General features: G+C 71.3%; 58 protein-coding genes and 1 pseudogene (1 of these 59 only partly in view). 39 read left to right on the top strand and 20 right to left on the bottom strand.

Features of this window, described 5'->3' with window-relative positions:
- The 7 genes from ACWCQM_RS08585 to ACWCQM_RS08555 form a co-directional block, all read left to right on the top strand.
- Positions 1-507, top strand: the 3' portion of a protein-coding gene (locus ACWCQM_RS08585; protein ID WP_450914546.1) for a helix-turn-helix domain-containing protein. It extends 93 nt beyond the left edge of the window; only the last 507 of its 600 coding nucleotides appear in the window; its start codon lies beyond the left edge, outside the window; it ends in the stop codon at positions 505-507.
- Positions 508-609: 102 nt separating this feature from the next.
- Positions 610-1578: an NADPH:quinone oxidoreductase family protein gene (locus ACWCQM_RS08580; protein ID WP_450914545.1), complete on the top strand. Its 969-nt coding sequence runs from the start codon at positions 610-612 to the stop codon at positions 1576-1578.
- Complete coding sequence (locus ACWCQM_RS08575) at positions 1575-2765, top strand: acyl-CoA dehydrogenase family protein (protein ID WP_450914544.1); 1191 nt, start codon at positions 1575-1577, stop codon at positions 2763-2765. Before ACWCQM_RS08580 ends, ACWCQM_RS08575 begins: the two co-directional genes overlap by 4 nt.
- Positions 2762-3877 carry an acyl-CoA dehydrogenase family protein gene (locus ACWCQM_RS08570; protein WP_450914543.1) on the top strand — a complete coding sequence of 372 codons (1116 nt, stop codon included), beginning with the start codon at positions 2762-2764 and terminating at the stop codon, positions 3875-3877. The genes ACWCQM_RS08575 and ACWCQM_RS08570 overlap by 4 nt, the downstream gene beginning before the upstream one ends.
- A 226-nt stretch (positions 3878-4103) precedes the next feature.
- The gene (locus ACWCQM_RS08565) at positions 4104-4979 is read left to right on the top strand and encodes a phosphatidylinositol-specific phospholipase C/glycerophosphodiester phosphodiesterase family protein (protein WP_450914542.1); all 876 of its coding nucleotides are present in this window, start codon (positions 4104-4106) and stop codon (positions 4977-4979) included.
- A 125-nt stretch (positions 4980-5104) separates the two neighbouring features.
- The gene (locus tag ACWCQM_RS08560) at positions 5105-5299 is read left to right on the top strand and encodes a hypothetical protein (protein ID WP_267079283.1); all 195 of its coding nucleotides are present in this window, start codon (positions 5105-5107) and stop codon (positions 5297-5299) included.
- Positions 5300-5457: 158 nt separating this feature from the next.
- Positions 5458-6210, top strand: a complete 753-nt coding sequence (locus ACWCQM_RS08555) for a hypothetical protein (RefSeq protein ID WP_450914541.1) — start codon at positions 5458-5460, stop codon at positions 6208-6210.
- Between the two features lie 9 nt (positions 6211-6219).
- Here ACWCQM_RS08555 and ACWCQM_RS08550 read toward each other — a convergent pair whose 3' ends face one another.
- Both ACWCQM_RS08550 and ACWCQM_RS08545 read right to left on the bottom strand, forming a co-directional pair.
- On the bottom strand, positions 6220-6834 hold the full coding sequence (locus ACWCQM_RS08550; protein WP_450914540.1) for an endonuclease: 615 nt from the start codon (positions 6832-6834) through the stop codon (positions 6220-6222).
- Entirely contained in the window at positions 6831-7013 is a 183-nt protein-coding gene (locus ACWCQM_RS08545; protein ID WP_450914539.1) for a DUF6480 family protein, read from the bottom strand. Before ACWCQM_RS08545 ends, ACWCQM_RS08550 begins: the two co-directional genes overlap by 4 nt.
- 126 nt (positions 7014-7139) lie before the next feature.
- On the opposite strand from ACWCQM_RS08545, the gene ACWCQM_RS08540 reads away from it, so the two are divergent.
- Positions 7140-8378 carry an FUSC family protein gene (locus ACWCQM_RS08540; protein WP_450914538.1) on the top strand — a complete coding sequence of 413 codons (1239 nt, stop codon included), beginning with the start codon at positions 7140-7142 and terminating at the stop codon, positions 8376-8378.
- 5 nt (positions 8379-8383) lie between these two features.
- Here the strand turns inward: ACWCQM_RS08540 and ACWCQM_RS08535 are convergent, their stop codons facing one another.
- From ACWCQM_RS08535 to ACWCQM_RS08515, 5 genes are all read right to left on the bottom strand, one after another.
- Complete coding sequence (locus ACWCQM_RS08535) at positions 8384-8599, bottom strand: CDGSH iron-sulfur domain-containing protein (protein ID WP_450914537.1); 216 nt, start codon at positions 8597-8599, stop codon at positions 8384-8386.
- Positions 8583-9266 carry a HemK2/MTQ2 family protein methyltransferase gene (locus tag ACWCQM_RS08530; protein WP_450914536.1) on the bottom strand — a complete coding sequence of 228 codons (684 nt, stop codon included), beginning with the start codon at positions 9264-9266 and terminating at the stop codon, positions 8583-8585. The genes ACWCQM_RS08535 and ACWCQM_RS08530 overlap by 17 nt, the downstream gene beginning before the upstream one ends.
- 41 nt (positions 9267-9307) lie before the next feature.
- Entirely contained in the window at positions 9308-10270 is a 963-nt protein-coding gene (locus ACWCQM_RS08525) for an iron-containing redox enzyme family protein (RefSeq protein ID WP_450914535.1), read from the bottom strand.
- Between the two features lie 136 nt (positions 10271-10406).
- On the bottom strand, positions 10407-11426 hold the full coding sequence (locus ACWCQM_RS08520; protein ID WP_450914534.1) for a PHP domain-containing protein: 1020 nt from the start codon (positions 11424-11426) through the stop codon (positions 10407-10409).
- Between the two features lie 2 nt (positions 11427-11428).
- Positions 11429-11872 carry a hypothetical protein gene (locus ACWCQM_RS08515; RefSeq protein WP_450914533.1) on the bottom strand — a complete coding sequence of 148 codons (444 nt, stop codon included), beginning with the start codon at positions 11870-11872 and terminating at the stop codon, positions 11429-11431.
- Positions 11873-11998: 126 nt separating this feature from the next.
- On the opposite strand from ACWCQM_RS08515, the gene ACWCQM_RS08510 reads away from it, so the two are divergent.
- The 12 genes from ACWCQM_RS08510 to ACWCQM_RS08455 all read left to right on the top strand — a co-directional run bounded on the left by ACWCQM_RS08510 (position 11999) and on the right by ACWCQM_RS08455 (position 20271).
- The gene (locus ACWCQM_RS08510) at positions 11999-12319 is read left to right on the top strand and encodes a gas vesicle protein GvpO (RefSeq protein ID WP_450914532.1); all 321 of its coding nucleotides are present in this window, start codon (positions 11999-12001) and stop codon (positions 12317-12319) included.
- Between the two features lie 36 nt (positions 12320-12355).
- Positions 12356-12805: a gas vesicle protein GvpJ gene (gene gvpJ / locus ACWCQM_RS08505; protein ID WP_450914531.1), complete on the top strand. Its 450-nt coding sequence runs from the start codon at positions 12356-12358 to the stop codon at positions 12803-12805.
- A 3-nt stretch (positions 12806-12808) separates the two neighbouring features.
- Positions 12809-13558, top strand: a complete 750-nt coding sequence (locus tag ACWCQM_RS08500) for a GvpL/GvpF family gas vesicle protein (protein WP_450914530.1) — start codon at positions 12809-12811, stop codon at positions 13556-13558.
- A gap of 1 nt (position 13559) precedes the next feature.
- Positions 13560-13814: a gas vesicle protein GvpG gene (locus ACWCQM_RS08495; protein ID WP_450914529.1), complete on the top strand. Its 255-nt coding sequence runs from the start codon at positions 13560-13562 to the stop codon at positions 13812-13814.
- A gap of 7 nt (positions 13815-13821) precedes the next feature.
- Positions 13822-14778 carry a histone protein gene (locus ACWCQM_RS08490; RefSeq protein WP_450914528.1) on the top strand — a complete coding sequence of 319 codons (957 nt, stop codon included), beginning with the start codon at positions 13822-13824 and terminating at the stop codon, positions 14776-14778.
- 6 nt (positions 14779-14784) lie between these two features.
- On the top strand, positions 14785-15891 hold the full coding sequence (locus ACWCQM_RS08485) for an SRPBCC family protein (RefSeq protein ID WP_450914527.1): 1107 nt from the start codon (positions 14785-14787) through the stop codon (positions 15889-15891).
- Positions 15888-16220, top strand: coding sequence for a gas vesicle protein (locus ACWCQM_RS08480; RefSeq protein ID WP_450914526.1), 333 nt, complete (start codon positions 15888-15890; stop codon positions 16218-16220). Before ACWCQM_RS08485 ends, ACWCQM_RS08480 begins: the two co-directional genes overlap by 4 nt.
- A gap of 22 nt (positions 16221-16242) precedes the next feature.
- Positions 16243-17094 (top strand): GvpL/GvpF family gas vesicle protein, encoded by an 852-nt coding sequence (locus ACWCQM_RS08475; protein ID WP_450914525.1) that lies wholly within the window; start codon positions 16243-16245, stop codon positions 17092-17094.
- Positions 17095-17096: 2 nt separating this feature from the next.
- The gene (locus ACWCQM_RS08470) at positions 17097-17324 is read left to right on the top strand and encodes a gas vesicle protein (RefSeq protein ID WP_073752302.1); all 228 of its coding nucleotides are present in this window, start codon (positions 17097-17099) and stop codon (positions 17322-17324) included.
- Positions 17321-17599, top strand: a complete 279-nt coding sequence (locus ACWCQM_RS08465) for a gas vesicle protein K (RefSeq protein WP_073752300.1) — start codon at positions 17321-17323, stop codon at positions 17597-17599. Before ACWCQM_RS08470 ends, ACWCQM_RS08465 begins: the two co-directional genes overlap by 4 nt.
- A 145-nt stretch (positions 17600-17744) precedes the next feature.
- Positions 17745-18413: a lytic polysaccharide monooxygenase auxiliary activity family 9 protein gene (locus tag ACWCQM_RS08460; RefSeq protein ID WP_450914524.1), complete on the top strand. Its 669-nt coding sequence runs from the start codon at positions 17745-17747 to the stop codon at positions 18411-18413.
- Between the two features lie 178 nt (positions 18414-18591).
- Positions 18592-20271 (top strand): MFS transporter, encoded by a 1680-nt coding sequence (locus ACWCQM_RS08455; protein WP_450914523.1) that lies wholly within the window; start codon positions 18592-18594, stop codon positions 20269-20271.
- A 14-nt stretch (positions 20272-20285) separates the two neighbouring features.
- On the opposite strand, the gene ACWCQM_RS08450 is transcribed toward ACWCQM_RS08455, so the two are convergent.
- The 3 genes from ACWCQM_RS08450 to ACWCQM_RS08440 form a co-directional block, all read right to left on the bottom strand.
- Positions 20286-20867: an N-acetylmuramoyl-L-alanine amidase gene (locus ACWCQM_RS08450; protein ID WP_450914522.1), complete on the bottom strand. Its 582-nt coding sequence runs from the start codon at positions 20865-20867 to the stop codon at positions 20286-20288.
- A gap of 84 nt (positions 20868-20951) precedes the next feature.
- Positions 20952-22241: an SWIM zinc finger family protein gene (locus ACWCQM_RS08445; protein WP_450914521.1), complete on the bottom strand. Its 1290-nt coding sequence runs from the start codon at positions 22239-22241 to the stop codon at positions 20952-20954.
- Positions 22238-25114, bottom strand: coding sequence for a DEAD/DEAH box helicase (locus ACWCQM_RS08440; protein WP_450914520.1), 2877 nt, complete (start codon positions 25112-25114; stop codon positions 22238-22240). The genes ACWCQM_RS08445 and ACWCQM_RS08440 overlap by 4 nt, the downstream gene beginning before the upstream one ends.
- A gap of 259 nt (positions 25115-25373) precedes the next feature.
- Between ACWCQM_RS08440 and ACWCQM_RS08435 the strand changes: the two genes are divergently transcribed.
- From ACWCQM_RS08435 to ACWCQM_RS08425, 3 genes are all read left to right on the top strand, one after another.
- Complete coding sequence (locus tag ACWCQM_RS08435; RefSeq protein WP_450914519.1) at positions 25374-26438, top strand: fatty acid desaturase family protein; 1065 nt, start codon at positions 25374-25376, stop codon at positions 26436-26438.
- Positions 26439-26533: 95 nt separating this feature from the next.
- Complete coding sequence (locus ACWCQM_RS08430; RefSeq protein WP_028442276.1) at positions 26534-26716, top strand: hypothetical protein; 183 nt, start codon at positions 26534-26536, stop codon at positions 26714-26716.
- Entirely contained in the window at positions 26713-27255 is a 543-nt protein-coding gene (locus tag ACWCQM_RS08425) for an MOSC domain-containing protein (protein WP_450914839.1), read from the top strand. The genes ACWCQM_RS08430 and ACWCQM_RS08425 overlap by 4 nt, the downstream gene beginning before the upstream one ends.
- 54 nt (positions 27256-27309) lie before the next feature.
- On the opposite strand, the gene ACWCQM_RS08420 is transcribed toward ACWCQM_RS08425, so the two are convergent.
- Positions 27310-28227, bottom strand: a complete 918-nt coding sequence (locus ACWCQM_RS08420) for a hypothetical protein (protein ID WP_450914518.1) — start codon at positions 28225-28227, stop codon at positions 27310-27312.
- Positions 28228-28429: 202 nt separating this feature from the next.
- Here ACWCQM_RS08420 and ACWCQM_RS08415 point away from each other — a divergent pair, with 202 nt between their 5' ends.
- Positions 28430-29332, top strand: coding sequence for an oxygenase MpaB family protein (locus ACWCQM_RS08415; RefSeq protein ID WP_450914517.1), 903 nt, complete (start codon positions 28430-28432; stop codon positions 29330-29332).
- Positions 29333-29367: 35 nt separating this feature from the next.
- On the opposite strand, the gene ACWCQM_RS08410 is transcribed toward ACWCQM_RS08415, so the two are convergent.
- A complete protein-coding gene (locus ACWCQM_RS08410) occupies positions 29368-29967 on the bottom strand; it encodes a class I SAM-dependent methyltransferase (RefSeq protein WP_450914516.1) in 600 nt (199 codons plus the stop codon).
- A 161-nt stretch (positions 29968-30128) separates the two neighbouring features.
- Here ACWCQM_RS08410 and ACWCQM_RS08405 point away from each other — a divergent pair, with 161 nt between their 5' ends.
- From ACWCQM_RS08405 to ACWCQM_RS08365, 9 genes are all read left to right on the top strand, one after another.
- Positions 30129-30926, top strand: a complete 798-nt coding sequence (locus ACWCQM_RS08405; protein ID WP_450914515.1) for an MHYT domain-containing protein — start codon at positions 30129-30131, stop codon at positions 30924-30926.
- A gap of 83 nt (positions 30927-31009) precedes the next feature.
- Positions 31010-33574, top strand: coding sequence for a sensor histidine kinase (locus ACWCQM_RS08400; protein ID WP_450914514.1), 2565 nt, complete (start codon positions 31010-31012; stop codon positions 33572-33574).
- Positions 33571-34008: a roadblock/LC7 domain-containing protein gene (locus ACWCQM_RS08395; RefSeq protein WP_450914513.1), complete on the top strand. Its 438-nt coding sequence runs from the start codon at positions 33571-33573 to the stop codon at positions 34006-34008. The genes ACWCQM_RS08400 and ACWCQM_RS08395 overlap by 4 nt, the downstream gene beginning before the upstream one ends.
- Positions 34009-34209: 201 nt before the next feature.
- Complete coding sequence (locus ACWCQM_RS08390; RefSeq protein ID WP_450914838.1) at positions 34210-34548, top strand: DUF742 domain-containing protein; 339 nt, start codon at positions 34210-34212, stop codon at positions 34546-34548.
- A 173-nt stretch (positions 34549-34721) separates the two neighbouring features.
- Positions 34722-35357: a GTP-binding protein gene (locus ACWCQM_RS08385; protein WP_073752282.1), complete on the top strand. Its 636-nt coding sequence runs from the start codon at positions 34722-34724 to the stop codon at positions 35355-35357.
- 222 nt (positions 35358-35579) lie between these two features.
- Positions 35580-35990 (top strand): roadblock/LC7 domain-containing protein, encoded by a 411-nt coding sequence (locus tag ACWCQM_RS08380; protein WP_450914837.1) that lies wholly within the window; start codon positions 35580-35582, stop codon positions 35988-35990.
- 109 nt (positions 35991-36099) lie between these two features.
- Positions 36100-37071 (top strand): DUF6397 family protein, encoded by a 972-nt coding sequence (locus ACWCQM_RS08375; RefSeq protein WP_450914512.1) that lies wholly within the window; start codon positions 36100-36102, stop codon positions 37069-37071.
- A 42-nt stretch (positions 37072-37113) separates the two neighbouring features.
- Positions 37114-37602 (top strand): N-acetyltransferase family protein, encoded by a 489-nt coding sequence (locus tag ACWCQM_RS08370; protein ID WP_450914511.1) that lies wholly within the window; start codon positions 37114-37116, stop codon positions 37600-37602.
- Between the two features lie 215 nt (positions 37603-37817).
- Positions 37818-38462: an LAETG motif-containing sortase-dependent surface protein gene (locus ACWCQM_RS08365; protein WP_450914510.1), complete on the top strand. Its 645-nt coding sequence runs from the start codon at positions 37818-37820 to the stop codon at positions 38460-38462.
- Positions 38463-38604: 142 nt separating this feature from the next.
- Here the strand turns inward: ACWCQM_RS08365 and ACWCQM_RS08360 are convergent, their stop codons facing one another.
- Complete coding sequence (locus ACWCQM_RS08360) at positions 38605-40704, bottom strand: SpoIIE family protein phosphatase (RefSeq protein WP_450914509.1); 2100 nt, start codon at positions 40702-40704, stop codon at positions 38605-38607.
- A gap of 178 nt (positions 40705-40882) precedes the next feature.
- On the opposite strand from ACWCQM_RS08360, the gene ACWCQM_RS08355 reads away from it, so the two are divergent.
- Complete coding sequence (locus ACWCQM_RS08355; RefSeq protein WP_450914508.1) at positions 40883-41941, top strand: enoyl-CoA hydratase/isomerase family protein; 1059 nt, start codon at positions 40883-40885, stop codon at positions 41939-41941.
- Between the two features lie 185 nt (positions 41942-42126).
- Here the strand turns inward: ACWCQM_RS08355 and ACWCQM_RS08350 are convergent, their stop codons facing one another.
- The 3 genes from ACWCQM_RS08350 to rhaI all read right to left on the bottom strand — a co-directional run bounded on the left by ACWCQM_RS08350 (position 42127) and on the right by rhaI (position 46972).
- A complete protein-coding gene (locus ACWCQM_RS08350; RefSeq protein ID WP_450914507.1) occupies positions 42127-43608 on the bottom strand; it encodes a rhamnulokinase in 1482 nt (493 codons plus the stop codon).
- 82 nt (positions 43609-43690) lie between these two features.
- The gene (locus ACWCQM_RS08345; protein ID WP_450914506.1) at positions 43691-45736 is read right to left on the bottom strand and encodes a bifunctional aldolase/short-chain dehydrogenase; all 2046 of its coding nucleotides are present in this window, start codon (positions 45734-45736) and stop codon (positions 43691-43693) included.
- A gap of 69 nt (positions 45737-45805) precedes the next feature.
- The gene (gene rhaI / locus ACWCQM_RS08340) at positions 45806-46972 is read right to left on the bottom strand and encodes an L-rhamnose isomerase (protein WP_450914505.1); all 1167 of its coding nucleotides are present in this window, start codon (positions 46970-46972) and stop codon (positions 45806-45808) included.
- A 213-nt stretch (positions 46973-47185) separates the two neighbouring features.
- Between rhaI and ACWCQM_RS08335 the strand changes: the two genes are divergently transcribed.
- The gene (locus ACWCQM_RS08335) at positions 47186-47944 is read left to right on the top strand and encodes an ArsR/SmtB family transcription factor (RefSeq protein ID WP_450914504.1); all 759 of its coding nucleotides are present in this window, start codon (positions 47186-47188) and stop codon (positions 47942-47944) included.
- A 71-nt stretch (positions 47945-48015) separates the two neighbouring features.
- Here ACWCQM_RS08335 and ACWCQM_RS08330 read toward each other — a convergent pair whose 3' ends face one another.
- Complete coding sequence (locus ACWCQM_RS08330; RefSeq protein WP_450914503.1) at positions 48016-48243, bottom strand: hypothetical protein; 228 nt, start codon at positions 48241-48243, stop codon at positions 48016-48018.
- 119 nt (positions 48244-48362) lie between these two features.
- Positions 48363-48842 (bottom strand): hypothetical protein, encoded by a 480-nt coding sequence (locus ACWCQM_RS08325; protein ID WP_450914502.1) that lies wholly within the window; start codon positions 48840-48842, stop codon positions 48363-48365.
- Between the two features lie 129 nt (positions 48843-48971).
- Here ACWCQM_RS08325 and ACWCQM_RS08320 point away from each other — a divergent pair, with 129 nt between their 5' ends.
- Complete coding sequence (locus ACWCQM_RS08320) at positions 48972-49832, top strand: pentapeptide repeat-containing protein (protein WP_450914501.1); 861 nt, start codon at positions 48972-48974, stop codon at positions 49830-49832.
- Positions 49833-49875: 43 nt separating this feature from the next.
- On the opposite strand, the gene ACWCQM_RS08315 is transcribed toward ACWCQM_RS08320, so the two are convergent.
- The gene (locus ACWCQM_RS08315; RefSeq protein ID WP_450914500.1) at positions 49876-50421 is read right to left on the bottom strand and encodes an SRPBCC family protein; all 546 of its coding nucleotides are present in this window, start codon (positions 50419-50421) and stop codon (positions 49876-49878) included.
- Between the two features lie 143 nt (positions 50422-50564).
- On the opposite strand from ACWCQM_RS08315, the gene ACWCQM_RS08310 reads away from it, so the two are divergent.
- Positions 50565-51917 (top strand): radical SAM protein, encoded by a 1353-nt coding sequence (locus ACWCQM_RS08310; RefSeq protein ID WP_450914499.1) that lies wholly within the window; start codon positions 50565-50567, stop codon positions 51915-51917.
- A 60-nt stretch (positions 51918-51977) separates the two neighbouring features.
- Here ACWCQM_RS08310 and ACWCQM_RS08305 read toward each other — a convergent pair.
- Positions 51978-52641 (bottom strand): annotated as a pseudogene (locus ACWCQM_RS08305) (NADPH-dependent F420 reductase).
- 187 nt (positions 52642-52828) lie between these two features.
- On the opposite strand from ACWCQM_RS08305, the gene ACWCQM_RS08300 reads away from it, so the two are divergent.
- Entirely contained in the window at positions 52829-53380 is a 552-nt protein-coding gene (locus tag ACWCQM_RS08300; RefSeq protein WP_450914836.1) for a glycoside hydrolase family 25 protein, read from the top strand.
- Between the two features lie 162 nt (positions 53381-53542).
- On the top strand, positions 53543-54048 hold a 506-nt coding region (locus ACWCQM_RS08295), incomplete at its 3' end, for a cbb3-type cytochrome c oxidase subunit I (RefSeq protein WP_450914498.1).

Genomic DNA, 54048 nt, shown 5'->3' with positions numbered 1-54048 from the left:
ACGCTCGCCGGACTCTCCGAGGCCACCGGCATCTCCGTCTCCACGCTGTCCCGTCTGGAGTCCGGCGGCCGGCGCCCCAGCCTGGAGCTGCTGCTCCCCATCGCCCGGGCCCATGAGGTGCCGCTCGACGACCTGGTGGGCGCGCCCCCGGTGGGCGACCCGCGCGTCAGGGCGAAACCGATCGTGCACGGTACGAAGACCTCGCTGCCGCTCTCCGCCAGGCCGGGCGGCCTCCAGGCGTACAAGGTCATCCAGACCGCCCCGTGCTCCGACGAGACCGAGCAGCGCACCCATGAGGGATACGAGTGGCTGTACGTCCTCAGCGGCCGTCTGAGGCTCAGGCTCGCCGAGCACGACCTGGTGCTGGTGCCCGGTGAGGCCGCCGAATTCGACACCCGGCTGCCCCATGCGTTCGGCCCCGCCGGTGAGGAGCCGGTCGAGTTCCTGAGCCTGTTCGGGCCGCAGGGGGAGCGGATGCATGTGAGGGCCAGGCCGAAGCGTTCCTGATCGCTCCGGAGCCGACGGGCGCGAGGTGTTCCCAGACTGGCAAGCGACCGCTTAGTATGCGCCGGAGCAGTGGAAATGCCGACAGTGTTGTGGAGGCCCCTCATGCAGGCATGGCGAGTGCACCGGAACGGTGAGCCGAGCGAGGTGATGGAGCTCGAGGAGACGGACCGGCCCGTCCCCGGCGACGGGCAGGTGCTGCTCGAGGTACGCGCGGCGAACATCAACTTCCCCGACGCGCTGCTCTGCCGGGGCCAGTACCAGGTGAGGCCCCCGCTGCCGTTCACCCCCGGCGTGGAGATCTGCGGCGTGACGGAGGACGGGCGCCGGGTGCTCGCCACCCCCGCCCTCCCCGGCGGGGGCCTCGCCGAGTATGTCGTCGCGGACGAGTCGGCCCTCCTTCCGGCTCCGGACGCGCTGGACGACGCCGAGGCCGCCGCACTCCACATCGGCTACCAGACCGGCTGGTTCGGCCTGCACCGGCGCGCGCACCTCCAGGCCGGGGAGACGCTGCTGGTGCACGCGGCGGCGGGCGGCGTCGGCAGCGCGGCGGTCCAGCTCGGCAAGGCCGCGGGCGCCACCGTCATCGGAGTCGCCGGAGGCCCCGAGAAGGCCGCGATCGCCCGCGAGCTGGGATGCGACCTGGTGATCGACCGCCGGAGCGAGGACATCGTCGCGGCGGTCAAGGAGGCCACGGGCGGACGGGGCGCGGACGTCGTCTACGACCCGGTCGGCGGGGACGCCTACGCCAAGTCCGTCAAGTGCATCGCCTTCGAGGGCCGCGTCGTCGTCGTCGGCTTCGCGAGCGGCACGATCCCCACGCCCGGTCTCAACCACGCCCTGGTGAAGAACTACTCGATCGCCGGGCTCCACTGGGGCCTCTACAACACCAAGGACCCGGCCGCCGTGCGCGCCTGCCACGACGAGCTCACCAAGCTCGCCGCGCAGGGTGTCATCAAGCCGCTGATCAGCGAACGCGTGCCCATGGCCGATGCCGCGCGCGCCGTCCAGAAGGTCGCCGACGGCACCAGCACGGGCCGGATCGTCGTCCTGCCGTCAGGAGGAACCCGATGAGCACCGCCCTCGACGCGGCGAAGATCCGCGAGCTCACCCAGGAACTGCTGGCCGCCCACCCGCCGGCCACGACCGGCCGGAGCGACTTCCTCAAGGCGCGCTTCGACGCCGGGCTCGCCTGGGTGCACTACCCGGCGGGGCTCGGCGGCCTGGACGCCCCGCGCTCCCTCCAGCCCGTCGTCGACGCCGAACTCGCCGCCGCCGGAGCCCCCGACAACGACCCGCGCCGCATCGGCATCGGCCTCGGCATGGCGGCCCCGACCATCCTGGGATACGGCACCGACGAGCAGAAGCAGCGCTTCCTGCGCCCGCTCTGGGTGGGTGACGAGGTGTGGTGCCAGCTCTTCAGCGAGCCCGGCGCGGGCTCCGACCTCGCCGCACTGGGCACGCGCGCCGTGAAGGACGGCGACGACTGGGTGGTCGACGGGCAGAAGGTCTGGACGTCCAGCGCCCATGTGGCCCGCTGGGCGATCCTGATCGCCCGCACCGACCCCGACGTCCCCAAGCACCGCGGCATCAGCTACTTCATCTGTGACATGACGGACCCGGGCGTGGAGGTCCGGCCGCTGCGCCAGATCACCGGCGAGGCCGAGTTCAACGAGGTCTTCCTCACGGGCGTACGCATCCCGGACAGCAGGCGGCTCGGCCCGGTCGGCGACGGCTGGAAGGTCGCCCAGACCACCCTGATGAACGAGCGCGTCTCGATCGGCGGAGCCCGCATCCCCCGCGAGGGCGGCATGATCGGCACCGTCGCGAAGACCTGGCGCGACCAGCCCGCGCTGCGCACCCACGACCTCCACCAGCGGCTGCTCACGCTCTGGGTCGAGGCCGAGGTCGCCCGGCTCACCGGCGAGCGGCTGCGGCAGCAGCTCGTCGCGGGGCAACCCGGCCCCGAAGGCTCGGGCATGAAGCTCGCGTTCGCCCGCCTCAACCAGGAGATCAGCGGCCTCGAAGTCGAACTCCTCGGCGACGACGGCCTGTTGTACAGCGACTGGACGATGCGCCGCCCCGAGCTCGTCGATTTCACCGGACGCGACGCCGGCTACCGCTATCTGCGGTCCAAGGGCAACTCCATCGAGGGCGGTACGAGCGAGGTGCTGCTCAACATCGTCGCCGAGCGCGTCCTCGGTCTGCCCGTCGAGCCCCGTAACGACAAGGACGTCGCCTGGAAGGATCTTGCCCGATGACCGCACGGACCGAAGCCGCACCCGACCTGCTCTACTCGGAGACCGAGGAGGACCTCAGGTCCGCCGTGCGCTCGCTGCTCGCCGACCGGGCCGACGCGCCGACGGTCATCGCGGGGATCGAGTCCGACACGCCGTACGACCTGCGCCTGTGGGAGTCGCTCGCCACCGGGATCGGCGCGGCGGGACTGCTGGTGCCGGAGAAGCTCGGTGGCCAGGGTGCCACCCACCGCGAGGCCGCGGTCGTCCTGGAGGAGCTGGGCCGCAGTGTCGCCCCCGCGCCCTACCTGACGAGTTCCGTCGTCGCCACCGAGATCCTCCTCGCGCTCGGCGCGGGGGACGGCCCGGTCGCGGATCTCCTTGCCGAGCTGGCGGCAGGCCGAAAGGTCGCCGTCCTCGCTCTGCCCTTCGCCGCACCGGCGGCCGACGCGGCAGCGGCGTTCACCGGGACCCTCGACAGGACCGTGACCGGGGTCGCCGAGGCTGCCGTGGCCGACGTACTGCTCGTGCCCGCGTCGGACGGCCTGTACGCGGTGGAGACCGGAGCCGAGGGGGTCACCGTCCAGCCCCTGGTCCCGCTGGACCTCACCCGTCCGCTCGCGAAGGTCACCCTCGACGGCGCGGCCGGAACCCTGCTCGCCGGGGCCGGGCCCGCGGCCGAGGCCGTCGCGCGGGGCCTGCTCGCCGGCGCGGGACTGCTCGCGTCCGAGCAGCTCGGGCTCGCCGAGTGGTGCCTGACCGAGACGGTCAGGCACACCCGCGAACGCCACCAGTTCAACAGGCCGGTGGGCTCGTTCCAGTCGCTCAAGCACCGGATGGCCCAGCTCTGGCTGGAGGTCGTCTCCGCGCGGGCCGCCGCCCGCAACGCGGCGGACGCCCTGGCGACCGGCAGCCCGGACGCGCCGCTCGCGGTGGCCGTGGCCCAGGCGTACTGCGCCAGGGTCGCGGTGCACGCGGCCGAGGAGTGCGTCCAGCTGCACGGCGGGATCGGCATGACCTGGGAGCACCCCGCCCACCTCTATCTGAAGCGGGCCAAGGCCGACTCGATCGCGTACGGCACAGCGGGGCGCCACCGCGAGACGGTCGCCGAGCTCGTGGAGCTTCCCGCTCCGTAGCCGGCCGACGGCGCGCACATCGGGGCGGGGCACGAGCCCCCGCCCCGATGTGTGTCCGCCCTGTGCCGGGGCGGTGTGCACGGGGAACTCCAGGCGCAGCGCAGCCGACGGACGGACGACGGCGACCCCAACTCTTGGCAGGTACCTGCCTTTCGGCTCGTCCGCGCCCCCATACTCGTCGCGTCCGTCCACCCGCTCTGCCCGCCCCACCGCTTCAGGAGACCCCATGGCACACCTGACCCGCCGCAGAGTCGTCACCACCGCCCTCGCCACCGCCGCCGCAGGCGCGTTCATCCCCGCCCAGACGGCCGCCGCCGCACCTGCCACCGTGAAGCCCGCCCGTCCCCGCCCCCTGGCCCGGGCCCACGCGCACAACGACTATCTGCACGCGCGTCCCCTCCACGACGCACTCGCGCACGGATTCACCAGCGTCGAGGCGGACATCTTCCTCGTGGACGGCGAATTGCTCGTCGCCCACGAGCCCGAGACCCTCGACCCCGCACGCACCCTGGTCTCGCTCTACCTCGACCCCCTGCTGGCCCGGGTACGCGCCAACCACGGATCGGTCCACGCCGGACACCGCGCCCCGCTGCAACTGCTGATCGACATCAAGACCGACGGCGCGGCCGCGTACCTCGCGCTCGACGAGCTGCTCCGGCGCTACCGGCAGATCCTCACCCGCTACGACCGCGGCCGGGTCCGCTCCGGCGCGGTCACCCCCGTCATCTCGGGCGACCGTGCCGCCCGCGTCCCCATGGAGGCCCAGACCACTCGGTACGCCTTCTACGACGGCCGCCCCGACGACCTCGGCAGCGCGGCCCCCGCCTCCTTCATCCCGCTCATCAGCGGCAACTGGACCCAGGCCTTCGGCTGGCTGGGCACCGGCCCCTTCCCCACGGCCGAACGCGACAGGCTGCACACCTTCGTCTCGGCCGCCCATGCCGCGGGACAGCGGGTCCGCTTCTGGGGCACCCCCGACGCCCCCGGCCCGCAGCGCGAAGCCGTGTGGGCCGAGCTGCTCGCCGCGGGCGTCGACCACCTCAACACGGACGACCTCGCGGGACTCGAAGCCTTCCTGCGCCGTCGCAAGGACGGTCGCTGACCACAAGCACGGTCACCGTGCGTCAACACCCGTTCGGCCGACACGCCAGTGCGCCGAACGGCCCCTCCGCTGCGCCACACTGGCGGCCGAAAGCCGCAATTCCGGCGCGGCGGAGGAGGTTGGCCATGGCCATTTCGATCTCAGTGGTGCTGCTCCTGGTGATCCTCGCAGCGATCTTCCTGCGCAACGGCGGACTCAAGATCTCGCACGCGATCGTCTGTGCCCTGCTGGGTTTCCTCCTCGCGGGTACGAGCATGGCTCCCACCATCCACGAGGGGATCACCGCCACCGCGAACGTCGTGAGTGACCTGCGGCCCTGACCGCGGCACCTCTCCAGGTGGGACAATGTCCTCCCGATCGTGGCGGAGCGCCGCACGGGGCCCGTACGAGGCGATACCGTCGTACGCGGGCCCCTGCGCGCGCTTCGCCGACATGGCTCGGACCCGACCGCCCGGCCACGTACCTGGAGAACGCAGCAATGTCATTTCCGCCCCCCGGACGGCAGTCGGGCGCCGCGCACCACGAGTACTGCAACAACGCCCTGTGCTGCCGGTGCCAGCAGCGGCAGTGGACGACGAAACTCGGCGACGAACGGCTCTGCGGCCCCTGCGCCGCCTGCTGCCGTGACTGCGGGAGAGCGCCCGCCCCGCACCTGGACGGGCTCGACGACGGTCTTTGCGCGGACTGCCGGGGCCTGTGCGGGCGGTGCCAGCGGCCGCTGCCTCCCGACGGCGGCCCCTGCGCCTGCCGCGCATGGATCGTGCGCGCCGGCGGCGACCCGGTCCGCTACATCCTCCAGGCGCTCCCGCAACCGCTGGTCCAGGCGCTCGGCCACCGCCATCCCCGTACGGTCCACGATCTGATCCACCAGGAACTCTCCCGGCGCACGCCCAACCAGCTCCTGGAACGGGTCGAGCGCCGGTGGAACGTCCGCTGGTCCCACGCCCTGCACGAGAAGGACGAGGACGGCCGGCGCCGCTGGGCACCGCAGGAGATCGCCGAGGCGCTCGTGAGCCCCGGCCGCTGTGCGAACCCGCAGTGCGAGGACGGCTATCTGCTCACCACCGACACCCCGTGCGGCCAGTGCCTGCGGCCCACCCACCGCTTCGTCACATCCGTCGCCGACCGCACGGCCACCACGGACCACGCCCGGGAGACCGCCGCGCAGATCAGGCGGGCACTCGTCGAAGGCCGCTCCGTCAAGCCGGGCAAGCGGCGGCCGACGTACTGAGCCCTCCGCTCAGCCCTTGTCCAGCGACGCCCGGACGAGAGCGGCGGCGAGCACCGCGGGATCCCGGCCGGCCGCGAGCCGTGCCAGCTTCCCGGCGTCGCCCGGCAGGCCCAGCCGCCGCGCGCCCTGGAGTGCCTTGGCGTCGAGGTAGGGAGCCGTCTCCGGCCATACCGTCTGGACCTCGCGCAGGAAGATGTCGGAGCCCGCCGGTCCTATCCCGGGAAAGCGCCGAAGACCCGCGCGCAACACGTCCAGATCGCCGTCCGCCTCCCCGCGCAGGCGCCGCAGATCCCCGCCGTACGTGTCGAGCAGCAGCCGGGCCCCGTCCCCCAGTTGCGTCGCGGTCCGTTCGTCGTACCGCCGATAGCCGCCCTCGCCCAGCGCGTCGACTCGCTCCTGCCAGGTCGCGTCGGCCATCCGGCGCGGGGTGCGCAGCCGGTGGGAGAAGAGCGCACGGGCCGAGGCCACCGCCACGTCCGCCCGGATGCGGGCGCTCAGCAGGTCACTCAGGACGAGCAGCTGGTACAGCGGCTGGGGGGTGTCCCGCAGCCGGATGCCGGCCTCGGCCGCGTACGTCGTCCCGTGCTTCTCCAGCAACGCGTCCATCGTCCGGCGCGCACTCATGTGAAACCGAAGATGCGCGCGATGAAGTAGCCCGCGAAGACGACTGAGCCCAGCAGCACCACGGTCGCCCACAGGGCGGGGTGCTCCCAGATGCCGCCGTCGGCGCGTTCGACGTGTGCCTCGCTTATGCAGCCCTCGGCGGGAGGTGTCTCTCCCGGGGGCGTCAGTGAGATAGCCATACCTCCACCATCCCCCCGTACCGCCGGTGCCGCGCGGCCTGGCCGATGGGCGCACGCGTACGTCCGTACGGAGTTCGCTGGGCCTCCGAAGCACTGCACGGCGCGGGTTCCGGGCACCGTGAAGGAATGCCTGCAGTTTCCACGCCCGCGCCCGTCGTCAAACTCGTCCAGCGCACCACCGAGCCGGCCGCGACCCAGACGCTGCGTTCGACCGCAGCAGCCGTCATCGCCTTCGCGGTGGCCCAGCTGGTCCTGCCCGCCCCGCACCCCGCGCCCCTCACCGCGCCCCTGACCGCGCTGCTCGTGGTGCAGGTGACGCTCTACGCCACGCTCACCACCGGCATCCGTCGTGTCAACGCCGTCGTGGTCGGGGTCCTGATCGCCGGCGGATTCAGCGCCCTGGTCGGCCTGAGCTGGTGGAGCCTCGGCCTGACCATCTTCACCTCCCTGCTGATCGGGCGGGTGGTCCGGGTCAACGAGTTCGTGCCGGAGGTGGCCATCAGCGCGATGCTGGTCCTCGGTGTCTCGCAGGTCGCCGACTACGCCTGGGAACGCGTGCTGGAGACCCTCATCGGCGCGGGGGTCGGCCTGCTCTTCAACCTCCTGTTCGCACCGCCCGTCTGGGTCGAGTCCGGCAGCGCGTCCATCGGCGGCCTGGGGGAGCGGATGGGCGCGATGTTCCGCGACCTCGGCGACGAGATCGGCGGCACCCACCCCGTACGGGAGGCCGCCGCCCGGCTGCACGAGGCCCGGAGGCTCGACCACGACATCGTGGAGGTCGACGCCTCCCTGCGGCAGGCGGAGGAGAGCACGATGCTCAACCCCCGGGTGCGTCAGGGGATGCTGCACCGCGTCGTGCTGCGGACCGGGCTCGACACGCTGGAGATCTGCGCCGTGGTGCTGCGCGTCCTGACCCGCTCGCTGACCGACCTGGCCAAGGCGCGCACCGGAGAGGCACTCTTCCCGGACGACGTGGCCAGAGGACTCAGGGAACTGTTCCGGAACATGTCCGAGGCCATCGAGGGCTTCGCGGTGATGATCACCACACCGATGGCCGAAAGCGGCGAGGAGGCCGAGGACCGCCTCGCCGACGCGCTGGCCCGCAGTCGCGCCACGCGTGACCACGTGGCCGACCTGCTGCTCGCGGGGGTGCAGGAACACCCCCGGCAGTGGCAGCTGCACGGCGCCCTGCTCGCCGAGATCGACCGCATCCTCGACGAGCTCGACATCGACAAGCGCACGGAGCGCCTCGCCGAGGAGCTGGACCGCCGCTCGGCCGAGGTGCACGAGCGCCACCCACGGCTGCGGGCGATGTCCCGCCGGCTGCGGGGGGCGACGCCCACGCGTTTCCGGCCCGACGAGTGAACCGGTCAGTCCGTACCGCGGCCCGGCCGCTCACGGCGCCGGTGGCTGGTGTCGCACCACGGGTAGGTCCTGCTGCGCCTGCACATGCAGACGGCCACCGCGAACCGGTCGGAGACGGCCACACGGCCGTCCGCGCAGACGACTTCCACCGGTCCCTCGACGAGCAGAGGACCCTCGTCGCCGAGAGTGATCCTGCACGGGCGCTCAGGGGTGTTCGGCACGGATGACCACCAGCTCCTCCATCGTCTCGCCGTGGCCCACCAGCCCGGTGTCCCGCAGCCACCGCAGCCTCGACCGCAGCACCGGCCCCATGGGCACCAGGGCACGGTCACTGACCCGGGCCCGCAGGCCCGCGTCCGCCAGGCGCCGCAGAGTCACCTCGCTGTCGCAGAGGCCGGAGTGCACCAGGAGGAGACGGCCTCCGGGACGCAGAGCAGCAGGCGCGGCCCGGCAGACCCGGTCGAGGACTGCCCGCCCGTCGGGCCCCGCCTCCCAGGCACGCGACGCGCCGCGCTCGGGCAGCCGGCCCACGGGCGACGGCACATAGGGCGGGTTGCAGATCACCAGGTCGTACGACCGGCCGGGCAGCGCGGAGAGGAGATCGCTGCGCTGCACCGTGATGCGCCGACGGGAGAGCAGCGCGTTCAGCCGGGCCGTCATCACGGCCCGCCACGCGATGTCGACCGCCGTCACCCGCGCGCCCAGCCGGGCGGCGTGCAGTGCCAGAGTGCCGCTGCCCGTGCCGAGATCCAGGACCTCGGCGCCCGGGCCGACGGCCTCCCGGTCCAGCGCCGCCATGAGCAGGCGTGTGTCGTGCTGGGGTGCGTACACCCCCGGTAGCGTCATCAAACGGGCGGTGGGGGTGTCTTCGGCCATGTCTGCGGACATCTGCGGCTCCCTCCGGGGATCGCGACCAGGGTGGGTGTGGGTCAGACCTGCCAGTGAGCGAGCAGGTGGTCCCCGAGACGGTCCTCCAGATGCGAGGTGGCGGTGACACCGAAGGCGATGTCGGCCGCCAGATCCGGTTCGTCGTCGAGCAGGCCGCCGATCACGTCACGGCGTACCACCTGCTCGTGCACCGCGTCGGCCACGACGTGCTCGGTGTAGAAGAACTCGGCGGCGGGCCCGGCGCCGGTGCGCTTCATGGCGTTGGCGAGACGCCGTGAAGCGGGCGAGGACGTGATCTCGACCGCCGCGAAATGACCCACCAGCGCCCCGCGCAGCCCCCGGTGCAGGCCGAACAGGGACATCAGATTGACCAGGGCCAGCATCGGCGCGCGGCCCTCGTCCAGATAGCGCCCGTACGTCGCGTCCAGCCCCAGATCGCCCATCAGGTCCGCGAACAGCCGGGCGTGGACACGGTCCGGGCGCCCCGCGCCGAACTCGTCGTACTCGATCGCCGCCATGCCCGCCTTCGCCCGCCCCTGGAGGCGGGGCAGCACCCAGGCGTGCGGGTCGGCCTCCTTGAGGTGGTAGAGGGAGCGCTGCACCGCGTAGTCACGCAGATGGCGGAGCTCGCCCTCGTCCTGGAGGAACCAGGAGAGCCCGGTCCCGCGGACCGGTTCCACCAGGAGGCCGTCCAGGATGGCGTCCAGGCCCTCCGCGGGTGCGGCGTCGCGCCGCAGAGCCGTCAGGAAGCGGTCCTCCAGGGCGGCGCGCACCGCGAGCAGGGGCGGATCCCACTCCAGCTCGGGGCGCACGCCGGCGAAGCCGCGGTAGTGCAGCTCGTAGCAGACGTACAGGGCGAGTTGAAGATCATCGCCGTACGGTTCGGCGGTCCCCACGTCGCCGGTACCGGGCAGCGGACCGGTGCCCCTCAGGTGGGCGATCACACCCTCGGAGAGCGCGCCGCGTGCCTGCGGCAGCAGAGGGCCTGTGCGTTGACTGGACATGAGCTTCCTCCTGCCCCGACCTGGGCCGGATGCACCTGGACAACCCTGATCGACTGTACGCCGGACACCCCGGACCGGCCCGTGCGCACCCGTCCGCCCCGGGCCACCGGCCCATGGCTGCCCGTCCGCCCGGCGGCTACCCGCGCTCCTTGTCACCCGTCCAGCCCGGCAGCCGTTCCACCGGCCAGGTCGTGACGACACGCTCGGCGGGCACACCGCACTCCTCGGCCCGCGCGCATCCGTAGGCCTGCCAGTCCAGCTGGCCGGGCGCATGCGCGTCGGTGTCGATGGAGAGCAGCGCTCCCGACGCGACCGCCTGCCGGAGCAGGCCGCGCGGCGGGTCGAGCCGCTCGGGGCGGCAGTTGATCTCGACGGCGGTGCCCGACTCGGCGCAGGCGGCGAAGACCTTCTCGGCGTCGAACACGGACTCGGGCCGCTTCTTCGCACCGAGGAGCCGCCCGGTGCAGTGCCCGAGGATGTCCGCGTGCGGATCGCGTACGGCCGCGAGCATCCGCCGGGTCATCGCCGCGGCGTCCATGCGCAGCTTCGAGTGCACGGAGACGACCACCACGTCGAGGCGCTCCAGCACCTCGGGATCCTGGTCGAGCGAGCCGTCGTCGAGGATGTCGCACTCGATGCCCGTGAGCAGACGGAAGGGCGCCCACCGCTCGTTGAGCTCCGCCACGACGGACAGTTGCCGCAGCAGGCGCTCGGTCGACAGCCCGTTCGCGACCGTCAGCCTGGGGGAGTGGTCGGTGAGCACCGCCCACTCGTGACCCAGCTCGGCCGCCGTACGGCCCATCTCCTCGATGGGGCTGCCACCGTCGGACCAGTCTGAGTGGAGATGGCAGTCGCCGCGCAGTGCCGCGAGGAGCTTCTCTCCGCCGGTCGCCAGTGGGCCCGAGGACTCCGCCTCCAGGCGTGCGAGATACGCGGGCGTCGCGCCCTCCACCGCCTCGCGGATCACCGCGGCCGTCTTCGGCCCGATCCCGCGCACAGCCTCCAGCGAACCGTGCTCCACCCGCTCGGCGAGCTCTTCACCGTCCATCGCACCGATCGCGCCGGCCGCCGTGCGGAAGGCCTTCACGCGGTACGTGGCCGCCTGGGACCGCTCCAGCAGGAACGCGATCCTGCGCAGCGCGTCGACCGGATCCATGGTCAGGGCCGGGCCGTGTGCTGGGGGTGCCCGTGCGTGCGGCGGGCCTCTTTCATCTCCGCCTCGTACAGGTGCCTGCGCCCGCCGGCGAGCTCCTGGCGCACTCGCTCCTCGACCGCGACGAACGGCCGGTAGTAGGTGTCGTCGTACGCCTCGACGAGCTGGAAGGTCCAGCAGCCGGGAACGACGTTGCGGCCCAGGATCTCCCGCTCCACGAGGTCTGCCTGCTCCGCGTGGCCCCCCATCCGGAGCAGTTCCACCGCCCGGTCGAGCGTCAGGTCCGCGCCGCCCGTGAGCTGATGGAACGCGTAGAGCTGGCCCCGGGCCCGCTCCACCCTCTCCAGCGCCTCCGTCAGCACCCCGAGGGCCTCGACGGTCGTGTCGTCGACCCCGGACGGCCGTACGTGTTCCTCGTCGGGCCCACTCGGTTCACGGGTCTCAGTCATGCCTACGACTGTGCACGTCTCCCGTGCGATGCGTCCCGCCGGAAAGGCGAAAGGGTGAGTGGCCTCGGAAGGACCTCGCCCGGCTTTCGAGATGCGCCCGACCGGTTCCTGACCAGACTGGGTTCCATGGCAGAGAATCGTCGCGCCCCCTCCGGGCGGACAGCGAAGAAGACGGCATCCCGCACCGCGTCCCGACGCGGTCCCGAGCACGCCGCCCGCGCCGCCTGCGAGAGCCTGGAACGTCTGATCTGTCACCCCGCGGAAGGGGTGTCGGCCGTGCGGCGCAAGGACGACGGCTGGTGCGTCGTCGTCGACGTACTCGAAGTGCCCCGCATCCCCGACACCACGAGTCTGCTGGCCTCCTACGAGGTCCAGATCGACGAGCGGGGCGAACTCATGGAGTACAGCAGGGTCCGCCGCTACCGGCGGGGCTCCGCCGACGAGTGAGTGACCCGATCAGCCCCCCACCCGGAAGGACGCTCCATGACCACGACCATGTACGCCGACGAAGTCGCCCCCTGCCCGCCCCGGGCAGGAACGCTCTACGACGTCCTGGAACTTATTCTCGACCGGGGCATGGTCATCGACGTGTTCGTCAGGGTGTCCCTGGTCGGCATCGAGATCCTCAAGATAGACGCGCGCATCGTCGTGGCGAGTGTGGACACCTACCTCCGCTTCGCCGAGGCGTGCAACAGGCTCGACCTGGAACGTGACTCCGGAAGCACCACCATTCCCGAGCTGCTCGGCGGACGCGCCGCCAAGTCCATCGGCAAGCGCAAGGTGCACAAGGCCGCCGAGTCGGTCGGCGACACCGTGCGCAAGGCGGTGGGCGCCGATGACGACGAGGACGACGAGGAGCGGGAGGAGCGGCCCAAGAAGCGGAGGGCCCCCGCACGCGAGGGATCCCAGCGGCGCCGACGCGCGGAGGCATGAGCCGTGACACAGAACGGCGTGTACGTCTACGCGATCGTCCCGGCAGCGGCCGTGCTCCCGGCGGGCGCGGTCGGCGTGGGCAGCCCCCCGGCCGGGCTGAGGCTGGTGAGGGACGGCAAGCTCACCGCGGTCGTGAGCGACGCCCCACCGCAACTACGGGCCAGACGACGTGACCTGATGGCCCATCAGGACGTACTGCTGCGCCTCTCGGACGCTGGCCCCGTGCTGCCCATGCGGTTCGGGGCGGTCGCACCGGACGAGGACTCGGTGCGCGCCCAGCTGGCCGGATCGCGGGCGGAGCATCTCGCCACGCTGAGGCACCTGGACGGGGGCGTCGAGATCAACCTCAAGGCGCTCCCTGCCCAGGACGCGCTCGCGGCCGTGGTCGAGCAGGAGAAGGACGTCCGCCGGCTGCGTGAGGCGGTCCGCAGGCGCCCCGGCTACGAGGAGAACGTCCGGCTGGGGGAGGCCGTCGCCACCGCGCTGTCGCGCCGGGCGGCCGACGCCGGGAGGAAGATCCTCCACAGGCTCACTCCGATGGCCCGCGCGGTGGCCGCCGGGCCCGAGGTCCACGGATGTGCGCTCAACGTGTCGTTCCTCGTCGACCGGCGCGAGAGCGACACCTTCAGGACGGCGGCGCAGCGGTTCGCCGACGCCCATCGCGACCACGTCGAGCTCCGGGTCGCGGGACCGCTGCCCTGCTACAGCTTCGTCTCCTCGCGCCCGCTCCGGACCCCGGTCGCAGGGGCCTGAGATGGGACTGCTCACCGGCCTGCTCCTGCTGCCGCTCGCACCGGTGCGCGGCGTGGCCTGGGTCGCGGAGAAGGTGAACGACGCGGCCGAACGGGAACTCAACGACCCGCAGGTGATCAGGGCCCGGCTTGCCGCGCTGAACCTGGAACTCGAGGACGGCCACATCAGCCTGGAGGAGTTCGAACGGGAAGAGGAGGAGCTGCTCGACCGGCTTCATGCCGCCCGGGTCCGCCCCGCGCCGAACCATCGAAGGTGACTCACTCATGGAAGAACAGACAAAGGTCACGCTCGCAGCCGCCTTGGTGGGCGGATACGTGCTCGGCCGCACGAAGAAGGGCCGTCTCGCACTCTCCGTCGCCACTTATCTGGCGGGCAGGCGCTTCGGCCTCGAACCTCGCCAGCTCGCCGCCGAAGGGATGCGCCGGCTGGGCGAGATGCCGCAGTTCGCCGAACTTCAGGACCAGTTGAAGGGCGAAGTACTCGACTCCGGCAGGAAGGCCCTGACGGCTGCGGCTGACCGGGGCATGAACTCCCTGGCCGACGCCCTCAGCGAGCGGACGGCGCGGCTCGGGGAACCGGACGAGGCCGACGAGGAGGAGTACGAGGGGTACGACGAGGAGGAGCCGGAGGAGGAAGAGGAAGAGGAGGAGTACGAGGACGGAGAGCCTGAGTACGAGGACGAGGAGCCGGAGGAGGAGGAAGAGGAGCCAGAGGACGAGGAGTACGAGGACGAGGACGAGGACGAGGCCGACGAGGAGCCGGAGGAGCCCCGGCGCAGGACCGGAAAGAAGGCAGCGCCTTCGAAGAAGCCCCCCGCCGCCGAGAAGGCTCCCGCAAAGAAGGCTTCCGCAAAGAAGGCGCCTGAGAAGAAGGCAGCGGCGAAGAAGGCAGCATCCGAGAAGCCGGCTCCGGCGAAGAAGTCCGCGGCCAAGAAGAGCGCGGCCAAGAAGTCGTCGGCCGAGAAGAAGGAAGCGCCCGCGAAGAAGGCGGCAGCCAAGAAGTCTGCGCCCGCGAAGAAGGCGGCGGCGAAGAAGTCGGCCCCGGCGAAGAAGTCGGCCCGCAAGGCTCCCGCCAAGAAGTCGGCGCCCTCCAAGAAGTCGGCTCCGGCGAAGAAGTCGGCGTCTCCCGCCAAGAAGTCGTCGGCCAGGAAGAGCGCTTCAGCCAAGAAGACGACGTCATCGAAGCGAGCCGCGTCCCGACGCGGCGGACGGCAGAGGTAGGCAGCCATGGCCAGGACGGACAGAGACGAACCCGAAGAGTCGGGCGTGGACCGCCTCCGTGAGGAGTTCTCGAACTTTCTCGGCGCGCAGACGGGGAAGCTCGCCCAGAAGGCCGGCGACAAGCTGACCGGACTGACAGGTCAGCTCACCGACATCGCCGAGAACGGCGGTTCACTGGCGTCGGTCGGCTCCCGTGTTCTCCAGGGCGAGTCCCCGGTGAAGGCCTTCGTCGCGGACAAGGCGGGCAGCGTCAAGGACAACATCGTGGACAAGGCCAAGGACGCCTTCGGCGGCGGGAAGAACAAGCGCAAGTCCAGCGGCGGCAAGTCCATGAACATCATCGAGGTGCTCGATGTCGGGGTGCCCCTGCGCACCGCGTACGACTACTGGACGGCCTACGACGAGTTCAGCAGCTTCACGAAGGGCGTGCAGAGCGTTTCGAAGGATGACGAGCAGGTGGAGAGCGACTGGAAGGTCAAGATCGGTCCCTCCTCACGCAGCTTCAAAGCGACGGTCCAGGAGCAGGTGCCCGACGACCGCATCGTGTGGACCTCCGAGGGATCGAAGGGCTCCACACGCGGATGCGTCAGCTTCCATGAACTCGCGCCGAGCCTGACCCGGATCGTCCTGGTGGTGGAGTACTACCCGTCGGGATTCTTCGAGAAGACGGGCAATCTGTGGCGTGTGCAGGGCCGGCGCATGCGACTCGACTTCAAACTCTTCCAGCGTTTCGTCACGCTGACCGACGAGGAACCCGAGGGCTGGCGCGGTGAAATCCGCGACGGGGAAGTTGTCGTGACGCACGAAGAGGCGATGGAGAAGGAGGAAGCCGAGAACGAGGAGTCGGACGAGGAGCCGGAGGACGGGGAAGAGGACGACTCGGAGTACGAGGACGAGCCCGAGGAAGAGGAGGAGGTACCCGAGGAAGACGAGGAAGACGAGGAAGAGGAGCCCGAGGAAGAGGACGAGGACGAGGAGGAGCCCGAGTACGAGGACGAGGAGGACGACGAACCCGAGTACGAGGACGAAGAAGAAGAGGAGGACGACGAGCCCGAGGAGGAAGAAGAGGACGCCGCCCCCAGGAAGCGACGAGGACGGAGGGCATCGAGGTGACGGATCTCGACCTCGCCCGGGACGCGTACCCCATCCCGGGGCCGCAGAACACCAACCTCGCCGACATCCTCGAACGGGTTCTCGACAAGGGCATCGTCATCGCGGGTGACATCAAGATCGACCTTCTCGACATCGAGCTGCTCACCATCCGGCTCCGCCTGTTCGTCGCCTCGGTGGACACGGCGAAGAAGGCCGGGATCGACTGGTGGGAGACCGACCCCGCACTGAGTTCCCGGGCCGCCCGCAATTCCCTCCTGGACGAGAACCGTGAACTGCGCGAGCGCCTGGAGGCGCTCGAGTCGAAGACCAGCGAGACACCGGCCGGCTGACGAGCAAGGAGAACCGAGCCTCATGACGGAGTGCGGAGCCGAAACCTCGGACGGCGGCGCCCTGTACGTATTCGCGGTGTGCGGTGACCCCGATCCCGTGTCGTTCGCGGACCTGCCAGGCGTAGCACCGGGTGAACCGCTGCGGGCCCTGCGGTTCGGAGAGCTGACCGCGATCGTCCAGACCGTGCGGGCCGCCGACTTCACGGAGGACGCGTGGCAGGCCCGGATGGCCGACCGGCAAGAGCTGGAACGGTACGCGCGTGCGCACCACCACGTCGTCTCGGCTGCCGCCGCCTGCTGCCCCACCGTTCCGCTGCCGCTGGCCACGCTCTACCACGGCGAGGAGCGCGCCCTTGAGGCGCTGCTCGGCGAGACCGAGCGCTTCCGCACGGCCCTGGAGCGCACGGCGGGCCACGCCGAATGGGGTGTGAAGGTCTACGCGAGCGACGCCCCGGCCGACCCTCCGGCGCCGGAACCGGCCGACCCTCCGGCGCCGGAACCGGCCGCCCCTACGCACCGGCCGGAAGCCACGGCCCCCGGCGCCAGGCCGGCACCCGGAGCCGGTCTCGCCTACCTGGAGCGCAAGCGCGGGGTGCAGGCCCGGCGTGAACGGCGGCACGAGGACGCCCTGCGGGTCGCCGAGACGGTCGACGCCGCCTTCCTGACGGTCGCCGCCGCGGGACGCAGGCTGAGGCTGCACGCTGCGGAGCCGCCCGGGAAGGGCGGTGCGCAGGTGCTCAACGCGACCTATCTGGTGAGAGCGCACAGGGCGGCGGAGCTCGAGGAACTGACCCGCACGCTTCGGGCCGACACCGGTGCCCGGATCGAGATCTCCGGGCCCTGGGTGCCGTACAGCTTCGTCGGCGAGGTGTAGACATGCAACGCGAAGTGGTGCCCTGGGACAACCCCGAGCCCCTGAGCGGACCCATCGGGGTGCCGCTTGTCGATCTGCTGGACCGGGTGCTGGCCACCGGCGTCGTGATCAGCGGTGATCTCGTGATCGCGATCGCCGACGTTCCTCTCGTCCGACTGTCGCTCCACGCGCTGCTCTCCTCGGTCAACGAACGCGTCCCGGCGCCCTGGGCGGACGGAGGCCCGCTGTGACGGCCTCACGACTCGACGTCGACTCCGACCAGTTGGGGCGAGATCTGGTCGCGCTCGTACTGACCGTGGTGGAACTGCTGCGCCAGCTCATGGAACGCCAGGCCATCCGCCGCATCGACCAGGGCGATCTGAGCGAGAGCCAGGTGGACGAGATCGGGACCACGCTCATGATGCTCGACCAGCGGATGGCGGAACTCTGCGAGCAGCACGGGGTGCGTCCCGAGGATCTCAACCTGGACCTCGGCCCCTTGGGGACGCTGCTCCCGCGCGACTGACGCCCGCCTCGCCCACCAGTTCGCCGCTGCCGGCCATGTCGAGGAGGACATGTTTGAAGCGAGCCGGGCCGGGCAAAGCCCCAGTGGCGCGGGAGCGCTCCCACGCCACTGGATCCCCCCACCTCCCCGAAACGGAGAGCATTCCATGATCTGTCATGAGCGCGTCAAGTTAACCGGGTGGGCGCTGCGCCTCGGCGGCGTCTTCGTCGCGGCCCTGCTCTGTCTCCTTCCATGGACAGGCACCGCGAGCGCCCACGGCTCCGTCGTCGACCCGGCGTCCCGCAACTACGGCTGCTGGCTCCGCTGGGGCGACGACTTCCAGAACCCGGCCATGGCGCAGGAAGACCCCATGTGCTGGCAGGCCTGGCAGGACGACCCGAACGCCATGTGGAACTGGAACGGGCTGTACCGCAACGGCTCCGCCGGGGACTTCCCGGCCGCCGTGCCCGACGGCCAGCTGTGCAGCGGCGGCCGGGCCGAGAGTGGCCGCTACGACTCCCTCGACACCGTCGGCGCCTGGAAGACCACGGACATCACCGGCGACTTCACGGTGAAGCTGTACGACCAGGCCAGTCACGGCGCCGACTACTTCAAGGTGTACGTCACCCGGCAGGGCTTCGACCCCGCCACCCAGGCCTTGACCTGGGCCGACCTCCAGCTGGTCGCCGAGACCGGGAGCTACGCCCCCGGCCAGAACTACGAGATCCCGGTGAGCACCTCGGGCCTCACCGGCCGCCATGTCGTCTACACGATCTGGCAGGCGTCGCACATGGACCAGACGTACTTCCTGTGCAGCGACGTGAACTTCACCTGATCCCCCCGCACCATGCCCCGGTCCCGCCGGACGTCCGTGTCCGGCGGGACCTCGCGCGGCCTGGCGTGGGGCTGTTCGCGCCGCCTCGGGGTGATCGATTGGCGGAGCCGTCCGCTCCGGCCTAACGTCGATGAGTGAACGTTTCTGTTCATGGCTCACACGCATGGCACACAGCGCTATGACTGCATCCCGAGCGAAGTCCGCGTCCATTGCCGGAACCCCGGAGCGGGGCCACGGCAACGGGATGGCGCTGCTCATCATCGCCTCGTGCCAGCTGATGGTGGTCCTCGACATCACCATCGTGAACATCGCCCTGCCGCACATCCAGACCTCGCTCGGCTTCTCGACCGAGAGTCTGTCGTGGGTGATCAACGCCTACACCCTGACCTTCGGCGGGCTGCTCCTGCTCGGAGGACGCCTGGGTGACATCCTCGGGCGCCGCAGGGTCTTCATCTTCGGTGTGCTGCTCTTCGTCCTGGCCTCGCTGCTCGGTGGCCTCTCGCAGGAGTCCTGGCAACTGCTCGCGGCGCGTGCGCTCCAGGGTGTCGGTGGCGCGATCGCCTCGCCGACCGCCCTCTCCCTCATCACCACGACCTTCGACGAAGGCCCCGCGCGCAACCGCGCGTTCGGAGTGTTCGCCGCGGTCTCCGCGGGCGGAAGCGCGATCGGACTGCTGGCCGGCGGAGTGCTGGTGGAGTGGCTGGACTGGCGGTGGGTGCTCTTCGTCAACGTACCCATCGGCCTGCTGATCGCCTTCGCCACGCCCCGGTACATCAAGGAATCCGAACGCCACCCCGGCCACTTCGACCTCCTCGGCGCGCTCGCCTCCACGCTGGGCATGGTGTTGCTCGTCTACGGCTTCATCCGGGCATCCGAGGACGGCTGGAGCGACACCGTGACCATCGCCGCCTTCGTCGGCGCCGTGCTCTTCCTCGCAGTGTTCCTGGCCGTGGAGCGCCGGTCGAGGCAGCCCATCACGCCGCTGCACATGTTCCGTGACCGCAATCGGGCCGGCGCCTTCGGCATGATGCTGAGCCTGGCCGCCGCGATGTTCGGGATGTTCTTCTTCCTGACCCTCTTCGTGCAGAACATCCTGGACTTCAGCCCGTTGCAGGCGGGGCTGGCCTTCCTGCCGGTGAGCGCGATCATCGCGGTCAGCGCCGGACTTGCCTCGCAGCTGCTGCCCCGGTGGGGACCCAAGCCCTTCATGGTGGTGGGCGCCGTCCTGGCGGCGGCCGGGCTCGCCTGGCTCACGCTGACGGACGTCAACAGCACCTACCTCGGCAGCATTCTCGGCCCCATCCTGGTCTTCGGCTTCGGTATGGGCATGCAGTTCGTGTCGCTGACGCTGATGGCGGTCTCCGGTGTGGCGCCGAGGGAGGCGGGGGCGGCGTCCGGAGTCCTCAACGCCACCCAGCAGGTCGGCGGATCACTGGGGCTGTCCATCCTCGTCACGGTGTTCGGCACGACCAGCCGCAACGAGGCGACGGAGCAGATCCCCAGCTTCCTCGCCGAGGCCACGCCCGCCCAGCAGCTGGAGTTCCGCAGGACGGGGGAACTCCCCTCACCGTGGGGTGATCAGGTGCTGGCGTCCGGCGTCTCCAGCGCGTTCATCGTCGCCGCCATCTTCTCCGTCGTGGCCGCGCTGATCGCCCTGATCGTCATCCAGGTCCGCGCATCCGACCTCGAACGCCTGCGGGGCGGAGGCGCCATGGGGCCACCGATGACGGACGACGGTTCCGGGGCCGGGGCGGACCAGGCCCCCCAGGCGGGCGGCCGGGCCGGCGCCGCCGAGCACGACATCGGAGTGCCGACACGGAAACGAGACGGAGGCGAAGGTTCCGCTCCCCTCGGATAGCCCGCGCCTCGGCGTCAGACCAGATTGACCAGGCGGATGTAGCGCACCCAGTCCCAGTTGACCCCGGGGTCGGTGTGGTCGCTGCCCGGCACCTCGTGATGGCCGATGATGTGTGCGCGGTCCTTGGTCAGGCCGTAGCGGTCACAGATGTCCGCGGTCAGCCTCGCCGACCGCTCGTACATCGTGTGGGTGAAGTAGGAGGGCTGATCGACCCAGCCTTCGTGCTCGATGCCGATGCTGCGGGTGTTGTAGTCCCAGTTCCCCGCGTGCCAGGCGATGTCCTTCTCCCGCACGCACTGCGCGACCAGGCCGTCCCCCGACCGCACCACGTAGTGTGCCGAGACCTGCTTGGCCGGATTCTGGAAGATGCCGATCGTCTGGGTGAACGTCTGCTGGGCGACGTGGATGATGACGCGGTCGACCGGATACGCCGAAGGGCGGCTCGACACCGTGTAGTTGGACGCCGATGCGGGCGACCACTGCGCTGCCGGGAAGTCGGCCGCCGCCGCCGGGGCGGCCACGGCGCGGACCGACGCGGGGAGGAGCGCCGCGGTGGCGGTCGCCGCGGCGCCCTGGAGGATCCGTCTGCGCTGCATCAGCACTCCTGTACCTGGGGGAGTCCGTCCGGTCTACGCCACAACACGCGCACGCCCGCCGCACGGTTCCGCGCCGGCGCGTGTTCAGGAGCCTGACAGCACCATGGCCAGCGCGGCGGCCGGATCGCCGTCCGCCGGCCCGGCAGGCACCCAGCGGCCCCGCTCCTTGGTGTACGGCCACCAGCGCCCGTCCCGTCCGTACCGCAGCTGTGCGCCCGAACCGACCACGGTCCAGCGGTTGTTCGCGGCGCGAAGCTGCGGGCCCTCACCCTCCTCCCATGCCGCCGCGAGCTGTGCCCCGGCCCGGGTGAGCTCCTCGGCCCCGGGCTGCCACTCCTCGTCGTACACCGCCAGCGCCGCCGCCCCGCCGTACCGCCAGGCGCGGGCCGCCGCGTCGAGCCCGGCCGGCTGCCGTCCCACCGCCGAGGCGAGACGCGCCGCCGTCCGCGCGTCGGGCCGTCCGTCCGCAGCCAGCCGCACGGCGTCCTGTTGCGGCGTCAGCACGGCCGGCGGCGGCTGCTCACCATGGCCCGGGGCGAGCGCGTCCGCCAGCATCGCGAAGGCCCGTACGGCGCTGTCCGCCGCCAGGAACTCCAGTGCGGCGGGATCGATCCCGCCGGCCGGCTCCGCGTCCGTGTCCAGCGAGGGCGGCAGGCCCGGCTCGGCGGGCAGCGGCGGCGGAGGAGGGAGCGGCGGCAGGATGTCCCGTGCCGCGAACGCCTCGTCGGCCCGGACGCCACACGTCGCGGGCGGCCCGGCCGGATCGTCCGCCGGGGCGGCGCCCGCCTCCCGGACCGCCCGCGCGGCACTGCGCACCTGGAGTTCGTCCAGCAGCCGCCGCTCGTCGCGCCCCCGCAACAGCAGCAGCACGAAGGGGTCCTGGTCCAGCAGCCGCGCCACCTGGTAGCAGAGGGCGCCCGTATGCGGACAGTGGTCCCATGCCTCGCAACTGCACTCCGGTTCCAGATCGCCGATGCCCGGCAGCAGTTCGACCCCGGCGGCTGCCGCGTCCTCCACCAGATGCGGCGGCATCTCGCGGTCGAGCAGCGCCGCGATGTGCCCGGCCCGCTCGGACGCCATGTCCAGGAACCGGTCCCACTCCTCCTCGCTCAGCTCCTGGAGGAGCACATCACTGCGGTACGCCGCCGAAGAACCGTCCCGCACGAGCGCGGTGAGCCTGCCCGGCCTGACCGACACCGCGCCGACCCTGCCCTCCCGGGCCAGCCTGCGCCCCCTCTTGAGCTGCGTGCCGTCGAGTGCCGTGTCCTCCAGTGCCTTCAGCCACGCCTGTCCCCACCAGGACGAGGCGAACCCCTGACCCCGCGCCGGCGGCAGGGCGGCGAACGTACGCTCCGGCTCGTGACTCCCGCTCATCGTGCGCCCCCTCGCAGCTCGACCAGTTCGGCCAGTTCGGCATCGGTCAGTTCACTCAGCGCGGCCTCGCCGCTGCCCAGCACGGCGTCCGCCAGCTCCTGTTTCCGCGCCAGCATGGCGGCGATGCGGTCCTCGACGGTCCCCTCGGCGATCAGCCGGTGCACCTGCACCGGCTGGGTCTGCCCGATCCGGTACGCACGGTCGGTGGCCTGCGCCTCCACGGCCGGATTCCACCAGCGGTCGAAGTGCACCACATGCCCCGCCCGGGTGAGGTTGAGCCCCGTGCCCGCGGCTTTCAGCGACAGCAGGAAGACCGGTGCTCCGCCCTCCTGGAAGCGGTTCACCATCGCCTCGCGTTCGGCCACGGGGGTGCCACCGTGCAGGAACTGGGTGGCGACCCCGCGCGCGGCCAGATGCTGCTCCAGCAGCCGGGCCATCCGCACGTACTGGGTGAACACCAGCACGCTCGCGCCCTCGGCGAGGATGGTGTCCAGCAGCTCGTCCAGCAGCTCCACCTTCCCCGAACGGTCCACGATCCTCGGCCGCTCCTCCTTGAGGAACTGCGCGGGATGGTTGCAGATCTGCTTGAGCGCCGTCAGCAGCTTCATGACGAGCCCCCGCCTGGCGAAGCCGTCCGAGCCGGAGATCTCGGCGAGCGTCTCGCGCACCACCGCCTCGTACAGACCGGCCTGCTCCGGGGTGAGCGACACCGCGCGGTCCGTCTCCGTCTTGGGCGGCAGCTCCGGGGCGATGCCCGGGTCCGACTTGCGGCGCCGCAGCAGGAACGGGCGGACCAGCGCGGCCAGGCGTTCCGCGGCGGCGGGGTCGTTGCCGCCCTCCACCGCGCTCGCGTACCTCGTGCGGAACGTGCCGAGCCTGCCCAGCAGCCCGGGAGTCGTCCAGTCGAGGATCGCCCACAGCTCGGAGAGGTTGTTCTCCACCGGGGTACCGGTGAGTGCGACACGGGCCCGCGCGCCGATGGTGCGCAGCTGCCTGGCGGTCGCCGAACGCGGGTTCTTGACGTGCTGCGCCTCGTCGGCGACGACCATGCCCCAGGAGGCCTCGGCCAGCCGGCGGGCGTCGAGGCGCATCGTGCCGTACGTGGTGAGGACGAACTCGCCGTCGGTGAGGTCCTCCAGCGAGCGCGACACGCCGTGGAAGCGGCGCACCGGAGTGCCCGGGGCGAACCTCTCGATCTCCCGCTGCCAGTTCCCCATCAGGGAGGTGGGGCACACCACGAGCGTGGGCCCCGCAGCCGACGGGACGCACTGCCTGTGCAGATGGAGGGCGATCAGGGTGATGGTCTTGCCGAGTCCCATGTCGTCGGCCAGGCAGCAGCCGAGGCCGAGGGAGGTCATGGTGTCCAGCCAGTCCAGGCCGCGCAGCTGGTAGTCGCGCAGACGCGCGTCGAGCGCCGCCGGCTGTCCGACCGATGGGCGGTCCGCGGACTCCGGGTCCGCGATCCGCTCGCGCAGCCGGTCGAGCCAGCCGCTCGCGGCCACCTCCACCTGCCGCCCGTCGACCTCGGCCGTCCCGGTCAGGACCGCGCCCAGCGCGTCGATGGGTGTGACCTTGCGGTCCCGGGTGTCGCGGGCGCGCCTGACCTCCTCCGGGTCGACGAGGACCCATTGGTCGTGGAGGCGGACGAGGGGCCTGCCCGCTTCCGCGAGCCGGTCGATCTCCGCCCGGCTGAGCTTCCGGCCGCCCAGCGCGAACGTCCAGTCGAACGCGAGCAGGGAATCGGCCGACAGGAAGGAGGGCGTCCGCGATCCGGCCCTCGACGGCGAAGCCTCGTCGCCGTCCTCCGGTCCGATCACGGCGCGCGCGGTGAGCTTCCTCGCCAGCGCCTTCGGCCAGTGGACCTGCACGCCTGTCGCGGCGAGAGCCCTGGCCGCGGGGCCCAGCAGCTCCGCGATCTCCTCGTCGGCGGGCTCCACCGCATCCGGAACCGCCGCCGAGAGGAGGGGCGCCAGCGGCGGCCAGGCCCGTGCGGCGCGCCGCAGGGCGAGCAGGGCGTCCATCCGGGCGCGCCGACCGAACAGTGACGCGGCGGGGGAGCGGTCGGTCCACAGGTCCGCCGCGTCCGCCACCAGGGCGGGATCCTGGACACTGTGGATCTGCAGGACGGCACGGAAGGAGGGACCGCGGCCGGAGAGGTGCTCCGCGTCCGGCGTGTCGGCCAGCCCGGACACCTCGACACGCAGGGAGAGCCGGACTCCGGCGTCATGGCCCGCCGCCACATCGGCCGCCCACGGCCGCAACGCGGGCAGATGCTGCGCGGCGCGCGCTGCGAACGCCGGTGAGCCCGTCACGGATTCGGCGCCAGGCGTACGCGGCAGTCCGTCCACCACCGCGTCGATGAACGACCGCAGCAGCGACTCCGGATCGGCCAGCATGACCGGATCGGCCGTCGCGTCGAGCGGGACGGCATGGGCGTCGGGGGGCATGGAGGCCGCCAGTACCCGGATACGTTCGAGGTCGTCCGCGGTCAGTGGTCCGGCCCGCCACGCGTCGCGGTCCGTGGGACTCAGCCCCGGCAGCAGCAGTCCGCGCGCGACGAGTTGGAGTGCGAGCACTCCGGCGGCGCCCCAGAACGCGGCCGACGGGGAGGCATGGGCAGCGGCCCGCGCCCGTGTCAGGACGGGCAGCGCCTCCCGGACGGGCACGAGCAACGCCGGTACCGCGTAAGGGCGTGCGTCGCTCCCGGAGACGGTGATGTCCTGCGGACTCCCTTGATCACCGGGAGGGGTGCTACCGTCCGGGTTCCAGAACGCGATCAGGCCTGTACGGGCCGGATCCGCGGGGAGGAAGACTGCGGAGCAGCGGGACAGTTCGGAGTTCTCGTCAGGTGTTGCCGCAGGGAGCCTGTGCACAGCGATGTCAGATTCCTCAAATTTGACTAGTGAGCCCGGGGTCGCCGAGGGTACCTCACCCACGGCCCGTCCCGGGAGAAACGCGCAGTGACCCACCTCGCTCGTTTCCGCCTTCTGAAGCCTGGGGTGCGGCTGTCCCCACCACCGGACACGGGGGATTGCCCCCGCATGGCCGGGGTGATGGCGCCATGGCTGCCGCAGGCCCGCCCTCCGTACGTTTTGACGAGGTCAGCGCAGTTGCCCAGAAACCGGAGACGTCATGCCCCAGGCGGTAGAAGCCACCGTTGAGCAACACCCCCGCGAGGGATCGGAGAGCCCCGCGGACACCCGTTCCGCCGGCAGTGATTTCGCACCGCTCCTGAAGACCGTCAGGGGGCAAGGCCTGCTGGAACGTCGCACTGGCTGGTACGCGGTGGGCATCGCGGCCAACCTGATCGCGCTCGCGGCGGTGATCACGGGGATGGTGCTCATCGGCGACTCCTGGTGGAACCTCTTCCTCACGCTGCCGCTGGCCGTCCTGTGGACCCGTACCGCCTTCTTCGGGCACGACGCCGGGCATGCCCAGATATCCGGCGACCGCAGGGCGAGCAGGATCACCGGACTCGTGCACGCCAACCTGCTCCTCGGCATGAACGAGGCCTGGTGGAACGACAAGCACGTACGCCACCACGCCAACCCCAACCACGTCGACAAGGACCCCGACGTCGGCGTCGGAGCCCTCGTGTGGACCCAGAAGCAGGCCGCACAGCGTGAGGGCTTCGCCCGCTGGCTCACCCGCAACCAGGCGCGCCTCTTCTTCCCGATGCTGCTCCTCGAAGGCATCGCCCTCAAGATCTACGGGTTCCAGTTCCTGAGCCGCCAGCCGGCCCGTGAACGAGCCCTGTCCGGCGGTCTGCTGGCCTGCCACCTCGCGCTGTACGCGACCCTGCTGCTGACCGCCATGTCCCCGGGCAAGGCCGTCGTCTTCGCCCTCGTGCACCACGCGTTGTTCGGTCTCCACCTGGGCATGGCGTTCGCCCCGAACCACAAGGGCATGGAGATGCCCGACCCCGACGGCGACCGCTGGGGCCACCTGCAGCGCCAGGTCCTCACCTCGCGCAACGTGCGCGGTGCCGTCCTCACCGACTGGTTCCTCGGCGGCCTGAACTACCAGATCGAGCACCATCTCTTCCCGAGCATGCCCCGGCCCCATCTGCGGCTGGCGCAGCCCCTCGTGAAGGCGCACTGCGCGTCGATCGGCATGCCCTACGCGGAGACGGGGCTCGTCGAGTCCTACCGCCAGGCGCTGCGGCACATGCACGAGGTCGGCGAGCCCCTCAGGTAGGCCCCGCGGCACCTTTCCGGCGGAGCCGGAACCGACGGGCGCCCACAGGCGTTCTCCCCACAGGAGCGGCTCCGGCCGCGAAGGAGGCACGGATCATGTCGAACGGTGCAAAGATCGCCATCGGGGGAGTCGTCGCGGCAGTCGTCCTGATTCCGTTCATCGGATTCTGGTGGTCACTGCTCGTCCTCATCGGGGTGCCCACCGTGGGCTACCTGATGCTCGACCCGTCGCAGAGGCGAAGGCTCCGCAGGATCAGCCGTAAGGAGATAGGGCGCTGAACAGCACGGTCACCGCGGTGAGCAGCAACGGCGTGTACGCGTTCACCAAGCCGAACAGGGAGAGCATCACGCTCCTGGCCGGACTCGGAGTGGAGGGCGACGTGCACGCCGGTGTCACGGTCAAGCACCGCTCCCGCGTCGCCCAGGACCCGACCCAGCCCAATCTGCGCCAGGTCCACCTGATCCACGAGGAGCTCTTCGGGGAGCTGCGGGAGGCCGGATTCGAGGTGGCCCCGGGTGATCTCGGGGAGAACGTCACCACGAGCGGACTCGATCTTCTCGCGCTTCCTGTGGGCACCCTGCTGCACCTCGGGGACGAGGCCGTCGTCGAGGTGACCGGCCTGCGCAATCCCTGCCTGCAGATCGACGCCTTCCAGGCAGGACTGCTCAAGCAGGTCGTCGGCCGCGCGGACGACGGCACCATCGTCCGCAAGGCCGGAATCATGGGCGTCGTCAGGGCGGGCGGGGCCGTACGGCCGGGCGACCGGATCAGCGCCGTGCTGCCCGCCGAGCCGCACCGGCCGCTGGAGCGCGTGTAGCACCGGCACCTCACGGACCGCCGCTGGAGGACCCGGCGGTCCCTGAGGTGCCGGTCAGGACGGCCGGACGGCCAGTTCGTCGAGCGCCTCGAGCAGCCCGGGCAGCTCAGGGCCCCGGCCGACCGTCATGACCTCGCCGGGTTCCTCGTCCAGCAGGACGAAGGCGATGTCGTCCGTCCTCGCGACCAGGGACCAGCCGGGGCCGTCAGCACGCAGGGTGCGGGCCCCGCCGGGGGCGAACGCGGAGCGTATCCGGCCGGGCGGGGGCGGAGAGGCGACATACGCGCGGGCCGCTTCGAGCGCCCTGCGTACTCCGGGGTGCTGTCCGGATCCGGAGGCTGCCTCACCGGTGTCGTCGTCGGCATCGGGCGCCTGCTCCCCGTCCGCCTTCTGCTCGCCCGCCTCGCCGTCACCCGACGCGGAGCCCGCCCCGGATGCGGAATCCGATCCGGCCCCGGATGTGCCGAACGCGGTCCCGTCGTCGATCTGTTCGCGCCAGGCCGACCACTGAAGAGCGATCTCGTCGGCCCCGAGCCTCCGCTGCGGAGCCCCCCACACCGAGGTGTCAGGCGGTGTCAGCGGCTTCAGGGCCCCGTCCTCCGGGCCGGGGAGCGGATCGTGCGGCTCGGGCACCCCGGGCGCCGCGACCGCCAGCTCGAGCGGCCACCCCGGCAGTGCGCACACCACCGAGCGGTCGTCGGGTGAGAGGTCGTACTCCATCCCGCAGTCCCACGAGGCGATGGCGACGGCCACCAGGGAGACGTCGTCCACGACCACCGTCCACCGTGCGCCGCCGCTGTCCTGGCCGAGAACCAGGCCGTACCCCTCGGCGTACGGCTCCAGGCCGAGCCCGTCGCACGCGGCCACGTAGTCGTCGCCCAGCACGCTCGGGAACTGCGCGGGAGTCAGCAGCACCGCGGTCAGCACGAACAGCGAGTCCTCTTCGGCGACCGTGTCGTCCGTCCCAGCCACAGCACCCTCCCTCATCCGTTGTACCGGTCGTATCCGTCGGCGCACCTTAACTACTCGGTAACCCCCTCGTCGAGGCCCTGACAAGCGAAAACGCCGACCTGTACAAAAGGTGCGGACGCGCCACGCAGGCCCCTCGCCCCGTGGTGCCGGTCCTCCGCGTCCCCGTAGGGTGGTGCCTCCGGCCGACGAGGGGGAGAGCACGGTGAAGCGGTTCGAACGGCTCAAGGAGATCCAGCGCCTGGACCCGGAACGGGACTTCCTGGAGATCTACCGGCTCACCGTGACGTACGAATTCCCCTGGGACATCACCCGGGCGCTCGAACTCGCCCTGTACCGCACCTACGCGGTCCCCAGCATCGGCCGACTGCTCGCGGAGACGGGGGAGCTGACGGAGCGCCCGCAGAAGAGGTACGACGACACCTCGCTCCTCCTGGACGCCGTCGTGGAGCACGGATTCGACAGCGAGGCGGGACGCACGGCGGTGCGCCGGATCAACCGGATGCACCGCAGCTACGACATCAGCAACGACGACATGCGGTATGTACTCTGCACCTTCGTCGTCACCCCCAAGCGCTGGATCGACTCCTTCGGCTGGCGCAGGCTCTCCGGCCACGAACTGCGTGCCTTCGCCGCCTACTACCGCACACTCGGCGCCCGCATGGGCATCAAGGACGTCCCGCAGACCTACGAGGACTTCGAGCGGGTCCTCGACAGCTACGAGGACGCGCACTTCGGCTGGGACGAGGGCGCACGCTCGGTCTCCGACGCCACCCTGGCCCTGATGGGCTCCTGGTACCCCCGTCCGCTCGCGCCCCTCGTCCGCAGGGCGAGCCTCGCCCTGCTCGACGACTCGCTGCTGCGGACCTTCCGGTACACGCCGCCGGGACCCGTCGCCCGCGGGCTGACCCGCGGAGCACTGCGCCTGAGGGCGCGCGCCGTGCGCCTCCTCCCGCCGCGGGCCACCCCGCACTACGCCCGCCAGAACCCCGAGATCAAGGGCTACCCGGGCGGCTACGAGGTGTCCGGCCTCGGCACCTTCCCCACCCCGGGCGTCCGTGGCTGCCCCGTGCCGCACGGCCGGCCCCCGGAGGCCCCGGCCGGGTGAGCCGCGCGGAGCCGGTACCCGGCCGGCCGCGCCGCTCAGCCGGTCCGCACGGCGAGCACCAGGAACCGGTCGTCCTCGTCGGTGTACGCCGCCAGCCGCCAGCCCGCCCCCGCCAGCAGGGGCGCGAGACGGGGCTCGGACCTGAGATCGTCCTCCGAAAGGGCCCGGCCGTGCCGGGCGGCCAGCGCGGCCCGCCCGATCGGGTGGAACAGCGCGAGCCTGCCGCCCGGACGCACCACCCGCGCCAGCTCCGAGAGGCCACGCGCGGGGTGCGTCAGATGCGAGATCAGCCCGGCCGCGAAGACCGCGTCGAGGGTTCCGCCACGCAGCGGCAGCCGCTCGGCGTCCGCCAGGAGCAGCACGCCGCTCGTCCCCCGGCCCGCCCGCCGGGCCGCGTCCAGCATCTCGGGCGTCAGATCGGCCCCGAGCACCCTGCCGCCCCGACCGACCGCCGCACGCAGGGCGGGCAGCGCGCGTGCCGTACCGCAGCCCGCGTCGAGCACGGTGTCGCCCGGGCGCAGACCGAGCTCTCCGACGGCGGCGGCGTAGGCGGGTCCGTCATCGGGGAAGCGGCTGTCCCAGTCCGCCGCCCGCACGGAGAAGAAGTCCTGGACGTGTGTGTGGTCGTCGGCCATGTGGACATGATCGCGCAGTCGGCACCTGAACGAAACGACGCGAGGCGCCGCACTCGTTCGTACCTCGGCCGATCGTTCGGGACCATCTCTCTGTCATATTTCATCAGCTTTCGAAATGCGCCCCTGGAGTGCGCCCCGGTGCGGGCTAGCGTCCCGGATCCATGGGACACCTGGACCACGCCACCTTCGGCTGGCTGACCCCCGCGCTGTCGTACGCGATGGCATCGATCGGCGCCGCACTCGGGCTGCGGTGCACCGTGCGCGCACTGGGCACCAGCGGCCGCTCGCGCCGCAACTGGCTGCTCACCGCCGCCTCCGCCATCGGCACGGGCATCTGGACGATGCACTTCGTCGCCATGCTCGGCTTCGGCGTCACCGGCACCGACATCCGCTACGACGTACCGCTCACCCTGCTCAGCCTCCTCGTCGCCATGCTCGTGGTGGGCGCGGGGGTCTTCACCGTCGGCTACAGCCGCGACCGCTCGCGAGCCCTCTTCATCGGGGGCCTCACCACCGGGCTCGGCGTCGCCAGCATGCACTACCTGGGCATGGCCGCCCTGCGGCTCCACGGCACCGTCGCCTTCGACCCGCTGCTGGTGACCATCTCCGTCGTCATCGCCGTCGTAGCGGCGACAGCGGCACTCTGGGCAGCGCTCAACATCAAGTCGCCGGGGGCGGTGGCCATGGCGTCGCTCGTCATGGGCGCCGCCGTCAGCAGCATGCACTACACCGGGATGCTGGCCGTCGGAGTCGAGGTCACCCCCTCGGGTGCCGCTCTTCCCGGGGCCACGGTCATGCAGTTCATCTTCCCCCTCGCCGTGGGCCTCGGGTCGTACCTCTTCCTGACCTCGGCGTTCGTCGCCCTGTCACCGGCCGCACGGGAACACCGTCCGGGCACCGCGCCCGTTCCCTTCGACGACGCCCGTGCCGAACGGCCCGCGACCGCCCAGGCCCCCTGACCGCCGCGGTTCACCCGTCGTACACAGCATTCGTCGTACACAGCATTCGGGGCGGAAAGCTCCCCACCCGGAACGAGGAGGCCATGCGCACACCCCGCACGACGACCCCGGACCCCGGTGCGCACACCGGCCGGCCCGTGACACCGCCGCGCGGACGACGCGCACATGCCGGACCGCCCGCGGACGAACGTCCCGACCGGGAGGCCGGACCGCCGAGGCCCGAGGGAAACCCGCCCGCGCGGGGCTCGCTCCGGCCCAGGACCGTACGTGCGAAGATCATCTCCCTGCTGATGGTGCCCGTCGTCTCGCTGCTCGCACTCTGGGGATTCGCCACCGTCACCACCGCACAGGACGTGGCACGCCTGCGCGAGGTGCAGCGCGTCGACACCGTGGTGCGGGCCCCCGTCACCGCGGCCGTGAGCGCGCTCCAGGGCGAACGCACCGCCGCCCTGCGCCAGTCGGCATCACCCGGTACCGGCCACGCCGCAGCCCTGAAGCGGCAGGCCGGGCGGACGGACGCCGCCCTGGGAGAGCTGAGCCTGGGCGACGACCACACCGTCGCCGACGCCGGCCTCCTTCCCGCGAAAGCCGCTGCCAGGCTGGGCACTTTCCTGGACAAGGCCCGGGAACTCCGCACCCTGCGCGCCGGGCTCCTGAACCCCTCCGAGGACGGCGCGGCCACGGGCTCCGACGCGTACGCCCGGTACACCGAGGCCATCACCGCGGGGTTCGAGGTGTCCGGCGCCCTGACCGGCATCCAGGACGCCGAGACCGGTTCCGAGGCCCGGGTCCTGCTCGAACTGGGCCGCAGCGGGGAGATGCTGGCCCGCGAGGAAGCCCTGCTGGCGTCCGCGGCACTGACCGGCACGCTCGCCGGCGAAGAGCTGAGGCTCTTCACCGGCGCCGTCGCGACCCGCCGCAGCCTGGCCGGGACGGCGGCGGCCGATCTGCCGCCCCGAGCGGGCCGGGCATGGCAGAACCTCACCGGCCTGGGCGCCTACCGCGGGCTCACCGCCGCCGAGGACAGCGTGCTCGCGGCGCCGTCCGGCCGCCGTGCCGCGAAAGCGGTGCCGACCGCCGCCTGGGAGAGGGACACGGCCGAGATACGCACAGGGCTGCGCGCCATCGAGACGGATGCGAGCGACCGCGCCGCGGACCGCGCGGGCGCCTTCATACGGGCCCTGTTCAGCCCCGCCGGAGCAGCCGTCGTCCTCGGATTCCTTGCCGTCGCCGCCTCGTTGGTGATCTCCGTACGGATCGGCCGCGCGCTCGTCGTCGAACTCGTCAGCCTGCGCGACAGCGCACTGGAGATCGCCTGGCGCAAACTGCCCCACGCCATGCAACGCCTGCGTACCGGCGAGGAGATCGACGTCGGCGCCGAGGCACCGGCCGGACGGCACTCCCACGACGAGATCGGTCAGGTGGGCGAGGCACTCGACACCGTGCACCGCGCCGCCCTCGACGCCGCCGTCGAACGCGCCGAGCTCGCCAGCGGCATCTCCGGGGTCTTCGTCAACCTGGCCCGTCGCAGCCAGGTCCTCGTCCACCGCCAGCTCGCCCTGCTCGACGGGATGGAGCGCAGGGCGGAGGACCCGGGCGAACTCGGCGACCTGTTCCGCCTCGACCACCTCACCACCCGCATGAGACGGCACGCCGAGAGCCTGATCATCCTCTCCGGCGCCGCCCCGGGACGCGCCTGGCGGATGCCCGTACCGCTGACCAACGTCGTGCGCGCGGCGGTCTCGGAGATCGAGGACTACGCCCGCGTGGAGGTACGGGCGCTGCCGGACGCGGGAGTGAAGGGCGCGGCCGTCGCCGACCTCACCCATCTGCTGGCCGAACTCGTGGAGAACGCGGCGCAGTTCTCACCGCCCCACACCAAGGTGCGGATCAGCGGCGAACCCGTGGGCAACGGCTACGCCCTGGAGATCGAGGACCGTGGGCTCGGCATGGGGCAGGAACTGCTCGGCGAGGCCAACCGGCGCATCGAGCAGTCCGAGACCCTCGACCTCTTCGACAGCGACCGGCTCGGCCTCTTCGTGGTCAGCAGGCTCTCCGCCCGCCACCGCATCAAGGTCCAGCTGCGCACATCCGCCTACGGCGGCACGACCGCCGTGGTGCTCCTGCCGACCGCGCTCCTCCAGAGCAGCCTGCCGGAGGGCGAGCCGGCAGGCCCGGCCGAGGACGAGGCCCACTCGACGACGGTGGCCAGGGATGACAACAGCCGGACAGGACCGGCGGGCCCACGCCCCACGGCGTTCCCCGCCCCGGTCGCCGTGCCCGCACTCGAACCACGCACGCCGGCGGCGCCGCGCCCGGAGCCTGACGCCGCCCCCGCGCCCGTGACCACCCTGCACCGCCGCGCCCGCTCCACCGACGACGACGGGGAACTGCCGCGCCGCGTCCGGCAGGCCAGCCTCGTACCCCAACTGCGCCGTCAGCCGGCGGCGGAGGGGCGGGAGCCGCACGGCTCAGGGCCCGCGCCCACGGTCGAGCGCACCCCCGAGCAGGCGCGGGACCGCATGACCGCCTACCGAAACGGATGGGTCCGCGGAGGCGGGACCGCACCGGGGGCCAACGCTCCGGGCCGCACCGCACGCGGATCCGTATCCCCATTCAGGCAGCACAGCGAAGGAGACCCGACATGATCGTGAACGAGAGGCCGGGGAGGGCTTCCCGGCGCTCCGGGGAACTCGACTGGCTGCTGGACGATCTGGTCGCCCGGGTCGGCGAGATCCGGCACGCGGTCGTCCTGAGCAACGACGGTCTGGCCGTCGGCGCGTCCCACGCACTCAGCCGCGAGGACGCGGAGCACCTCGCGGCCGTGGCCTCCGGCTTCAACAGCCTGGCCAAGGGCACCGGGCGGCATTTCGGCGCCGGTGGCGTGCGGCAGACGATGGTCGAGATGGACGACGGCTTCCTCTTCGTCGTGGCCGCGGGGGACGGGTCCTGCCTCGCCGTCCTGAGCACGGCCTTCGCGGACATCGGCCTGGTGGCGTACGAGATGGCACGCCTGGTGAAGCGGGTGGGCGAACACCTCGCCACCCCGGTGAGGCTCGCCGGACCGCCGGCGACGGGCTGAGGACGGCACGTGCGGATGAACGACGGCGGAGTGCCGCCGGACCGCGGGTACGGCCCACCTCCGGACGCCCTGACCGGCGGGTACGGCCGCCCGTACGACGGGGAGTTCGGTACGCCGCACGGCAGCGGTCACCACGGCTTCGCGGCCGGTGAGGACGACGAGGCGCCGGGCAGCCAGTGGTACGACGCGGAGGCGGGCCCGCTGGTCCGCCCCTACGCCGTCACGGGCGGCCGGACGAAGCCGGGACCCAGCGGGGTGCGCTTCGACCTGATCGCCCTCGTGGCGGCGGACGACGGCCCACCGGACGGTGAGGCTCTGCTGGGGCCCGAGCACCGGTCCCTGCTCGCTCTCTGCCGCGACGAGACCCAGTCGGTCGCGGAGCTCTCGGCGGACGCCGACCTGCCGGTGGGCGTGGTGCGGGTGCTCCTGGGCGATCTGCTCGAAGCCGGCTGCGTACGGGTCAGCAGGCCCGTACCGCCCGCCCAGCTGCCCGACGAGCGCATCCTGCGCGAGGTCATCGACGGCCTCCGGGCCCTCTGAGGACTTCCGTAATCGTCATGTGCGCTGCCCTCTCAAGACGAATACCGAAGCCGTCCGGGCGCTGATCGAAGCAGTCCGGACACATACGTCAAAAACTGTTCACCCTCCTCGGCGGCCGCCACTGATTGCCATGCTGTCGCCCCTACTGATGGCACTCGCGAGAGAAGTGATCGATGTCCTCCGAGCATGTGGACAGCACGGTTGAGGAAGAGTCCGGAGACTCCACGGCCCTCGCCCTGAAGATATTGGTGGCCGGCGGCTTCGGCGTCGGCAAGACCACTCTGGTCGGCGCGGTGAGCGAGATCCGTCCCCTGCGGACCGAGGAACTCCTCAGCGAGGCCGGACAGTCCGTCGACGACACCGGCGGGGTGGACCAGAAGACCACCACGACCGTCGCCATGGACTTCGGGCGCATCACCATCCGGTCCGGGCTTTCGCTGTACCTCTTCGGCACGCCGGGGCAGGACCGGTTCTGGTTCCTCTGGGACGAGCTGTCGCAGGGCGCTCTCGGGGCGGTCGTGCTGGCGGACACCCGGCGGCTGGAGGACTGCTTCCCGGCCGTCGACTACTTCGAGCACCGCCGCATCCCCTTCGTCGTCGCCGTCAACTGCTTCTCGGGCGCGCGGACCTATGCGGAGGCCGATGTCTCGCGGGCCCTCGACCTGGACAGCGGCACACCGGTGGTCCTCTGCGACGCGCGCGACCGCGCCTCGGGCAAGGAGGTCCTGATCCGGATGGTCGAGTACGCCGGGCGGATGCACACGGCCCGGCTCCTCGACTCGGTGGGCCAGGCATCGGGGGCGGAGTGATGCCAGGCACGTCGGGGGCGCCCGGCCCGGCCACGAGTGAGGCAGGACGCTCCTCGCCGTGCCTCCGTGCCCATTCCGTGCGCCCGTATGCGCCCCTCGGGACAGGGCTCGGCACGTGGCGCGAAGCAACGCCCCCGGGGTGGGGAGGCGCTTGCCCGCAGGGGAGCCGTGCGCAAGGCTTGCGCGGAATGCGGGGAACATATGAACGGGGAGGACGAGCAGATGGCGCTGGACCGGGGACTCGACTGGCTTCTTGACGACCTCACGAGCCGGGTGGAGCACATCCGGCACGCGCTCGTGCTGTCGAACGACGGGCTGGTGACCGGAGCGAGTACGAGTCTGGCCCGGGAGGACGCCGAGCACCTGGCGGCGGTCTCGTCCGGGCTCCAGAGTCTGGCCCGCGGCTCGGGGCGGCACTTCGGCGCGGGAAGAGCACGTCAGACCATGGTGGAGTTCGACGAGGCGCTGCTCTTCGTGACGGCGGCCGGGGACGGCAGCTGCCTGTGTGTGCTGACCGCCGCCGAGGCCGATGTCGGGCAGGTCGCCTACGAGATGACACTGCTGGTCAACCGCGTGGGCGAGCACCTCGGCGTGACGGTACGCCAGGGAGCTGACCGCCTCGACCGTCTCTGACCTGCGCGTTCCATGGGCGACGGGAAGTTGTCCACAGGGCAGGGCGAAGAGTTTCCCCCGGAGTTACCGTGGTCACGGAGAGTATTCGACCTCACGGGGGAGGACGGCCATGACCGTTACGGAATCCACGCGCACGCACACCACGGACGCGACGGCGGTGTGCGTGCCGGCAGGACGCGCGGCCCAGGAACTGATGTTGAAGCACGGAGAATTCGAGATCGCCGTACACCTGGGGCTGATCGGTGCGGAACCGGCGACGAGCGGGGCGAGGCCCCGGGTCCGTCAGCGGGAGATCGACCGGCTGCGCGCCGAGCCGGGCTTTCCCGAATCGCTCCGGGACCGCGTGCGCACAGCGGGCACGGCGGAGGGCGCCGCACTGCTCGGCGTCAGTCCCGTGCGCTTCACCGGCCTCGCACGCATCGGGTGCCTCACGCCGGTCGCCTTCTACCTCAACCGCTACCGCGCGGTGGTCTGGCTCTATCTCGTGGACGACCTCCTCGCCTTCGCCGCGCGAGAACCCGGCCTGGTCGGAGGGAGGAGCCCGGACGGGATGCGGGCCATGCTCAACGCCGGCACCGACCGGCGTGCGCGCAACTGGCGTTCACGCAGGGTCGACAGGCTGCTCAGCCGTACGGAGGACCCATGGGCACGCGCCGCGTTGCAGGCCACCGCCCTGGATCCGGTCCAGCTCGCGGAGGTGGTGGACGACCCCTACGAGCGTGCCCAACTCGCGCGGATGCGTCCCGTCTCCGTGTACGGCCGCCCCGCCTCCCTGTCCGGGAGGGAGGCCCTGGCAAGGCTGATGCTGGCCGACGATCCGGACGAAATCCTGTGGCGCCGGGTCAATCTGACGCTGGAGCTCGACCGCGCGCGTGAGATCCGCCCGGCTCCCCGGCCGGGCACCGGACCCGTGTCGGGGCCGGCGGCCCAGCAACTGTCCGGGACGGCCGGCGGAACGCTCCGCCGCCCCGGCTCGCGAGCGGGGGGACGACCCGGTTCGCCTCCGGGCCCGCGGCCGGGTTCCGGGCGGGGACTGCTCGCCCGGATCGGACTGAGCCGGCCACCGCGGAGAGAGCGCTAAAGCGATTGCGGGGCGACCGCCCTCAACGGCAGTCTTTGCCGCATGCTGATCAGAGAAGCCACCGCCGAGGACTGGCCCGCCATCTGGCCGTTCTTCCACGACATCGTCGCCGCCGGGGAGACCTTCACCTACCCCGAGGACCTGAGCCGGGAGCAGGCCCAGGACTGGTGGCTCCTGGCGGAGCCGAACCGTACGGTGGTCGCGGTCGACGACACCGGTTCCGTCCTCGGCACGGCCAAGATGAACCGGAACCACATGGGCAACGGCTCGCACATCGCCAGCGCCAGCTACATGGTGGACCCGGAGCACTCCGGCCGGGGCGTCGGCCGGGCCCTGTGCGAGTACACGGTGGAGTGGGCGCGTGCGCAGGGCTATCGCGCCATGCAGTTCAACGCCGTCGTGGAGACGAACTTCCATGCCGTGGGGCTGTACCGCTCCCTCGGATTCGACATCATCGGGACCCTCCCCGAGGGGTTCAACCACCCCGCCAAGGGCTATGTGGGGCTGCACATCATGCACAAGGCCCTCTGAGTACCGCCACGTCGACAGCCGGTGGACCCGGTGACGGGGCGTATTCCGGCCATCCTGCGTGTGTCCGTCATGTCACAAGTGGCACTGATGTGAGTGTGGTTGAGGTGTGAGTACGGCGTGGGCGAAGTGTGGGGCCGCTGCGCCCCCCGGGAGCAGGGGGCAGTACTGTGCGCCCCACCGCCATTCAGCGGTGAACTCATATGGAGGAAGAATCCATGACCATACCCAGGAGATCGTGGCGTGGCGCGGGAGCATTCGCGGCCGCTGCGGTAGTCGGCCTGGCAGGCGGAGTCCTCTCCGCGGGCCCGGCCGCAGCTCACACCCCCACCTGGGCCGTGACCTGCTCCGAAGTGACGCTCAATCTGACGCAGTACTCGAAGGACGTCGCCAACCAGGTGACCGTTTCCGTGGTCGGCGGCGATGTGCTGCTCCCCACCACCGAGTTCGGCAGGGACTTCAGCACGAAGACGCCGCTCCAGCTCCCGAAGCACGACAAGGAGCTGACCGTCCGCCTCGTCGTCAAGGCCGGTGACAGCGACAAGTACTCCGTCGACCAGACCAAGGTCGCCCCGGTGTGCGAGGAGACCACTCCGTCGGCCACCCCGACCGAGGAAGCCCCCTCGGAGACTCCGGGCACCGAGCCGGCGACGCCCGAGGCCCCCGCGCCCAGCGCGACGCCGAGCGAGACCGCCACGGAGGCCGCGCCCGCGCCCGCCGAGCCGAGCAGCAGCGCGCCCGACCTGGCCGAGACCGGTTCGTCGTCCGCGACGCCCGTGATCGGTGGAGCCGCGCTCGCCGTCCTCCTCGCCGGAGGCGGCATCCTGTGGTCCGTCCGTAAGCGCCGCAGCGTGCAGCACTGACGCGTCCTCCGGCAGTCCGGGCCCGCGGCGGGAACGCCTCGGGACCGGAACGCCGGGGCGGGGGCGTACCGCGTCATCTCCGATGCGGTACGCCCCCGTTGCGTTCCGGAACGGCCGAAGTCTCCTGGCCGGGGTGGAATTCCTACGGCTGCGGCGGGGGACCGATCTCGCACCAGACCGCCTTGCCCTCGCCCCGGGGTTCGATGCCCCAGCGCTGGGCGACGGCGTCCAGCAGCAGCAGGCCGCGCCCGGAGGTCGACGTCTCGCCGGGAGTGCGCCGTCTCGGCCAGACGCTGGAGCGGTCCTGTACCGACAGCCTGATGCGCCGAACGGGCTCCGGCAGCACTTCGAGCGTCAGCACCGCACCGCCCTCCGTGTGCAGCAGCACATTGACGAGCAACTCCCCGGTGACCAGCTCCGCGTCGTCCGCCAGCCCGGCCAGGTCCCAGTCCTTCAGTGCCTGACGCACGATCGAGCGTGCCTCCGACAGCCCCTGCGGGTCCGCCTGGTGGATGTACTGGTGCAGTCGCGGGGCCAGTGGTGATCCGATGTCCGGACTGCGCCTCAGCACCAGCAGGGCCACGTCGTCGCCCGACCCCCAGCGTTCCCACAGCCGGTCGGACAGATGGTCGGCCAGCGCCTCGGCCCCGTCGGGCCCGTCGCTCACCTCGTGGATGAGTGCCGCCACACCCGCGTCGACATCGGCACCCGGTTCCTCCACCAGTCCGTCGGTGTACAGCACCAGGGTCTCGCCCGGCACCAGGTCGAGACGGGTCTCGGGGAACTCCTCGTCACGGAAGTCCGTGGAGATCCCCAGCGGCAGTCCACCCCGCACCTGAGGAATGCCGACCCGCCCGTCGGTGTGCCTGATCAGCGGGCCGAAGTGTCCGGCCCGCGACACTCGCACCGCACCGGTGGCCAGGTCCGCCTGAGCGTACGTACACGTCGCGAAGCGGTCGGTGTCCAGCTCTGCGAGGAACCGGGAGGCCCGGGCCATGACGGTCGCCGGGGGATGCCCCTCCGCCGCGTACGCGCGCAGGGCGATGCGCAGCTGGCCCATGATCGCGGCCGCGTGCGTGTCGTGCCCCTGCACATCGCCCACCACCACGCCGATACGGTCCCGGGGGAGCGTGATCACGTCGTACCAGTCCCCGCCGACCTCGCGCCCGCTCCACGCCGCGTGATAGCGGACCGCGATCTCGCCGCCCTCGATCTTCTGGATCCGGCGGGGGAGCATGGCCGACTGGAGCCCCGTGGCGAATTCGCGCTCCTCGTCGAAGAGGATCGCCCGCTGGAGCGACTGCGCCACGATGGCGGCCAGCCCCAGGCAGAGGATCCGCTCGTCCGCGTTGAACACCGCGCGGTCACGGTAGAAGAGGGCGAGACCGCCCAGCGGGCGCGCCTGCGCGATCAGCGGAAGATACGCCACGGCCCGGAAATTGAGCTCACCGATGTGGGGTTCGAGCACCGGATAGCGCCGGACCAGCGCGTCCAGCGAGGTGATGAACCGGGGGCGCCCGCTCAGGATCGTCTCCCCCAGAGGACGGGTCGCGTCGAGCTGCCCGGAGCCCAGCCCCTCCAGGACCTCCACGGAATCGCCGCTCAACGCGATGATGTTCAGCGTGGAGTTGTCCACCAGGCCGAGCGCCAGTCCGTCCGCGCCGATCCCGACCAGCCCGCCCGGCCCGGTGAGGGCCGCGGTGACGTCGTCCACGGTCACCGCGCGTGACAGCGCCGTGGTGGTGCGTTCGACGATGCTCGTCTGGCGGCGGCGGCGCTCTTCCAGATCCAGCACGAAGGCCGAATGGGTGACCTCGGCCGTCGCGTCCCGCACCACACCGATGACTCGGTGTGCCCGGCCGTCCTTCGAGCGCAGGATCCGGGCCTGGACGTGCGTCCACTGGAGGGTCCCGTCGTCCAGCGGCACCTGGAAGTGGACGCTGTAGGAGTTGCTCCCGCCGGAGATCGCCTCGTCGATCTCACCGTCCAGCCGGGACCGCTCACTGGCGTCCAGCCGCTCGACGACGGCCGACGGCCGCGAGTCGAAGGTCGCGGGATCCAGGCCGAAGACCAGCAGGCCCGCCTCGTCGACGTCCAGGGTCCGCGCGTCCAGATCCCATTCGAAGCTGCCGGTGCGGTTCAGGGCGAGCCGCTCCGCAGTACCCGTCCCACCGGCGCGGCGCCGGTCGATCCGGAGCCGCGACGACGCGTCGTCGTCTGCTCGCCGTGAAGAGTCGCTCATGCCTGCTCCGGAGGTCGTCCGGCGGGGCTGCTGGACGTCGCGGCCCGTGGATCTCAATTGTCGAGCCCGTGGTGCGGTACTGCCACAGCGGTCACACGGCACACCCGGGGCCAGGAGCCCGTGGCGCCCGTCGCAGAATGGCACGCAGAGATCGTCCACGGCTGACCGGAGCGCACCTATGAACGACGACGAGCCCGTCCTGCTGCACACCGAGGGCCCCGTCCTGCACATCACCCTCAACCGCCCCCGGGCACTCAACGCGCTCACTCACACCATGGTGCGCGCCGTAGACGAAGCGCTCGCCCGGGCCGCCGCCGACGACACGGTCACGGCCGTACTGATCGCCGGGGCCGGTGTGCGGGGCCTGTGTGCGGGCGGCGACATCCGCTCGATCTACGAGGACGCCCGCGCGGGCCGCAGTGCCTCCGTCGGCTTCTGGCGTGACGAGTACCGGCTCAATGCCCGGATCGCCAGGTTCCCGAAGCCGTACGTCGCGCTCATGGACGGCATCGTGATGGGCGGCGGGGTGGGGGTGTCCGCCCACGGAGACGTGCGGGTGGTCACCGAGCGTTCCCGCGTCGCGATGCCCGAGACCGGCATCGGGTTCGTCCCCGACGTGGGCGGTACGCATCTGCTCGCGGCGGCGCCCGGGGAACTCGGCACCCATCTGGCACTCACCGGCCGCGCCGTGGAGGCGGCGGACGCCATCCTGTGCGGGCTGGCCGACCACTACATTCCCTCGCACCGCCTCGCCGGCCTCACCAGCGCGCTCGCCCGGGTCACCACGCCCGCCGAGGTGACGGACACCGTGCGGAGTTTCGCGACCGATGCCCCGCCGGGGGAGCTCGCCGAGCAGCGAACCTGGATCGACGACTGCTACGCAGCGGACACCGTCGAGGAGATCATCGACCGGCTCGCGAACAGCGGACCGGCCGCGGCGAAAGAGACCGCCGCCCAACTCCAGGCCCTGTCACCCACGGCGCTCAAGGTCACCCTGGCCGCCGTACGGCGCGCCAAGGGGCTCGGCGGCCTCGAAGCCGTCCTCGACCAGGAGTTCCGCGTCTCCTGCCGGGCCTTCGCCGGGCACGACCTCGTGGAGGGCGTCCGGGCGCGGATCATCGACAAGGACCGGACCCCGCGCTGGAACCCCGCCGAGCTCGGTGAGGTCACGGCCGACCAGGTCGCCCGTCACTTCGAGCCGCTCGGCGACCAGGAACTCGGGCTGTCCTCCCTCTGACGCCGGGCCGCGCGGACGGCCCGGGCGGCAGCCCTTGGGCGAGGGCCCCCGCACCCAGGCCCGCTCGACGGGCCGAGGCGGGGGCCGGCATCCGCAGTCCGGCATCCGCAGGCCTGCTTCCCCGGCCGGAGCCAGACGGCCGGAGCCAGACGGCCGGCGCCCCGAGCCGTGTGAGGCGCGGGCGCTCAGACGCGGACGGACAGCCGCTCTGCGGCCCTGTCCCACGCCCCCAGATCCCCCCGCGGGCTGTAGTGACGCAGCTCCTGGGTGCGCGCGACCAGCTGACGCATCTCCCAGAGCCCGCCGACCAGCCCGTGGGCCCGCGCCTGGACCAGCACATTGCCGAGCGCCGTGGCCTCCGCGGGCCCCGCCGTGACCGGCAGCCCGGTCGCGTCGGCGGTCCACTGGCAGAGCAGCTCGTTCCGCGAGCCGCCGCCGACGAGATGGATGCGGGTCAGCTCGCACCCCGCCAGCCCGGCGGCCTCGCGCAGGGTCCTGCGGTGGGCCAGCGCCAGGCTCTCCAGCACGCACCGCACATATCCGCCGGGACCGTCCGGGACGGCCTGCCCCGTCCGGGCGAGAGCGGCGTCGATCCGCGCGGGCATGTCACCGGGCGCCAGGAAACCGGGATCGTCCGGGTCGATCACGCAGGCGAACGGCTGGGCGCGCGCCGCGTCCGCGAGCAGCCCGGCCAGGCTCGTCGGCGTACCCTCGCGGTCCCACGTGCGACGGCACTCCTCGAGCAGCCACATCCCCATGATGTTGCGGAGATAGCGCACGGTGCCGTCCACCCCGCGCTCATTGGTGAAGTTCGCGGCCCGGGACGCCTCCGTCAGCACCGGCGCGTCCAGCTCCAGACCGGCCAACGACCAGGTACCGCAGGACACATAGGCGAATCCCGGCTCCGTCGCGGGAACGGCCGCCACGGCGGACGCCGTGTCGTGCGAGGCCACCGTCGTCACCGGTGTGCTCTCGGGCAGACCCGTGAGACCGGCGACGTGCGGCAGCAGGGTTCCCGCACGCTCGCCCGGCTCGCGCAGGGCGGGGAACAGCGAACGGTCCAGTCCCAGCCGCTCCATCAGCTCATCGGACCAGCGCCCGGAACGCGCGTCGAACAGACCCGTCGTCGACGCGTTGGTCACCTCCGCGCCCACCGACCCCGTCAGCCAGTACACCAGCAGATCCGGCATCAGCAGCAGCGTGCGCGCCGCCGGCCACTGGGCCGTCGTCCGGTGGGCCGCGAGCTGGAAGAGCGTGTTGAACGGCAGGTGCTGCAGCCCTCCGACGCCGTACAGCTCCTGCGCCCCGATCCCGGCGAGCACCTCCTCGGCAGCTGCGGCGTTGCGGTCGTCGCGGTAGTGGAACGGGATGCCGAGCAGCGACCCCCCGGCATCGAGGAGGCCGTAGTCCACGGCCCAGGTGTCGATGCCCACCGAGGTGACGGGACCGGTGCGCGCCGCGGCGCCCAGGCCGTCCAGGATCCCCTGGAACAGGGCGAGTACGTCCCACCGCAGCCCGTCGGGGAGCCGGACCGGGGTGTTGGCGAAGCGGTGCGCCTCGGTCAGCACCAGTTCGTCGGGGCCCACCCTGCCGGTGATCACCCGGCCACTGGTGGCCCCCAGGTCCACCGCGGCGAACACCGGGTCGTGTCGTGAAGTCGCAGACATGGAAATCTCATCCGATCAGGGCGGCGCCGCGCCCCGGAGGGTCCGTGGAACAGCTGCCGGGGCGCGGCGCGGTGGCACTCGGTCAGCGAAGGAAGGCCGCCGCCACACCGGCGTCGACGGGAATGTGGAGTCCGGTGGTGTGGGTGAGCTCCCCACCGGTCAGCGCGAAGACGGCATTGGCGACATGCTCGGGGAGCACCTCGCGCTTGAGGATCGTGCGCTGGGCGTAGAACTCGCCGAGCTTCTCCTCCTCGATGCCGTACGTCGCTGCGCGCTGCGCGCCCCACCCGGCGGCGAAGATCCCCGAACCACGCACCACCCCGTCCGGGTTGACCCCGTTGACCCGGATGCCGTGCTCGCCCAGTTCGGCCGCCAGCAGCCGCACCTGGTGCGCCTGGTCCGCCTTGGTGGCCGAGTACGCGATGTTGTTCGGGCCGGCGAACACGGCGTTCTTGGACGCGATGTAGACGATGTCGCCACCCAGACCCTGCGCCCGCATCACCCGTGCCGACTCACGGGACACCAGGAACGAGCCGCGCGCCATGATGTCGTGCTGGAGGTCCCAGTCCTTGGCCGTGGTCTCCAGCAGCGGCTTGGAAATGGAGATTCCGGCGTTGTTCACGACCAGGTCCACACCACCGAAGGCGAGGGACGCGGCCTTGAACGCCTCGGCGATCTGCTCCTCGGACGTGACGTCGACCGTCACCGCGACGGCCTTGTCGGGCCCGCCGAGCTGCTCGGCCACGGCGGCCGCGTTCCCGGCGTCCAGGTCGGCTACCACGACACACGCGCCCTCCGCGACGAGCCGGTGCGCGATGGCCTTGCCGATCCCCGACCCCGCGCCGGTGACCAGCGCGACCCGGGATGCGAGCGCCTTCGGCTTCGGCATCCGGCGGAGCTTCGCCTCCTCCAGCTCCCAGTACTCGATGCGGAACTTCTCGGACTCCTCGATCGGCGCGTACGCGGAGACGGCCTCGGCGCCGCGCATCACATTGATGGCGTTGAGGTAGAACTCACCGGCGACCCGCGCCGTCTGCTTGTCCTTGCCGAACGAGAACATGCCGACACCCGGCACCAGCACGATCGCCGGGTCCGCACCGCGCATCGCGGGCGAGTCGGGGGCCGCGTGGCGCTCGTAGTACGCGCGGTACGCCTCGCGGTACTCCTCGTGGAGCACCTGGAGCCGGGCCACCGCCTCCTCCAGCGGTGCGTCCGCCGGCAGGTCGAGGACCAGCGGGCTGACCTTCGTACGGAGGAAGTGGTCGGGACAGGACGTGCCGAGAGCGGCGAGGCGGGGGTGCTCCGCACGCGAGAGGAAGTCCAGCACGGGCGCCGCGTCGGTGAAGTGCCCCACCTGAGGGCGGTCCGTGGACGCGATCCCGCGGATCACCGGAGCCAGGGCCGCGGCCCGCTCCCGTCGCGCCGCGGCGTCCAGCGCCTCCCGGCCGGGAAGCACCGGGCCGAACGGATCGGCCTTGCCGCGCTCCTCCAGGAACGTCTCGGCGGTGCGGATCATCCAGAGGGCGTTGCGCTCGCACTCCTCGGACGTGTCGCCCCAGGCCGTGATGCCGTGACCGCCCAGGATCACACCCACGGCCTGCGGGTTCGCCTCCTTGACGGCCGCGATGTCCAGACCGAGCTGGAAGCCCGGCCGGCGCCAGCCCACCCAGGCCACTTTGTCACCGAAGCACTCGGCGGTCAGCTTCTCGCCGTCGGCGGCGCACGCCAGCGCGATCCCGGAGTCCGGGTGCAGATGGTCGACGTGCGCGGCCTCGACCAGCGCGTGCATCGCCGTGTCGATGGACGGAGCCGCGCCTCCCTTGCCGTGCAGGCAGTAGTCGAACGCCGAAACCATCTCGTCCTCGCGCTCCACCCCCGGATACACGTCCTTGAGCGCGCGCACCCTGTCCAGCCGGAGCACGGCGAGACCGGCCTCGGTGAGCGTGCCGAGGTCGCCTCCCGAGCCCTTGACCCAGAGCAGCTCGGCCTCGCCACCCGTGACCGGGTCGGTCTCGGTGCCCTTGGCCGACGCGTTGCCGCCTGCGTAGTTGGTGTTGCGGGGGTCGGAGCCGATCCGGTGGGCGCGCTCCAGGAGCGCGGCAACTTCGGCGTGCGTCGCGGACGTCATGAGGGTTCCTTCGGGAAGAGAGTGGGGACGGGCGGGTGCTGCTGGAGTGCGGAGGCGGGCGAGCGGGGCTCAGGCGCCCCAGCCGGCCTGCTCCCCGCCGACGCGGTCGGCGGCGATGCGCTCCTGGTTGCCGGAGGCGAGATAGGCCGCGAACGGGTCGGCCGCCAGACCGAGCTCCTCGCGGACCTCGGCGAGCAACGGGCGTACGTCCGTGTTGAACGCGTCCATCAGCACTCCGTTGGAGGCGAGGACATCGCCGGAGCGCTGGGCCTCGGCCAGGGCCCCGGCGTCGATCAGCAGCGCCTTCGCGGTCGCTTCCTGGACATTGGTGACCGAGCGGATCACCGCCGGGATCTTGGCCTCGATGTTGTGGCACTGGTCGAGCATGAAGTTGACGTTGGTCTCGGTCTTCAGGCCGCCGTTCTTGGTCACCTCGTGCATGATCCGGAACAGCTGGAACGGGTCGGCTGCGCCCGCCATCAGGTCGTCGTCCGCGTAGAAGCGGGAGTTGAAGTCGAACGCGCCGAGCTTCCCCTCGCGCAGCAGGAACGCCACGATGAACTCGATGTTGGTGCCCGGCGCGTGGTGACCGGTGTCCACGACGACCTGGGCCTTCGGCCCGAGCTTGAGGCAGTGGGCGTACGCCGTGCCCCAGTCCGGGACGTCGGTGGTGTAGAAGGCGGGCTCGAAGAGTTTGTACTCCAGCAGCATCCGCTGGTCGTCGCCGAGGCGCTCGTACACCTCGCCGAGCGCCTCGGCCAGCCGGTCCTGGCGCCCCGCGATGTCGTCCTGGCCGGGGTAGTTGGTGCCGTCCGAGAACCACAGCTTGAGATCGGGCGATCCGGTGGCGTCCATGATGTCGACGCACTCGAGCAGGTGGTCGACGGCCTTGCGCCGGACCTTCGGGTCCGGGTGGGTGACCGAGCCCAGCTTGAAGTCGTCGTCCTGGAAGACGTTGGAGTTGATGGCACCGATCCGCAGCCCGAGGTCCTCGGCATGCCGGGTCAGTGCGGCGTAGTCCTCGACCCTGTCCCACGGGATGTGCAGCGACACCTTGGGGGCCACCCCGGTGTACGCGTTCACCTGCGCGGCGTCCGCCAGTTTCTCGAACGGGTCACGGGGGACCCCGGGCTGGGCGAAGACCTTGAAGCGGGTCCCGGAGTTGCCGTAACCCCAGGACGGCGTCTCGATGACCTGAGACTTCAGAGCTGCCTTGACGGCCGACACATCAGACATGAACACCTCGTAAGCAGAGTCATCCGGCGACCGGTCAGGATCGGGGATGTGAATCGTTTCATCCGGAACGTACGCTAGGTTTGAGCGGTGCTGCCAGTCAAGCAGCTCGTCAGGTTTCTTCTTGACTTGAATCAATTCATCAGCCCTGATGAGGGGCTTCCGGATGGCTTGCGAGCATTGACAGGTGACCGAAAGGTCACATATTTTGGACATATGGACGCGGTGTTCAAAGCTCTGGCGGACCCGACGCGGCGCAGTCTTCTCGACGAGCTCTTCCGCGAGGACGGGCAGACACTGAGTGCGCTGGAGGCCCGCTTCGACATGACGCGGTTCGCCGTGATGAAGCACCTCAAGCTGCTGGAGGCGGCGGGCCTGGTCGTCACGCGACGGCGCGGGCGGGAGAAGCTCCACTTCCTGAACCCGGTGCCCATCCGGCTCGTCCACGACCGGTGGGTGAGCAAGTACGCGGAGCCCTGGGCCGCGGGGCTCAGCGACCTCAAGAGCCGACTGGAGAATGCCATGGAGAAGGTCTTCGAGATCTACATCCGTACGACTCCCGAGCGCCTCTGGGAGGCGATCACCGATCCCGAGATCAGAAGCAAGTACAACTTCGGCGCCCGCGTCGTCTCCGACTGGACGGAGGGCTCACGCTTCGAGATGGGGCCGGCCGGCGCTCCGGGCATGCTCGGCGAGGGCCGGAATCTGGAGGTCGAACCGCCGCGCAGGCTCGTACAGACCATGGTGGCCCTCTGGAGCGACGAGGTGAGGAGCGAGGGCCCGACCCGCATCACGTGGGAGATCGAGCCCATCGGCGACTCCTGCCGGCTGACCGTCACCCACGACGAGCTGCGCGAGGGTGCGAACGAGGAGCTGTACGGCGGCTGGCCGATGATCCTCTCCGGCCTCAAGACCTGGCTCGAGACGGGCGAGCTCCTCACCACGCCGGGCTCGCTCATGTACACCGGCAGGTAGTGCGCGCCGCCGCGGTGGGCGCTCCAGCGGGGCGACCGGCCCCTGGTGCAGCGCCCACCGCGATCGGGAGGTCAGTGACCGGAGCCGCTCAGGCTCGGCCGGAGCTGACGCACGAGGGCGAAGAACCGGTCCTCGTTGCCCGAGAGTCCGGCGCTCCTCAGTGCCTCATCGGCCTCCTGGATCGGAGAGGCCAGCAACGGCATGTAGAGCGGGCCGTCCGCCGGGTCGGCGAGCGCGGCACGCGTGGCCGCCAGTAAACGGACGTACGCCTGGGCCGCGGCGAATTCTGCTTGGTGCATCTCAGCATCTCCCGGTCAGAGGTGTCGGACCGTCAAGCATCCCCCATGGGTCTGACAACGCCCCTTTGACGGTGCGGAAGAAGCCACGGAGAAGGCGCGGCCGAGAGGCGGCGGACGCCTCAGAAGCGCTCCCCTGACGGCGGTTCGACCTCGACGTACCGGCGCCGGCGAGGCCCGCGGTAGAGCAGCGCCGTCCAGCCCAGGCTCCGCAGCACCGTCACACACCCCGTCAGGGCCTCCTCCTCTTCATGGACGGCACCGCTGCCCGGAGGACCGGCCCACTCGACCCGGACCGAGCCAGGAGTCTCGCCCGCGCACACCCGGTACCCGGTGGCCGTACGCTCCCCGGACGGACCCACGGCCGACGCGGGTATCCCCGCCGCTTCCAGGGACAGCGCCACGGCCCGCACCGGGCGGTGCAGCTCCCACGGCGCGGGCGCACCCTCGGGATCGGCGCATTCCGCACGGGTCAGCCGCCTGATCTGGAGCATCCCCTCGAAGGCGGTCCGCACCTCTCCGGCCCGCCCGCCCGGTGGCCGGGAGTCCGCCCGGCCGTCCCCGGTCGCGGGCTCGAAGCCGCTCTCCCGCGCACCACCCATGCCTGCCCCCTTCACCGGTGTCCGATCCTGTGCCCAGTGTGCGCCCGCCCACCGACAGTGGCCGCAACCTCCGGTCCCGGTACAGCGATAGGCTCGGCGAGCACCGCACACCACGGAGGAACCGCGCACGTGTCCGACGACCACCCGAAGGCCCTGCCCGTCACCGGCCGTGCCGCCCTGCGCGCCGACTGCGCGAACTGCTTCGGGCTGTGCTGCGTAGCCCTGACGCTCACCGTGTCGGCGGACTTCGCGATCGACAAGGACGCCGGTACCCCCTGCCCCAATCTGGCGGACGACTTCCGCTGCGGCATACACACCCGGCTGCGGCCGGAAGGCTTCTCCGGCTGCACCGTGTACGACTGCTTCGGCGCGGGCCAGAAGGTCTCCCAGGAGACCTATGCGGGCCAGGACTGGCGCTCGGCCCCGGAGACCGCCCAGGAGATGTTCCGGGTCTTCCCCGTGATGCGCCAGCTCCACGAACTGCTCGCGTACCTCACCGAGGCGCTCACCCTGCCCGCCGCCGCACCCCTCGCCGACGACCTCCGCGACGCCCTCGACAGCACGGAACGCCTCACCCACCGCCCCTCCCGGGAACTCGCGGAGCTGGACGTGTCCGCACACCGGGACGCGGTGGCACCGCTGTTGCTGCGCGCCGCCGAACTGGAACGGGCCACCGTCCCCCGGCGCGGGAAGAGCCGCCACCGGGGTGCCGACCTCATGGGAGCCCGGCTCTCCGGTGCCGACCTGCGCGGAGCCGGACTGCGCGGCGCCTACCTCATCGCGGCCGACCTGCGCGGCGCGGACCTGCGGCGCGCGGAGCTCATCGGCGCCGACCTCCGGGACGCGGACCTGTCCGGCGCGGACCTCACCGGGGCGCTCTACCTCACCCAGGCCCAGATCAACGCGGCGAAGGGCGACGCCGAGACCCGGCTGCCGCCCGCCCTGACCCGGCCGTCGCACTGGGGCGCGGAAGGACCTGCGGCACGCTGAACGCGGCGCCCTCGCCCGCGTACTCCCGTACCCGGCCCAAGGCTCACCGACGGCCGGTGTCGCCCTCCTCGCGGCCGCCCGTCCGGGGGCCGTCCTGCTCCAGCGCCGCCTTGAGACGCTCCAGGGTCGTGCGGATGTTCCCCCGCTGGAACTCCGCGAACGTATGCCCACGCGTCGCCACCCGGTCGAAGGCGTTGGCCAGCGGATCGGGCCACGTCCGCCGGTCGTCCGTCCAGATCTCCGTGACCCGGGTGCGTCCCTCGACCTCCTCGAAGCGGTACTCCCACAGGGCGATGGCCCCGGGCAGCAGGGGACGGCGGACCCCTATCGCGTGCACACGGAAGGCGAACCGGAGGCCCGGGTCGGCGGCCGTCACCGTGCACCTGGTCGTCCAGCGGAAGGGGCCGCGCCTGTTGCGGCCCTCGAAGACCATGCCGGCATGGGCGCTCCGGCGCTCCCCGAGCACCCTGGCGCCGAGGTTCTCCGGGCTCCAGCGCCCCATCGCGGTGGGATCGCTCACCGCTTCGTACACGGCCGACGGGGCCGCGTGGATCAGAACGCTGTCCGACACCGACATGGTGCGGGGCATGGGCGGTACTCCTCGTCCTCTGCCGCCCGGGCGCCTGACGGACCCCGGACGGACCGTGTGCGAACGGCCTGCGATGCTGGTTCGTTGGACAGTGTGTCGTACACGCGATCGTGCTCAGAGCACCGGACCCCAGGAGCCCGAACATGCCAAGCCCCACTCAGCCCGGCCACACCCGCACCGCCGCGACGAGCGGTGAGCGGACGCGTCTGGTCGAGGAGCTCATGGAGCGGTTCCCGCATGTGCCGAGAGAGGCGGTCCTCAAGGAGGACCTGCTGCGGGGCGGGATGGCGTTCGACGAGTCCGCGCTCAGCGACAACGAACACGGCGACATCAAGCCGAAGTCGTACTTCATCTTCTCGTTCGACCACGGCACCCTGCCCGAACTCGGAGCTGCCGCCCTGCGCAGGCCGCCCGAGGAGATCGTGCTCACGGGCGGGCCCTACGACCTGCGTCGCACGGTCGTGTCGGTACGGGTCAACCCCGCCTCGCCGTACCGTGTCGCGGCGGACGCCGACGGTGTCCTCGGGCTCTACCTGGACGGCGCGCGCATCTCGGACGTGGGCCTGCCGCCGATGCCGGACTACTACCGCCACACGCTGGAGAACGGCAAGTCCGTCATGGAGGTGGCACCCACCATCCAGTGGGGCTATCTGATCTACCTCACCGTCTTCCGGGTCTGCCAGTACTTCGGCGCCAAGGAGGAGTGCCAGTACTGCGACATCAACCACAACTGGCGCCAGCACAAGGCGGCGGGCCGCCCCTACACCGGCGTGAAGGACGTCGACGAGGTCCTGGAAGCACTGGAGATCATCGACCGCTACGACACGGCGAAGACCACCTCGGCGTACACGCTCACCGGCGGCGCCATCACCTCCAAGCTCCAGGGCAAGGACGAGGCGGACTTCTACGGGAGCTACGCCAAGGCCATCGAGGAGCGGTTCCCCGGCCGCTGGACCGGCAAGGTCGTCGCCCAGGCGCTCCCCAAGGACGACGTCCGGCGCTTCCACGACTACGGCGTGAAGATCTACCACCCCAACTACGAGGTGTGGGACCGCCGCCTGTTCGAGCTCTACTGCCCCGGCAAGGAACGCTACGTCGGCCGGGACGAGTGGCACCGCCGCATCCTGGACTCCGCCGACGTCTTCGGCGCCCGCAACGTGATTCCCAACTTCGTCGCCGGAGTGGAGATGGCCGAGCCCTTCGGCTTCACGACCGTCGACGAGGCGATCGCGTCGACCACCGAAGGCCTGCGCTTCTTCATGTCACAGGGCATCACCCCGCGCTTCACCACCTGGTGCCCGGAGCCCACCACGCCCCTCGGAAAGACCAACCCCGACGGCGCCCCGCTGGAGTACCACATCCGGCTGCTCGACGCCTACCGCTCGACCATGGAGGAGTACGGCCTCTCCTCGCCTCCCGGATACGGTCCCGCGGGGCCGGGCCGGGCCGTGTTCTCCGTGAGTTCCTTCATGGACAGTCTCCCGCCGGAGAGGTGAGCCCGCGGCCGGACCCCTGGGCCGTGCGTGCGCACGGCCCAGGGGTCTTCGCCCGTTCGCTCAGGCGCGCCACTCGGCGGTGCGCTCCGGCGAGGCCTCGGCCAGTGCCTTCGCGATGACGTCGGCGTCGCCCCGGTTCCCGTAGACCGGTGTGCCGGGCTGCTGGCGCCACGACTCGTCGAGGCCACCCGTGTCGACGCTGTCGAACCCGAGCTCGTCGAGCAGGTCCCGGACCGCCCGCTTGGCCGCCGCGTCGTCGCCGGCGACCGGGAGGGCCTGACGCCCGGGGGTGCCCGTGGGGAGGCCCTTGTCGAGGATGTCCTGCGCGTAGGTCCCGTTGAACGCCTTGACGACCGGGTGGCCGATCTGCTGCTCGGTCCACCGGCTCTCGGGGAGTCCGTCCTCGATCGCCGGGATGGCCCCGTCACGCTGCGGATAGTAGTTGCCCGTATCGATGACGGCGACGTCCTCCGCCGCCCCGTCGAGAAGGCCCGAGGGCAGAGCGGGGACCGCCTTGAGCGGGACGGTCACCACGACGATCCGCGCGCCGCGTGCCGCGTGCCGCCTCCGCCGACGCGACCGGAGTCGCTCCCGTCTCCTCGGCGAGTTCCTTGAGGGTCTCGGGCCCGCGGGAGTTGGCGACGGAAACCTCGTGCCCGAGCGCGGTGAGGCGCCGCGTCAGATTGCCGCCGATGTGTCCCGCCCCGATGATGCCGATCTTCATGAAACGACCTTCCGATGCCCACTGCTTGCGAAAAACCGGTCTCGCCGGATCACCAACCCGCCGGGTTCGCGCACTATTCCGGCTCAGGCGAATCGGTTCCGCAGCCGAGCGGCGGATGGGATCGCTCCAGGCGGGCACGCATGGAGGAGATAAGCGGAATCGTGATGCCCACTTGGAGGCGGTGCCCGTGCTGCACGGCGTCGATGTCAGCTCCTACCAGACCGACTTCGATACGGACGGACTGGATTTCGTCTTCGTCAAGTCCACCGAGGGCCGTTCCTACGTCAACCCGAAACTCGACGGCCAGGTGAAACGTGCCAGGGACGCCGGGTGCATCGTCGGCTTCTACCACTTCCTGTGGCCGGGCCATGCGAAGGAACAGGCGGCGCACTTCGCCGACAGGACACCGGAGCGCGCGGGCGACCTGCTGGCCGTCGACTGGGAAAGGACCGGTGAGGGGACCCGGGCGAGCAGCGCGGACAAGGACCGGTTCATCCACGAGGTGAAGCGGCTGAGGCCCGGTCACCGAGTCCTGCTCTACTGCAACCGCTCCTTCTGGCTCACCCACGACACGACCTCGTACGCCGGGGACGGACTCTGGATCGCCGACTACGGAAAGGCGGGAAAGCCGAGGATCGAGGCGGACTGGAGAATTCACCAGTACACCGACGATCCGCTCGACAAGGACGTGGCCGACTTTCCCTCGCGGGAGGCGATGCGAGCCTGGGCCGAGGGCTGAGAGCGGTACCCGCGTCAACACCGGTATTACGGCGATCGGCCAATGGAGTGCCCTTTGCCAGCCACCGGTGCAGTGCGCATCGAGATGACCTGCGGTACCGCCGCGGGGAGTCCATTCTGGTCGCCGAGTCCGCAACCGGCCGTCGACCGAAGGAGTGCCGCAGTGACGACGAGGGGCCCCTCAGTATCGGTGGAAGCCGATGCCGCCTACCAGGACGAACTGCCTGTGCGGCGTCGGCAGCCGGGGAACGTGGTCATCAGGTGGCTCACCACCACCGACCACAAGACGATCGGCACGCTGTATCTGATCACCTCGTTCGCCTTCTTCATCGTCGGCGGTGTCCTGGCGCTCGTGATGCGTGCCGAGCTGGCGCGCCCGGGTGACCAGCTGATCTCGAACGAGCAGTTCAACCAGGCGTTCACGATGCACGGCACGATCATGCTGCTGATGTTCGCGACGCCGCTGTTCGCGGGATTCGCGAACTGGATCATGCCGCTGCAGATCGGCGCGCCCGACGTGGCGTTCCCGCGGCTGAACATGCTGGCCTACTGGCTGTACCTCTTCGGCTCGCTCATCGCGGTGGCCGGCTTCCTCACCCCGCAGGGTGCGGCCGACTTCGGCTGGTTCGCCTACTCCCCGCTGTCGGACGCGGTCCGCTCGCCGGGCGT

It is taken from the genome of Streptomyces sp. NPDC002125 (assembly GCF_053593715.1).
This window is presented reverse-complemented; position numbering and strand designations above follow the sequence as displayed.

What these genes read in the sequence shown, in the direction of transcription:
- ACWCQM_RS08475 (WP_450914525.1), top strand. Translation starts at nt 16,243, where the DNA reads ATGACGGAGTGCGGAGCCGAAACCTCGGACGGCGGCGCCCTGTACGTA.
- ACWCQM_RS08545 (WP_450914539.1), bottom strand. Translation starts at nt 7,013, where the DNA reads ATGGCTATCTCACTGACGCCCCCGGGAGAGACACCTCCCGCCGAGGGC.
- ACWCQM_RS08385 (WP_073752282.1), top strand. Translation starts at nt 34,722, where the DNA reads ATGTCCTCCGAGCATGTGGACAGCACGGTTGAGGAAGAGTCCGGAGAC.
- ACWCQM_RS08460 (WP_450914524.1), top strand. Translation starts at nt 17,745, where the DNA reads ATGATCTGTCATGAGCGCGTCAAGTTAACCGGGTGGGCGCTGCGCCTC.
- ACWCQM_RS08430 (WP_028442276.1), top strand. Translation starts at nt 26,534, where the DNA reads ATGTCGAACGGTGCAAAGATCGCCATCGGGGGAGTCGTCGCGGCAGTC.
- ACWCQM_RS08345 (WP_450914506.1), bottom strand. Translation starts at nt 45,736, where the DNA reads ATGACGTCCGCGACGCACGCCGAAGTTGCCGCGCTCCTGGAGCGCGCC.
- ACWCQM_RS08445 (WP_450914521.1), bottom strand. Translation starts at nt 22,241, where the DNA reads ATGAGCGGGAGTCACGAGCCGGAGCGTACGTTCGCCGCCCTGCCGCCG.
- rhaI (WP_450914505.1), bottom strand. Translation starts at nt 46,972, where the DNA reads ATGTCTGATGTGTCGGCCGTCAAGGCAGCTCTGAAGTCTCAGGTCATC.
- ACWCQM_RS08365 (WP_450914510.1), top strand. Translation starts at nt 37,818, where the DNA reads ATGACCATACCCAGGAGATCGTGGCGTGGCGCGGGAGCATTCGCGGCC.
- ACWCQM_RS08310 (WP_450914499.1), top strand. Translation starts at nt 50,565, where the DNA reads ATGCCAAGCCCCACTCAGCCCGGCCACACCCGCACCGCCGCGACGAGC.
- ACWCQM_RS08435 (WP_450914519.1), top strand. Translation starts at nt 25,374, where the DNA reads ATGCCCCAGGCGGTAGAAGCCACCGTTGAGCAACACCCCCGCGAGGGA.
- ACWCQM_RS08375 (WP_450914512.1), top strand. Translation starts at nt 36,100, where the DNA reads ATGACCGTTACGGAATCCACGCGCACGCACACCACGGACGCGACGGCG.
- ACWCQM_RS08515 (WP_450914533.1), bottom strand. Translation starts at nt 11,872, where the DNA reads ATGACTGAGACCCGTGAACCGAGTGGGCCCGACGAGGAACACGTACGG.
- ACWCQM_RS08325 (WP_450914502.1), bottom strand. Translation starts at nt 48,842, where the DNA reads ATGGGTGGTGCGCGGGAGAGCGGCTTCGAGCCCGCGACCGGGGACGGC.
- ACWCQM_RS08575 (WP_450914544.1), top strand. Translation starts at nt 1,575, where the DNA reads ATGAGCACCGCCCTCGACGCGGCGAAGATCCGCGAGCTCACCCAGGAA.
- ACWCQM_RS08565 (WP_450914542.1), top strand. Translation starts at nt 4,104, where the DNA reads ATGGCACACCTGACCCGCCGCAGAGTCGTCACCACCGCCCTCGCCACC.
- ACWCQM_RS08570 (WP_450914543.1), top strand. Translation starts at nt 2,762, where the DNA reads ATGACCGCACGGACCGAAGCCGCACCCGACCTGCTCTACTCGGAGACC.
- ACWCQM_RS08360 (WP_450914509.1), bottom strand. Translation starts at nt 40,704, where the DNA reads ATGAGCGACTCTTCACGGCGAGCAGACGACGACGCGTCGTCGCGGCTC.
- ACWCQM_RS08540 (WP_450914538.1), top strand. Translation starts at nt 7,140, where the DNA reads ATGCCTGCAGTTTCCACGCCCGCGCCCGTCGTCAAACTCGTCCAGCGC.
- ACWCQM_RS08560 (WP_267079283.1), top strand. Translation starts at nt 5,105, where the DNA reads ATGGCCATTTCGATCTCAGTGGTGCTGCTCCTGGTGATCCTCGCAGCG.
- ACWCQM_RS08405 (WP_450914515.1), top strand. Translation starts at nt 30,129, where the DNA reads ATGGGACACCTGGACCACGCCACCTTCGGCTGGCTGACCCCCGCGCTG.
- ACWCQM_RS08350 (WP_450914507.1), bottom strand. Translation starts at nt 43,608, where the DNA reads ATGTCTGCGACTTCACGACACGACCCGGTGTTCGCCGCGGTGGACCTG.
- ACWCQM_RS08380 (WP_450914837.1), top strand. Translation starts at nt 35,580, where the DNA reads ATGGCGCTGGACCGGGGACTCGACTGGCTTCTTGACGACCTCACGAGC.
- ACWCQM_RS08355 (WP_450914508.1), top strand. Translation starts at nt 40,883, where the DNA reads ATGAACGACGACGAGCCCGTCCTGCTGCACACCGAGGGCCCCGTCCTG.
- ACWCQM_RS08315 (WP_450914500.1), bottom strand. Translation starts at nt 50,421, where the DNA reads ATGCCCCGCACCATGTCGGTGTCGGACAGCGTTCTGATCCACGCGGCC.
- ACWCQM_RS08370 (WP_450914511.1), top strand. Translation starts at nt 37,114, where the DNA reads ATGCTGATCAGAGAAGCCACCGCCGAGGACTGGCCCGCCATCTGGCCG.
- ACWCQM_RS08520 (WP_450914534.1), bottom strand. Translation starts at nt 11,426, where the DNA reads ATGGATCCGGTCGACGCGCTGCGCAGGATCGCGTTCCTGCTGGAGCGG.
- ACWCQM_RS08525 (WP_450914535.1), bottom strand. Translation starts at nt 10,270, where the DNA reads ATGTCCAGTCAACGCACAGGCCCTCTGCTGCCGCAGGCACGCGGCGCG.
- ACWCQM_RS08455 (WP_450914523.1), top strand. Translation starts at nt 18,592, where the DNA reads ATGACTGCATCCCGAGCGAAGTCCGCGTCCATTGCCGGAACCCCGGAG.
- ACWCQM_RS08580 (WP_450914545.1), top strand. Translation starts at nt 610, where the DNA reads ATGCAGGCATGGCGAGTGCACCGGAACGGTGAGCCGAGCGAGGTGATG.
- ACWCQM_RS08400 (WP_450914514.1), top strand. Translation starts at nt 31,010, where the DNA reads ATGCGCACACCCCGCACGACGACCCCGGACCCCGGTGCGCACACCGGC.
- ACWCQM_RS08335 (WP_450914504.1), top strand. Translation starts at nt 47,186, where the DNA reads ATGGACGCGGTGTTCAAAGCTCTGGCGGACCCGACGCGGCGCAGTCTT.
- ACWCQM_RS08410 (WP_450914516.1), bottom strand. Translation starts at nt 29,967, where the DNA reads ATGGCCGACGACCACACACACGTCCAGGACTTCTTCTCCGTGCGGGCG.
- ACWCQM_RS08495 (WP_450914529.1), top strand. Translation starts at nt 13,560, where the DNA reads ATGGGACTGCTCACCGGCCTGCTCCTGCTGCCGCTCGCACCGGTGCGC.
- ACWCQM_RS08490 (WP_450914528.1), top strand. Translation starts at nt 13,822, where the DNA reads ATGGAAGAACAGACAAAGGTCACGCTCGCAGCCGCCTTGGTGGGCGGA.
- gvpJ (WP_450914531.1), top strand. Translation starts at nt 12,356, where the DNA reads ATGACCACGACCATGTACGCCGACGAAGTCGCCCCCTGCCCGCCCCGG.
- ACWCQM_RS08330 (WP_450914503.1), bottom strand. Translation starts at nt 48,243, where the DNA reads ATGCACCAAGCAGAATTCGCCGCGGCCCAGGCGTACGTCCGTTTACTG.
- ACWCQM_RS08485 (WP_450914527.1), top strand. Translation starts at nt 14,785, where the DNA reads ATGGCCAGGACGGACAGAGACGAACCCGAAGAGTCGGGCGTGGACCGC.
- ACWCQM_RS08530 (WP_450914536.1), bottom strand. Translation starts at nt 9,266, where the DNA reads ATGTCCGCAGACATGGCCGAAGACACCCCCACCGCCCGTTTGATGACG.
- ACWCQM_RS08450 (WP_450914522.1), bottom strand. Translation starts at nt 20,867, where the DNA reads ATGCAGCGCAGACGGATCCTCCAGGGCGCCGCGGCGACCGCCACCGCG.
- ACWCQM_RS08470 (WP_073752302.1), top strand. Translation starts at nt 17,097, where the DNA reads ATGCAACGCGAAGTGGTGCCCTGGGACAACCCCGAGCCCCTGAGCGGA.
- ACWCQM_RS08395 (WP_450914513.1), top strand. Translation starts at nt 33,571, where the DNA reads ATGATCGTGAACGAGAGGCCGGGGAGGGCTTCCCGGCGCTCCGGGGAA.
- ACWCQM_RS08550 (WP_450914540.1), bottom strand. Translation starts at nt 6,834, where the DNA reads ATGAGTGCGCGCCGGACGATGGACGCGTTGCTGGAGAAGCACGGGACG.
- ACWCQM_RS08555 (WP_450914541.1), top strand. Translation starts at nt 5,458, where the DNA reads ATGTCATTTCCGCCCCCCGGACGGCAGTCGGGCGCCGCGCACCACGAG.
- ACWCQM_RS08510 (WP_450914532.1), top strand. Translation starts at nt 11,999, where the DNA reads ATGGCAGAGAATCGTCGCGCCCCCTCCGGGCGGACAGCGAAGAAGACG.